Genomic DNA, 51,021 nt, shown 5'->3' with positions numbered 1-51,021 from the left:
CATGCCTGCCTGTCACGCAGGAGATCGCGGGTTCGATTCCCGTCGGGACCGCCATGATATTTTAGGGAATTCAGGCGAAACATAGCGTTTCGTTTTTTATTTTTTTGCCCTAAAGGGAAAAATCATGTAAACTACATATATTGATGTTCATCCTTAGGAATAATCCTAAGGATTTTTTAATCTTAGGGCTAAAAATATATAAAATGGGAAGAAATTGAGGGTATAGTTAGATTTTTTAGTGGAAATGAACAAATTACTTTAAGAAGTCCTGAATAATTGATATTTTATGGCTAAAATTAGCGATTTTCCTTAATTTAATTTTTGGAAATGCCCAACTTTATATATATTTGTCCAACTTTTAGGATATATGCCCGACTTTTGAACACTTATTTCCAACTTTTTAATTATATGCCCAACTTTTGAGTACTTATTTCCAACTTTTCAGATATATGCCCAACTTTGAGCAAATATGCCCAACCTAACAAATATTTGCCCAACTGCTTTAAGCGCAAATAGCTGGCTTTTCATAACGATTGCCAAAACCTTTTACAAACAAAATAACACTTCTATAGGATTACATTAATTAAATACTTTGATTAAGGTGAAAATATATGGAATATCAATACCTATCCAGCAGTACAGAACAAACCAAACTATTTGCCAGAAATTTAGCCAAGCTACTTCAGCCAGGTAGTGTCCTTACCCTTGAAGGAGACTTAGGTGCTGGAAAAACCACTTTTACAAAAGGGCTGGCAGAAGGACTAGAAATTAAAAAGGTCGTTAACAGTCCAACCTTTACAATCATAAAAGAATATCATGATGGAGCGATGCCTCTTTACCATATGGATGTTTACCGATTAGAGGATGAACATGAGGACCTCGGCTTTGATGAATATTTTAATGGCAACGGCGCAACAGTTGTAGAATGGGCACATTTAATAAATGACCAGCTCCCATTTGAACGACTATCGATCTACCTTACTCATAGTGGTGATGATGCTAGAACGATAAAACTTATTCCTTCAGGAGCACAGTACGAGGAAATATGTAAGGAGATTTTCAAATGACCATTCTTGCAATAGATACATCAAACTATCCACTAGGTGTTGCCTTATTAACTGATGAGGAAGTCATCGGCGAGTATATTACCAATATAAAAGGTAATCATTCTATAAGAGCAATGCCTGCCATTCAATCACTCATGAAAGATTGTGGGGTAAATCCGAACCAGCTAACAAAAATTGTAGTCGCCAAGGGTCCAGGTTCCTATACTGGGGTAAGAATAGGGGTTACCATTGCCAAAACCCTTGCTTGGAGCCTTAATATTCCTGTAGTTGGTATATCAAGTTTAGAGGTATTAGCTGCTTCGGTAGGAAGATACTTTCCAGGATACATCTCTCCATTATTCGATGCCAGAAGAGGACAGATTTATACTGGATTATATCGTTATCAAAAAAACGAAATCGAAACCATCCAACCGGATCAAAACGTGTTAACGACAGATTGGGTCAATAAGTTAGCCGAATTAGAACAACCGATTTTATTTGTCGGAAATGATTTGCCAATACATAAAGAAGTAATTAAACAAGGATTAGGAGAGAAGGCTATTTTTGCCCAAATGACCGAGTTAAACCCACGTCCATCTGAATTAGGTCTTTTAGGAAAAAATAGACCTTCCGAAGATTTACATCATTTTGTTCCTAACTACGTTCGAATGGCTGAAGCTGAGGCAAAATGGCTAGAAGCCAATCCGATTGAATCTAAAGGATAAGGAAGATTAGTTCCAATGAATGACTCATTAGTATTTCGCCATATGAAAGAAGAAGATATTGACCAAATTCTCGTGATAGAAAAACTAAGTTTCACAATCCCTTGGAGTAGAGAGTCCTTCTATAATGAAATTCATAATAACCAATTTGCTACTTATGTTGTTCTAGAGGATGGCGATAAAATTATTGGATATTGTGGTGTTTGGATTGTAGTCGATGAGGCCCATATTACGAACATTGCGGTTCTACCGGAATATCGTGGACGAAAATTGGGGGATGCGCTTCTCGATAAAGTAATGGACGTGGCTAGAGAAAAAGGAGCCCAATCGATGACATTAGAGGTACGTGTTTCGAATGTGGTGGCTCAAAATTTATACCGTAAATATGGATTTAAAAATGGCGGCATTCGTAAAGGGTATTATACGGATAACCATGAGGATGCTTTAGTAATGTGGGTGAAGCTGTGATGGAAAAAGATTTATTAATTATGGGCATTGAGACAAGCTGTGACGAAACGGCTGTGGCCATTATCAAAAATGGTAACGAAATCGTAGCCAATGTGGTTGCCTCACAGATCGACAGTCATAAGCGTTTTGGCGGTGTTGTTCCGGAAATTGCCTCAAGGCATCATGTTGAACAGATGACGATTGTTTTAGAAGAAGCAATGAACCAGGCAAATCTCACCTTCAGTGACCTTGATGCCATTGCCGTAACGGAAGGACCGGGGCTGGTCGGTGCTTTATTAATCGGAGTGAATGCAGCAAAAGCACTGGCGTTTGCTCATCAAATTCCATTAGTATCTGTTCATCATATAGCCGGGCATATTTATGCGAACCGTTTAGTAAAAGAAATGACTTTTCCACTCCTTTCTCTTGTTGTTTCAGGTGGTCATACAGAATTAGTTTTGATGAGAGAACACGGACATTTTGAAGTGATTGGTGAGACTCGGGACGATGCAGCTGGTGAAGCTTATGACAAAGTGGCAAGGGTGTTAAACCTACCTTATCCAGGTGGTCCCCATATTGATCGTCTAGCTCAAGAGGGCGAGCCAACGCTTGATTTGCCAAGAGCGTGGCTTGAAGAAGGCTCTTATGATTTTAGTTTTAGCGGATTAAAGTCTGCTGTCATTAATACGGTGCATAATTTAACCCAACGTGGTGAAACGATAGCTCCTGAAAACCTGGCTGCAAGTTTTCAACAAAGTGTAGTGGATGTACTAGTGAAGAAAACAGTTCAAGCTACAAAAGAATATCATGTTAAGCAAGTACTCCTAGCTGGTGGTGTTGCAGCTAATAAAGGGTTACGCAATTCACTCGAGGTAGCATTTGCGGAAATGCCAGAAATCGATTTAGTCATACCGCCCTTGTCGCTGTGTACGGATAACGCAGCGATGATTGCGGCTGCTGGTACTATTCTCTTTAAGAAGGGCCATCGGGCGGGCATGGATTTAAATGCCCATCCAGGTCTTGATTTAGAAATCCACAATCATTCGAAATAAAAAATACATCCCCCCTTATGATAGGGGGGATTTTTATGTGGATAACTCGTTTTTCTATCCACAATACTGTGTATAATGTGGACGAATTTCATCTTTTCTGTGGATAGTGTGTATAAGTCTGTTGATAGCTTTTGAAATAGGCATTTTAATGTGTATAGAATTGTGGATTACTTTTATTAATAGTATTTAACCGAAAATATTTTGAAAAACTCATAGTAAGGTAGCAGTGAAATTAACAAATATTAGCAGATATATAGTATAATTTACTTGAAATTTTATCGAAATAAGGGTGATGAGATGATCCTCTTAGTTGTTCTAGTCCCAAAGTATTAAGCAAATGATAATATTTTGGGAGGAATCAAAATTGGAAATGACTTATTCATTATTTACCTTAAGTGAAAGACCGGAATTATTAAGTCAAGTGGAGCAGCTTCATGCAAAGGGATGGGCAAAATTCATGCTGTTTGATGAGGTAGCTGCAAAGTATTTTGGAGAATTGCCTACTCTTTTTCCGCAGTTTCAATTTGTCTTGCAAGATGAAACGGGAGAGGCGATTGCTTGTGGAAATTCGGTTCCTTTTCATTGGGATGGGAATGTGGATCACTTACCAGCTGGCTGGGATGGAGTATTGCAACGTAGTGTTGAGGAACATCATAAAGGGATTGAACCGAATACAGTTTCGGCCATTGCGATTGTTGTAAACCCATCGTTTCGTGGTGGTAGAATAAGTGAATTAATGGTTCGAAAAATGAAGGAGTTAGTCCGTCAGAATGGGTTCGAGCAAATGGTTGCGCCAGTTAGACCGTCGTTAAAGACGAAATATCCTTTGATTCCAATGGAACGTTACGCATACTGGAACAATCAAGAAGGATTTCCGTTTGATCCTTGGTTAAGGGTTCACGCTAGATCCAATGCCATTATATTAAAAGTGGCCAACGAATCAATGAAGATCTCAGGTAGCATTAGCGACTGGGAGAGCTGGTCAGGGATGAAATTTCCCGAAAGCGGTCTATACACATTGCCCGAAGCACTTGTACCAATAGAAATCAATATCGAAGAAGACTATGGTGTCTATATTGAGCCAAATGTATGGATGAAACATTTATTATAGAAAGCGAGAGGGAGTCCTTGAGTAGGCCTCTCTCTTTTTTTTGTGCACTTTATGAACAAAATGAGCCAAACGTTTTTAATATTGTTTAATTCTATAAACTATGAATGTTTAAAAAATTTTGTAAAATAAAGAAAACGCTTTCAAAGGGGGAAGTAAAATGTTTTCTTTCAAGAAATTTTCAGCGGTTATGATTGCTGGAGTTTTAGCATTAAGTTTAGGTGCTTGTAGTAGTAAGGATACGTCAAGTGATGGGACTAAGGAAACCGGGAAAGGTTATCCACAAAAAGCAATCACAGTCGTCGCTCCTTCAGGTGCAGGTGGGGGCTGGGATTTAACCGCTCGCTCTTTTGCCAAGGTATTAGGAGAAACAAAATTAGTTGGGCAACCAATGACAGTAGAGAATAAGCCAGGTGGTGGCGGAGCTGTATTTATGGCAGAGTATGCGACCCAACATGTTAAAAATAATGATATGCTTTTTGTCAATTCACCACCTATTATTATTAACAATCTGAAAAAAGAAGGAAACAGTCCGTATGGCTACCAAAACACAACACCTCTTGCCCAACTGACAAAGGATTTTGGTGCAATCGTTGTAAAAGCAGATTCAAAATATACGGATTTAACATCACTTTTAGAAGATGTTAAAAAGGATCCAAGTAAACTTACTTTTGCCGGTGGTTCGGCTCCTGGTTCAATGGACCATTTAATTTCGATTTTACCTGCCTTTAAATATGGTGTAGACCCAACAAAGGTTAAGTATGTTTCCTATGATGGTGGGGGAGAAGCGATTACTGCTTTACTTGGTGGAAATGCTGACGTCATCGGGACAGATGCATCAAGTGTGAAGGAGTTTTTAAAAGCAGGGAAGGTTCGTGTCTTAGCAGTCACTTCACCTGATCGTTTAGGTGGGGATTTCCAAGATGTTCCGACGGCTACTGAACAAGGTGTAGATGCAGAGTTTACGATCTGGCGCGGAGTATTTGGACCGGAGAAAATGTCTGAAGAAGCGAAAAACTATTGGGTAGAAAAAATTGACCAACTTGTCCAAACACCGGAATGGCAAACAGAAGTAGAAACACAAGGCTGGGAAATGGAATATAAAAACAGCGATGATTTCAAATCATTCTTACAAGAACAAGAAACATTGGTTAACCAATTGTTAGAAGCTTTAGGTATGCAGAAATAGAAATGTAAAAAGAACGAGGGGAAGGAGCTAGTCTCTCCTTCCTTATTCTATTAAAGGGGGACCATAGAATGGATATAAAATTTGACCGCATTGCCGCGATCTTATTCCTGACTGTTGGTGTTCTATTCATCATCGGAAGTACCCATCTTTCAAGCACTTCCTATGGAAGTAGTGTTGGACCTAATATTTTTCCACTATTTTTAGGAATTATGTTAGCGTTATTAAGTGTTCGCCTATTCTATGAAACTTTCAAATATAAAAGAGCAGATGGTAATCATAACGGTAAATTACAAATTAAGCCATTCATTATTATATTTATTGCGACATTTATCTACATTGTAACGTTGGAAACACTTGGCTATGTCATTACAACGTTTCTTTTTTTATTTGTTTGCTTTCAAACGATGGAACGTACGAAAATGGTTACTTCGCTAATTGTCTCGGCATGTTTTTCTGGAGCTGTGTATTATGTTTATGTTCATATCTTACAAGGAACGCTACCGGGTTGGCCAGTTTGGTTTTAAGGAAAGGGGGTTGCAGCTATGAGCACCATCGATTATTTATTACAAGGATTTGGAACTGCACTTATATGGTATAACTTATTATTTGCGTTTGTGGGGGTATTAATTGGTACGGCTGTAGGTGTTTTACCTGGAATTGGTCCTATGAGCGGGGTGGCCCTATTAATTCCGGTTACCGCTTCATTAACCGGAGGCCTACCACCTGAACAAGCAGCAACGAGCGCAATCATTCTCTTGGCTGGGGTGTATTATGGGGCAATGTATGGAGGATCAACAACATCGATACTCTTAAATACTCCCGGCGAATCTTCCTCTGTTGTCACGACGTTAGATGGTTATCAAATGGCGAAAAGGGGGCGAGCGGGTAGCGCCTTATCAATTGCGGCTATTGGGTCTTTTGTGGGTGGGGTTGTGACCTTAGTGGCATTAATTGTCTTGGCGGAACCCTTATCAAATATTGCGTTAAAATTTGGGCCTGCGGAGTATTTTTCCTTAATGCTATTGGGGCTTGCCGCGGTTAGTGGTTTAGCAGGTAAATCAGTGACAAAGGCATTAATTATGACCGTGAGTGGTTTATTACTAGCAACAATCGGTATCGATAATGTCTCGGGAATTGCTAGATTTACGTTTGACACGCCTTGGCTTTACCAAGGAATTGAGTTTTTAACGATTGCTGTTGGGTTGTTTGCTTTAGGCGAGGTTTTTAAAACCATTTTAGAAAAAGACGAAGATGAAGGCGAAATTGCTAGAATTAATAATCTTCTGCCATCTAAAGAAGAATTTAAGGAATCAGCCGCACCAATCGCACGCGGCTCTATTTTAGGATTTTTTATTGGTATTTTACCTGGAGCCGGTGCGACGTTAGCTTCGTTCTTTTCTTATATTTTAGAAAAGAAAATCTCTAAAGACCCATCAAAGTTTGGTAAGGGTGCCATCGCTGGTGTTGCGGCACCAGAAACGGCTAATAACGCAGCATCTGGTGGAGCAATGATCCCCTTATTAACGTTAGGTATTCCGGGGTCTGGAACAACAGCCATCCTGATGGGGGCGTTGATGATGTACAATGTTCAGCCTGGACCGTTATTGTTCGAGGATCACCCAGGAGTTGCTTGGGGCTTGATCGCCAGTATGTTTATCGGGAATGTTATGCTATTAATTTTGAATTTACCATTGGTAAGAGTTTTTGCAAAAATAATTGAAACGCCAAAACAATTTTTAATTCCGATTATCATCGCCATTTCCATTTTCGGTGTTTATGCTGTTCAAGTTTCGACAAATGATTTATTGCTGTTATTAGCCAGTGGGTTCCTAGGATATTTTTTAAGTAAACATGATTATCCAATTGCTCCACTGGTATTGGGACTAGTATTAGGGCCAATGATTGAGAATAATTTACGAAGAGCTTTAACCATTTCAAATGGGGAATACGACATATTTTTCACGCGTCCCATCTCGTTAGTATTCTTACTGATGACTCTTCTTTGGTTGCTCATTCCAGTATTGATGAAAATGAGAGGGAAAAAAGTGATCATAAATGTTGAAGGGTAATAATTAATCATTTTGATTTTTAAGAAAAACTCCTTTTTATAAGGGGTTTTTTTCTATATGATGAATGAGAGGTGTTGCGGTATGCGTTTACATACGAAACTAATGGTGGGAATATTCATCTTAATTCTCGCAATGGGTGGTATTTTTGATATTACCTTTCGACAGATAATCGAAACAAATCTTGAACATGAAATCGGAAGTAAAGCCCTATCGGTAGCGCAATCCATCTCCCATATTCCAGAGATTCAAGAAGCATTTTTTACGGATCACCCAGCTGCGACGATTCAGCCGATTGCGGAAAGGATTCGGAAACAGGTAGGAGCTGAATTTATCGTAATCGGAAACCTAGAGGAAATACGCTATTCACACCCAAATCCAATCAGAATTGGACAAAAAATGGTCGGAGGAGATAATGGCCTTGTTTTTAAAGGTGAATCGATTATATCAGAATCGACGGGAACATTAGGCCCTTCATTAAGAGGGAAGGCACCTATTTTCGCAGGAGATAAGGTGATTGGTGTTGTTTCTGTTGGTTATTTAAAAACCGAAATTGAAAAGGAAGTTGCTAAGGTCCAACAGAAAATTTTGGGGGTTACCTTGTTTATTTTATGTGGAGGAATGTTAGCTGCTTTTCTCATTTCATTTAATATTAAACGAGCTATTTTTGGTCTTGAACCGAAGGAAATTGCATGGATGTACCAAGAAAAACATGCAATTTTAGAGTCGATTCATGAAGGAATTATTGCGATTGATACAAAAGGAAAAATAACCGTCGTCAATGAAACGGCGCATCGGATATTAAATATACCCAATCATGTCCTCCTTCGCGGGAAAAGAATTGATGAGGTTATTGAAAACACTCATTTGCTCGAAGTTGTTCAAACGGGACAAGCTGAATATGACAGGGAAATATCCATTTCGGGTGAAGTCTTTTTAACGAACCGGATTCCCATTCAGAATCATCATGGTCAAATTATCGGTGCCGTTGCTAGTTTAAGGAATAAATCGGAGTTATATAAGCTTCTTAAGGAATTGTCCCATATTAAATCTTATGCGGAAGGGCTGCGTGCGCAGACGCATGAGTATTCGAATAGACTATATACTTTACTTGGTTTAATTCAACTAGGTTCATATAAAGAGGCAATCGACTTTATTTCAAAAGAAGTAGACATAGCCCAAACGTTTATTCATTTTTTAATGGAGGAAATACCGGACCCAATGATTGCCGGGTTCATTCTTGGTAAGGCAAGCTTAGCAAGCGAGTTAAAGATCCATTTTACCGTAGACCGAGAAAGCAGTTTTAAGGACGTTCCAACTGATATAAGTAGAGACCAGTTAATCACGATTATTGGTAATCTCATTAATAATGCTTTTGATGCAGTTAAAGAAAATGAAAGAAAAGAAGTGACTTTGTTTTTAACTGATTTAGGTAAAGATTTAATTATTGAGGTTGAAGATAATGGCACGGGTATATCAGAAGAAAAGCAAAATCAAATTTTCCAAAGGGGTTATACAACGAAGAACGGTAGCGGGAACGCAGGTATTGGACTAAGTTTAGTTCAAGATTTAATTATAGGCTTAGGTGGTTATATTACGGTTAAGTCATCAGAAGGAAATGGCACGATTTTCACTGTGGCTATTCCAAAGAGCAGGGGGAAATAAAGGTGAAGGATATTGAGGTACTAATTGTTGAGGATGACTTACGAATTGCTGAAATCCAGAAACGCTTTATTGAACAAATTAACGGGTTCCAAACGGTAGGGATTGCGACAAATTATCTAGAAGCTAAAAGTTATTTCGAAATCATGCAACCCGACCTGTTATTATTGGATGTGTTTTTTCCGGATATGAATGGTATTGATTTGTTAAAAGAGACTAAACAGCAGTCTAAACAGATAGACGTGATTATGATAACGGCCACAAAAGAGATTGATAAGGTACAAGAGGCGGTTAGCATAGGAGTCTTTGATTATATGATAAAACCGGTAGTCTTTGAGAGATTTAAGCAGTCGCTTACTCGCTATCAGGATTATCACCAACACTTACTGAAACTGCAAAAAGAAACAAATCAAATCACTCAACAACAGGTGGATATGCTGTTGCGTAAAGAGATGGATGGAGAATTAAAGGAGAAAAACTACTTACCGAAGGGAATTGACCCGCTTACCCTTGAAAAGGTAATGGACGTGGTAAGCAGGGAAGGAAACGGGCTAACCGCAGAGGTGGTAGGGAATGAAATCGGTGTGAGTCGAACAACTGCCAGACGGTATCTTGAGTATCTTATAGCTGAAGGGAAGATTGAAGCCGATTTATCATACGGAACAGTGGGTCGTCCGGAAAGGGTCTATATGATCAAAATTTGATAAGACGTATTTTTGTCCAAACAGGTCAGGTCATCAAGATGTGATTGGTGCCCGTTTTAGGTTGGAAATCGGAAAAAAAGTCATCAAACTCCAGTTTGATGACTTTTTTTCCTCACACTTGAATTTTACTCCGCTAGTTCCGCCCATTCTTCCATTAGCCTATCTAATTCTGCCTTTGCTTGTTCGTTCCTATGATTGATTTCTATCACTCTTTCATGATCCTGGAACACTTCGGGCTCACATAGCAGCGATTCAAATTGTTCGATATCCTCTTCAAGCTGGGTAATCCTAGCTTCTATTTCCTCGAGCTTCCGTTTCCGTTGTCGTTCCGCCCTTTTGACTTCCTTATCCTGCTGGTAAGATGTTTTTTCCACGACAGCGGTGCTCATTGGCTGGTCTTTTTGCTCAAGAGCCTTAAGTTCAATAGCCTCTGTTTTCTTTTCTAGATAATAATCATAGTCGCCTAAAAACTCTGTACAGCCATCGGAACTCAATTCCAATACCTTCGTTGCTATTCGGTTAATAAAATAGCGGTCGTGAGAAACAAAGAGAATCGTCCCTGGATAGTCAACTAAGGCATTCTCGAGCACTTCCTTACTATCTAAATCAAGGTGGTTAGTTGGCTCGTCGAGAATAAGGAAGTTGGACTTTTGCATCATCAATTTTGCCAAGGCAAGGCGGGCCTTTTCGCCACCGGATAATGTGGAAACAATCTTTAGAACATCCTCTCCTGAAAAAAGGAAATTTCCAAGGACAGTGCGTATATCCTTTTCAGGCATTGACGGATAGTCGTCCCATAGCTCATTAAGAACCCGTTTATTGGAAGTGAGCTCTGCTTGTTCCTGGTCGTAATAGCCGATTGTCACATTCGATCCTAAGCGGGTGCCGCCTGAAATCGGGGCGAGCTTTCCGATAATGGTCTTTAGTAACGTTGATTTTCCGATTCCATTAGGTCCGACGAGGGCGACACTTTCTCCACGAGTTAACCGGAATTTTAGGTTCCTTGAAATGGCCTCTTCGTGATAACCGACCGATAAATCTTCAAGGTGAAGCACCTCATTCCCACTTTGTCTTTCGATTTGGAAGCCAAACGATGCGGACTTTTCATCGCCAAGAGGTCGGTCCAAACGCTCGATTTTTTCTAGCTTTTTGCGGCGAGACTGGGCCCGTTTCGTAGTGGATGCACGGGCTAGATTTCGTTGGATAAAATCCTCCAGCTTGGCGATTTCCTCCTGCTGTTTTTCGAATATCTTTAAATCGCGTTCATAGTTTTCCGCTTTTTGATCCAAATAGGAAGAGTAATTTCCAAGAAACTTTTGAATTTGATTTCTCGACATTTCATAGACTTGAGTGACAACTTTATCTAAAAAATAACGGTCATGTGATACGATTAAAATGGCCCCATCATAGGTTTGTAAATACTGCTCGAGCCAAGAAAGGGTTTCGATATCTAAATGGTTGGTAGGCTCGTCCAATATTAAAATATCAGGCTTGGTTAATAGAAGCTTACCAAGGGCTAGCCGTGTTTTTTGACCACCGCTTAAAGTGGCAATTTTCGTTGTATAGTCGAAGGTGTGAAAATTAAGTCCGTGTAAAACGGAGCGAATGTCAGCTTCGTACTGATAACCACCTAAGTCCTTAAACGTTACCTGAAGATGATCATACTCCTTTAACACACGTTCATATTGATTAGAATCTTCCAAAATAGCAGGGCTAGACATTTTTTCTTCTAACTCTCTCAGTTCTTTTTCCATCCGTTGTAGGGATTCAAAGACAGTGAGCATCTCCTCCCAAATCGATAGCTTTGATTCAAGACCAGTGTTTTGAGCGAGGTAACCGATCGTTACTTCTTTCGGTTTAATAATATCGCCAGAATCATAGCTCATTTGTCCTGAGATAATTTTCAGTAAGGTTGATTTACCTGCGCCATTCCGGCCGACAAGGGCGATGCGGTCGCGCGTTTGAATCTCTAGCTTTATATTCGATAAAATCATATCTGCGCCAAAATATTTGGCTAGTTGATTGACCTGTAATAAAATCATTTGGTTCACCTCTGTTTTTCTATCTCAAGTGTATCTTAAACGCCTTTTATCGGCAATAATAGTAAATATGTGAAGATTCATACAAACAACTCAATACAGATACCAAAAAATAGTGTATGATATTTAGTGGGGAGGAGTCCGTATGTCAGATTTTACTCATTTTAATGAAGAGGGCAGAGCGAAGATGGTCGATGTCAGCGATAAGCCTGAAACAACAAGAACAGCAATCGCACGCTCAAGCATTCGCTTAAACCAAGAAATCTATGAAAAAATAACGAATCAGATGATGAAAAAAGGTGATGTACTGGCGGTTGCCCAAGTAGCGGCTGTAATGGCCGGAAAAAAAACCTGGGAAATCATTCCGATGTGCCACCCAATTCCTTTAACGGGAATTGATATCAGCTTTTCATGGGAACCACAGGATGATGTTTACATTTTACATATACAGGCTACCGTAAAAACAAAAGGGAATACCGGAGTGGAGATGGAAGCGTTAACAGCTGCATCTGTTTGTTCACTAACCGTTTATGATATGTGTAAGGCAGTTGATAAAGGTATGGTGATTGGTCCAACATACCTTGTAGAAAAAACCGGTGGAAAAAATGGTGATTTTAAAAGAATTGGCCATATAGAATAAAATAACAGCAGTAGAAAAATCATCAAGGTAGGGGATGGGATGGTTTATGAGTAATGAGATATTAAAAATACCGCAAGCAACGGCAAAACGACTGCCACTGTACTATCGATTTTTGAAAAATTTATATTCCTCGGGTAAACAGCGCGTTTCTTCAGCTGAGCTTAGTGAGGCAGTAAAAGTCGATTCAGCAACGATTCGCCGGGATTTTTCTTATTTTGGAGCTTTGGGGAAAAAGGGCTACGGTTATAATGTCAATTATTTATTAACATTTTTCCGGAAGACATTGGATCAGGATGAGCTTACAAAGGTTGCCTTAATCGGTGTTGGGAATTTAGGTACAGCTTTTTTACATTATAATTTCTTGAAAAACAATAACACCAAAATTGAAATGGCTTTTGATGTCGATGAGGGTAAAGTAGGCAAACCTATCGGTGAAATCCTCGTTCACAATATGAATGATTTAGAGGCAAAAATTGTCGAAGCCGGCATACAGGTAGCTATTTTAACCGTACCAGCACCTGTTGCTCAAAGTATTACAGATAGACTTGTACAAGCAAATGTCAAAGGGATATTAAATTTTACCCCTGCTCGTTTAAATGTACCAAGTTCGATTCGTGTGCACCATATTGACTTAGCTGTAGAGTTGCAATCGTTAATTTACTTTTTAAAACATTACTCAACCGATGAGACAGAGTTAGATGAAGAGTAGAAAAAATGAGTCCAGTGATTGGACTCATTTTTTCGTTGATGCTTTTATTTTAAAATGAATGGCAATCATTTTTAAACCGGCCCCTAAGTCAAAGGTAGCTAAAATGATTAACAGATAGGAGAAAAATCCCCAGCCTTCCTCTTTGACATTATTGATGGCAAAGTAGGTAAATAAAACTCCTAATAATAAATATAGAAAACCGGAAAAGATAGGTGTTTGTCTCATTTGAACCTCCAATTAGAACAACAGGCTGATAAAGCTTTGCGCTTTTTCAGCATCTTGAATCATTTTTTCAATTTCATCTTTATAAACCGACTGAAGCAGTACAACAGCCGTATTCATCATTACATGGGCAAATATGGGCACCCAAATCTTTTGTGTTCTCACATATAAAAACGCAAACGTGAATCCCATTGCTGAATATAGCAATATATGTTCAAGTTCCATATGGGCTAACGCAAAGATAACCGAACTGATTAAGGCCGATAAGAAAAAGTTTAACCTTTTATGAAGTGTCCCGAAAATAATTTTGCGAAAAATAATTTCTTCCAGAATTGGCCCAAGCACTGAACTGACAAAAATCATCGCAGGGAAGGCTTCAATAATTCGAATGATTTGTTTGGTGTTTTCTGAGCCCATTTCGATTCCAAGTATATTTTCGATACTGGCAGCGAATGTTTGAGCAAAAAAGGCCAAGAATATCCCGATAATCGCCCAAGGAAGTGCGTTGTTAGAAAAAAGTGGCGATCTTGCATGAAATAATTCACGCATTTCTTTTCGCAATAGGAATAAAACGATAACTGTAGCAAGGGAGAAACTAGCGACCAACCAATAATAAACCATTTCTCTTTCTGAAAAGGCAAGATTTGGTCCGAACATCATTTCGGCAATAGCATAAAAGGCACCCACTAAAGCACCCGATAATTGCATGGCTATATAAACTATCATAATCAACCAATATTCTCGTTTCAAACGCTCATACTCCTTTAACTACTTCTTACTTCATATTTTACTCTTAAAACAAGGTTAGTATCAAATAAAGCTACTTGATTTGCGGAATAAAAGAATAAGCGAATGATTATACTAATAGAGTTGTGGGTAAATCGCCAAATCTTGTCAAATTTAGTCGATATAAAATGGATAAAAATTTTATGCATGATACTTGCAAAATAAATCAAGATTCATTAATATAAAAATTGTGTTAGCACTCAATGTGCTCGAGTGCTAATAATAAAAACTACATAAAAATTGAGGAGGTTATTTTTCATGTTAAAGCCACTAGGAGATCGCATTGTCATCGAGCTTGTTGAAACTGAAGAAAAAACTGCAAGCGGTATCGTATTACCTGATTCTGCGAAAGAAAAGCCATCAGAAGCAAAGGTTATCGCAGTAGGTACAGGCCGCGTACTTGATAATGGTGAGCGCGTAGCGTTAGAGGTTTCTGTCGGTGACCGCATTATCTTCTCAAAATACGCTGGTACAGAAGTGAAGTACCAAGGTACTGAATATCTAATCATTCGTGAAAACGACATTCTTGCTATCGTAGGTTAATCTTTTATAAATCAAAAATTTCAGGGAGGTTTTACTAATGGCTAAAGAAATTAAATTTAGTGAAGATGCACGTCGCGCAATGCTTCGCGGAGTCGATGCGCTTGCAGATACAGTAAAAGTAACTCTTGGACCAAAAGGACGCAACGTAGTTCTTGAAAAGAAATATGGTTCTCCACTTATCACGAACGACGGTGTAACCATTGCGAAAGAAATCGAATTAGAAGATGCATTCGAAAACATGGGTGCAAAATTAGTTGCTGAAGTAGCTAGCAAAACAAATGATGTAGCGGGTGACGGAACAACCACTGCAACTGTTCTAGCTCAGGCAATGATTCGCGAAGGCTTAAAGAACGTAACTGCAGGTGCAAACCCAATGGGTATCCGCAAAGGAATGGAAAAAGCAGTTGCAACAGCTGTTGAAGAATTAAGATCAATCTCTAAGCCAATCGAAAACAAAGAATCAATCGCTCAAGTAGCAGCTATTTCTGCTGACAATGCTGAAGTAGGTCAATTAATCGCTGAAGCAATGGAGCGCGTTGGAAACGATGGCGTTATCACAATCGAAGAATCTAAAGGCTTCACAACTGAGTTAGATGTGGTAGAAGGTATGCAATTTGACCGTGGATACGTTTCTGCTTACATGGTAACAAACACAGAGAAAATGGAAGCTGTATTAGACAATCCATACATCTTAATTACGGATAAAAAGATTGCTAGCATTCAAGAAATTTTACCAGTGTTAGAACAAGTAGTTCAACAAGGTAAGCCATTATTATTGGTTGCTGAAGATATCGAAGGTGAAGCATTATCTACATTAGTAGTGAACAAGCTTCGTGGAACATTCAATGCAGTAGCGGTTAAAGCTCCTGGATTTGGTGACCGTCGTAAAGCAATGCTTGAAGATATCGCTGCATTAACTGGCGGTGAAGTCATCACTGAAGAATTAGGCCGTGACCTTAAGTCTGCAACAATCGCATCTTTAGGACGCGCTTCTAAGGTTGTTGTAACAAAAGAAAACACAACAATCGTTGAAGGTGCTGGCGAGCCTGCAAGCATTTCCGCTCGCGTAAACCAAATCAAAGCTCAATTAGAAGAAACTACTTCTGAATTTGACAAAGAAAAATTACAAGAGCGCTTAGCTAAGTTAGCTGGCGGTGTCGCAGTAATCAAAGTTGGTGCGGCAACTGAAACAGAATTGAAAGAGCGTAAACTACGCATTGAAGATGCTCTAAACTCTACTCGCGCTGCAGTAGAAGAAGGTATCGTATCCGGTGGTGGTGTTGCCCTTCTAAACGTTTATACAAAAGTGGCTGCATTAGAAGCTGAAGGTGACGTTAAGACTGGTATCAACATTGTTCTTCGCGCAATGGAAGAACCAATTCGCACAATCGCACACAACGCTGGTCTTGAAGGATCCGTTATCGTTGACCGCTTAAAGCGTGAAGAAATCGGTGTCGGCTTCAACGCTGCAACTGGCGAATGGGTAAACATGATCGAAGCTGGTATCGTTGATCCAACTAAAGTAACTCGTTCTGCACTTCAAAACGCTGCATCTGTAGCGGCTATGTTCTTAACAACTGAAGCAGTTGTAGCTGATAAGCCAGAAGAAAACAAAGGTATGGCTATGCCAGACATGGGCGGCATGGGTGGAATGGGCGGCATGATGTAAATACTTCTTCATTCAGAGGAGTATTCATCCGGATAGCTTATTTCAATAGTAAAAACCACTTCCTAAAAGGGAGTGGTTTTTTTGTTGTTAGATTTTCTTATCTTAGATGACTGTGGGTTGTATTTAGTATAAGTGTTGGATATTGTATTATGGATAATAGAACGACATCCTCAATAAATATTAATCATATAAAAATTAAGGAGAATGACATGACATGGAGCAAATTGAAGCAAAATCTGGAGAGTTTTCTCTGTCCTGCATTATATGGAAGAGTTGAATACCGTGCAACCAGCTACCGTTATTTACCTGATAAAGCGGGACTTTGTTATATTGCGGTAGATAAAAAGAATGTACTCAATATGAGCGATGTAACCATAATCAGATGGTATCAGACGGAGCAGGAAATAAAAAATGATACAGATATCCAAATTCCTATCAGCAATGAGGAAATGGAAGCGGTAAGAAAAGAAACCAAGGGGATAGTTCCAGAGGATCGTCTACAAGTGATTGCAAGGGGTAGAAAATTATCAGAATATGCAAAGAAGCTTATTTCAGCGCAGTCATCTTTAAGTAAATCAAATTTTATCGTTGTAGCTAATAAGTTTTTATCCACTTCTATAGAGGAAAGCATAGAGAGCGATGATATCCTATTAAATATTCTAGCTTTGGTGGACAGACGGGTTGGAAAAAAGAGAATATTAAACATGACCGAGAAGATGAAGTTAAAGCATCCAATTGTACAGTATTTTTATGAATTACGGCTTAGTACGTTATGATAAAAATAACTCATCACATTGCGAAATTATCACCATATAAATTTAAGTTTTATCCAAGGGCTGATTATCAAACATAATATTGTACGACTTAAATGTTCCACGATATAATGATGAGAGTTTGTGCTAAGCAGTGAGGTAGAGTATGAAAAAAACAACCAGAGACATCATTTTTATCATTATTGGTGCCTTTCTTTTTGCGTTAGGTGTTAATTTATTTGTTATTCCGAACGAGTTTGGGGAAGGCGGGGTAACAGGTATCACAATTATTACCTACTATTTATTTGAATGGTCACCAGGTTTAGTCAACTTAATTCTGAATGCATTTTTGTTAATAGTTGGTTATAAATTTTTAAATAAGGTAACAACGATTTATACGATTATTGCAGTGGTTTTTAATTCGCTATTTCTTCATCTGACAGAAGGTTGGAATATTGCTTCTGATGAAATGATGGTGAATGCTATTTTTGGAGGAATCATTATAGGGGCTGGGATTGGCTTAATTATTCGGGTTGGTGGAACAACAGCAGGTACTACCATCTTAGCAAGGATTACACATAAGTTTTTAGGATGGAATATTAGCTATGGTCTATTGTTTTTTGATCTAATCGTCGCTTTTTCATCTTATTTTATCATTGGTGCAGAAAAGCTGATGCTGACAATTATTATGCTATATGTTGCAACGAAGGTGATGGAATTTGTAATCGAAGGCTTGAATCCGAAGAAGGCCATTACGATTATTTCTGATAAACCGGATGACATTGCCAAACAGGTAACTACATCAATGGACAGAGGGGTAACCGTATACTCAGGTCATGGTTATTACACAAAAACCCCAAAGGAAATTCTTTATATTGTTATTAGTAAGCAAGAAGTAATAAAGTTGAAAAGAATTGTTCAATCAACTGACCCGAATGCTTTCATCGCTATACACGATGTTCGGGATGTGTTCGGAGAAGGATTTATTGATATTTCTAAAGCATAATAAGAGGCTGTTTTAAAAGAGCATGATAAATATCTACCTGTTTTCAAATTGTTCCTAGTGTAAGTTTTGAGCTGATTACCTTAGAAACAAGATTCTCGAAAAATATGGAAGTGAGGAAGGCTTCTCATTAGTTGATTAAACTTTTGGGAAGCCTTTTCTTTTGCTAATATTAAAAATTAAGGAATCGATGCTCTCTGCAAACAAGCTAAAGGCATAGCGCCCTTTATTTTGCTTATAGTTTTTCTTCCCACCATCCAAAGGCGACTCGAGCATTTACTTGATTTTTTCCCTGTGGCAAAAAAAATAATAAAAAGGAGCTTCCTGGAGGTATGATAAACATACCCTGGAAGTCATGTTTTGTAAGGGTTACTATCGGTTCGACTCTTCTGACAAAGGCGTATTTCCCACCTTTGGGTTTTCCCGATACAAAGCTGTCATTTTTAATTTTAACCTTGGGCATTGGTAACGGAGTTATAGCTTGGTTGCCAGCTGCAACATATGGTGAAGTTTTTCCTTTTCCGGGAAGTACACTGTTTATCCAAGCTTCAGTTGTTACTGGCTCATTGGAATAGTTGCTAATGGTATAGGCATTCAAAAACATATTCACCCCTGAGTCCGGCGGGTTGACTAATCCGCCCCATCCACTGTATCCTCCTCCAAAGGATATGATATCGGTTTGACCCAGAAAGTACTCACCAAGATAGGAGTGATATACATTTTCGGGCAATACGGTTGCCATCTGGATGTGTTTTTCATTCCCCTTTAATCTAAAGCTCATAATCTGCCTCCTCATCACTATGCATGTATCGGTCCTTCATTATTTTCCTCCCACCAGGTCAAAACAATTGTCCCTGTGATTTGCTGATTTGTTGGTGGTCTTAGAAGGATTGAGAAGGAACCTCCGGGACCAATAATAATGGAACCATTGTGTGAATCGCTTACTAGGGTAGAATTTTGAGTGACAATTCTATCGAAAATATTCACACCTCTTATCATCGGTTCAGTGGAATAACCAGCATTGTACATGATTGCTTTTGGTAAGGGAGAAGGTGAAATAGACTGATTTGTTGAAGTTACGTTGGAGGAGACTACAGCGCTTTTAGGTGGTTCGGCATTTAACCAGATTTCACTGATGAAATTTTGCGATGAAAAGTTTGTTATGGTAAAAATATCGATATAAAGATTTACTCCAGAATCAATGGGGTTTACGATTCCACCCCACGCATAATATTGGCTACCGAAATGAAGTAAACCGGTTTTCCCTATAAAGTATCTTCCGAGCCTTGAATTTAAGGCAGGACTGGCTATATTTACTATTTCCATTAACTGTTTTTCTGTTTCTTCTGGCATACTATTACCCCTAACTGTGCATTAATCATGACTATACTATGAAATAGTCTAGGGAAATGTTCAAAATGGTTAAGGTTTTCTTAAAGACAGCATCCACTCTTCTATATACTTCTTTTCCTCGTCTTTTAAACAAATGGAATCATTTGTTGGTTTTAAAGTAGGTAAGTAAACACCACTTATATATATGTCTTCTATACCACTTAAGCATGTAGAGTGTGCGAACAACTATAATAGACTATCCTTTTGAAATTGCTAACATTTTGCTAAGCGATCTAGTGAAAAACGGTTAACTCCCGTTAAAGATGTAACAATTCCAATTCGCTAACACCTTGATTTATCGCCATTTTATCCAATTATGTTAAAGGTATGAATTGGAAACACCCAGAAGGTCTTGATTCAAATTTACTTACACGTAAAAATCATCCTGTAGTTCATGTGTTTTGGAATGACGCAATGGCCTATTGTGCATGGAGTAAGGTTTCGAAAATACTAGAATGGTTCATGGTGACAAAATGATGTCGTACTTTTTGTATAAAGATGTTGACAATATACCTATAGGGGTATATTATAGGTGTGTGCTTAATGTTCATTACCAAAGGGTTAAAGCCCTTTTTTGTTTTGCAACTCCAAATACCTGTAGGGGTAGAGGTGATTATAAAAAATAACTTTGTAGGAGGAATTAATTTTGTCAGAAAAGACGAGAACAACCATTGTCCTGTTTAGTGGAGATTATGATAAAGCAATGGCAGCCTATATCATTGCGAATGGAGCTGCTGCCTACGATCATGAGGTTACCATTTTCCATACTTTTTGGGGATTAAATGCTTTAAGAAAAGACGAAAATATAGCTGTGAAAAAAGGCTTTATGGAAAAAATGTTTGGAAAAATGATGCCGAGAGGCGCAGATAAGATGGGCCTGTCAAAGATGAATTTTGCTGGGTTTGGGCCAAAAATGATTAAGGATGTTATGAAAAAACATAATGCGATGACTCTTCCTCAACTTATTGAAATGGCACAAGAGCAAGATGTCAATCTAGTAGCATGTACAATGACAATGGATTTATTAGGGTTACAACAGGAAGAGCTATTAGATGGCATTGAATATGCAGGAGTTGCTGCGTATTTAGCGGATGCTGAAGAGGGGAATGTAAACCTATTTATCTAGTGAATAGTATATACCTTGGAGGTGAGTTTAAAGAATGGAATATGTAAATTATATTATTATTGGACTAATAATTGTATTCTTTGTACAACGTATGATTCCAACAAAAGGCGTTAGACATATATCAACCTCTGAATTAAAAAATGAATTAAATGATAAAAAAAAGCAATATATCGACGTAAGAACTCCTGGGGAATTTCAAGGTAACCATATACGTGGGTTTAAAAATATGCCACTACATCAATTAGCACAAAAATCTAATGAGTTATCCAAGGATAAAGAAGTAATTGTCATTTGTCAAAGTGGTATGAGGAGCCAGAAGGCAACTAAAGTTCTTAAAAAATTGGGCTTTACTAAAATTACAAATGTAAAAGGTGGAGTTAGCGCCTGGAGATAAAAGGAGGAAAATGAAATGAAAGAATTAACGGCAAAAGAAGTTGAAAATTTAATGAAAGAAAAACAGCCAGTAAATATTGTCGATGTACGTGAGGTAGATGAAGTCCGTTCAGGGAAGATTCCGGGAGCTTACCATATCCCACTAGGATTACTTGAGTTTCGCATGCATGAATTAGACAAATCTAAAGAGTATATCATGGTATGTCGATCAGGTGGAAGAAGTGGAAGGGCTTGTCAATTCCTTGAAGGCTACGGTTATAAGGTTATTAATATGGCTGGTGGTATGCTTTCATGGGAAGGTGAAATGGAGTAATTTTTTTAAAAAATAAATATACCCCTGGTGGTAAATAAGGAGGAATTAGTAGTGGAAACATTAAAAACAGATTTAGTACTAGATGCAAAAGGTTTAGCCTGCCCAATGCCGATTGTTAAAACGAAGAAGGCTATGACAAATTTGGAGGCCGGTCAAGTTTTAGAGGTTCAGGCAACTGATAAAGGGTCTAAAGCTGATATTAAAGCATGGGCACAAAGTTCCGGACATCAATATTTAGGAACAATTGAGGAAGGTGAAGTCCTAAAACACTATTTAAGAAAGTCATCTGGTGATGAAAATCTAGAAAGAAGACACCCGAATATTATTTCTAATGAAGAGCTGCAAAGGAAGCTCGAAAACCAAAGTGCCCCTGTTACTATTTTAGATGTAAGGGAAACCGCTGAATTTGTGTTTAATCACATTCCTAATGCAGTCTCTATTCCTCTAGGTGAATTAGAAAAACGTATAAATGAATTAAACAGAGATAATGAAATCTTTGTAGTATGTCGAACAGGAACTAGAAGTGATTTTGCTGCACAAAAGCTAACAGAAAAAGGTTTTACTAAAGTGATTAATGTTGTACCAGGAATGAGCCAATGGTCTGGGAAAACTGAAACAATCAATGACTAGGAGGAGTAATAAATGAATAAAAGAGTAGCAATTATCGCAAGTAATGGTGGATTATTTGATGCATATAAAGTGTATAATATCGCAACAGCTGCAGCAGCAACAGATCAAGAAGTAGCGATCTTCTTTACATTTGAAGGATTAAATTTAATTCATAAAGAAGCCTATCAACAACTTCCCATGCCTGAAGGTAAAGAGCATTTTGCTGAAGGGTTTGCAAAAGCAAATGTTCCATCCATCCCAGAATTAGTGGGAATGGCACAGGATTTAGGCGTTAAATTTATTGGCTGTCAAATGACTATGGATGTTATGGGATTAGAGAAAGATGCTTTCATCGATGGAATTGAAGTTGGTGGAGCTGTAACTTTCTTAGAATTTGCAAAAGACGCTGATGTATCATTAACGTTTTAAAAATTTTTTAAACAAAAATATACCGGTGGGGGTAAAAATAAAATGACTGTAACAGCAATGACTTCAAAGGAAGTCACACAAAAGGTTATCAATAAAGAACCACTATTTATCTTAGATGTTCGTAACGAAAGTGATTTTCAAGATTGGAAAATTGAAGGGGAAAACTTTGAGTATTTAAATATTCCTTACTTTGAATTACTTGATGGTGTGGAAGAAATATTGGATAAACTTCCCATTGATAAAGACATTTTAGTGGTTTGTGCAAAAGAAGGATCGTCTATTATGGTCGCAGATATGGTATCTGATGAAGGGCTAAATGTATCATATCTTTCAGGTGGTATGAAAGCATGGAGTGAACATTTAGAACCAATCAAGATTGGTGATTTAAAGGATGGGGGCGAAATTTATCAGTTTGTCCGTATTGGTAAAGGGTGCCTATCTTATATGGTTGTTTCTCACGGTGAGGCAGTGATTATAGATTCTACACGTATGACAGACATCTATTTAGATTTCGCTAATCGCATTCGCGCAAAGATTACACATGTATTTGATACCCATCTTCATGCCGATCACATTTCCGGTGGACGTGTTATTGCAGAAAAAGCAAATGCAACCTATTGGTTACCACCAAAAGATGCGACAGAAGTAACATTTGCGTATCAGCCTTTAGAAGGTGGAAATATCGTTAAGATTAGAAAAACGGAAATAAGTATTCACGCTTTATATTCTCCTGGACATACAATTGGTTCTACTTCCTTTGTCGTCGATGAAAAGTATTTACTATCAGGAGATATCCTATTTATCGATTCCATTGGTAGACCGGATTTAGCTGGTTTAGCTCAAGATTGGGTTGGAGATTTAAGAGAAAGTCTTTATAAGCGTTATAGAGAACTGTCAGAGAATTTAATTGTCCTTCCTGCTCACTTTATGATTATGGAAGAATTAAATGAGGATGGTAGCGTATCAGAAAGATTAGGTACCCTATTTGCTAGAAATCATGGTTTAAACATTGAAGATGAGAATGAATTTAGAAAGTTAGTTACGGAAGATTTACCACCGCAACCAAATGCCTATCAAGAAATTCGTGAAACTAATATGGGTAAAATTAACCCTGACACAGAAAAACAACGTGAAATGGAAATTGGTCCTAACCGTTGTGCGGTTAGATAATTAAAATTTAGGAGGAGATACAAAATGGAAGCAAATAGAGTTTTAGATGCGAAGGGATTAGCATGTCCAATGCCAATCGTTAAGACAAAGAAAGCAATGAATGAGCTTGAAAGCGGTCAAGTGTTAGAAATTCATGCAACTGATAAAGGGGCAAAAAATGATCTTGCTGCATGGGCAAAATCAGGAGGCCATGAATTAGTCAATCATGAAGAAGAAGATAACGTGTTAAAGTTTTGGATTAAAAAAGGTTGAAAATAAAAAGGGAACCGGAATTAGGGTTCCCTTTTCTTAGGGGGATAAAGGGATGGAATGGAGTGTAGGTTATATCATAACGATTTTCTTAATCGGATTTATTGGTTCTTATCTATCAGGAATGTTAGGAATAGGCGGCTCAATTATTAAATATCCTATGCTCCTTTATATTCCACCAATATTTGGTCTAGCGGCTTTTAGTGCACATGAGGTTTCTGGAATTAGCGCTGTACAAGTGTTCTTTGCCACTATTGGTGGTGTGTGGGCTTACCGTAAAGGTGGATATTTGAACAAAACACTAATCAGTTATATGGGAGCTAGTATTTTAATTGGTAGCTTCATTGGTGGTTTTGGTTCTAAGATGATGTCTGAAGGTGGTATTAATCTTATTTATGGAATTTTAGCATTAATTGCTGCAGTGATGATGTTTATTCCTAAGAAAAATACCGATGATATTCCTCTCGACCAAGTTAAATTTAATAAATGGCTGGCAGCCGTTTTAGCATTAATTGTAGGGATTGGAGCGGGTATTGTTGGAGCGGCCGGGGCGTTTTTATTAGTGCCAATCATGTTAGTGGTATTAAAAATTCCAACACGGATGACGATTGCTTCATCTTTAGCCATCACATTTATTTCATCTATCGGTGCAACTGTAGGGAAAATTACAACCGGTCAAGTTGATTATTTTCCTGCGTTAATCATGGTTGTGGCAAGTTTAATAGCCTCCCCATTAGGGGCAATAGCCGGAAAAAAAGTAAATACGAAAATCTTGCAAGTGATTTTGGCGATTTTAATAGGAGCAACTGCCGTAAAAATTTGGATGGATATTTTATAAATGATCCTTCTGAGAAAGTCAGGTGAATAAATTGAAAAAGGAAAAAATGAATCATTGTAAGACCGGATCTTGAGGAATTAATAAAGAACAACCCAACCTGAAAAAGGGAATCCCTATATGACCTGGTACATGGGTTTGGCTCCTGGTAGGAGTCATCTTACTACTACAGAAAATATTTTAAGGGGCTAGTGATAGCCCCCTTTTGTCTCACCCCATTAAAAAAGCCGCGGATAAAGTCATTCACGCAGTTTTTTCTATTTTTCACCATCAATTTCAATAAGGATTTTGGCATGTGACAGGTGACAAAGTATGGAACCCTGCAAAGTTCTTTATAGAACAGTCATTAAAAGGTTATTGACATATGAGTAACTAAAATATTATCATTATCTCATATTCGAGATAATTCAATTAAAGATATTACGGATAGAAAGAACTGCATGAGCGGGAGACTGCTGGGTTATTTTTGTTTCATTAAAGTGTGTTGAAATTTCACCTAATGAAAAAGATAAAGGAAAGAGTAAATAAATAATTTTTTAGGTTAACATCTAGAACTAATATCGTAAAGGAATGATTCGATGCTTTCAATTGATCCTAATAATAATTCGGAGAGAGAAAATTATAAATTTTTAATCGGAAGCATAATACCGCGACCTATTGCGTTCGTGACCAGCTTATCTCAAGATAAAGTATTAAACGGAGCACCCTTTAGTTATTTTAATATCGTCTCCTCGAACCCGCCGATGATTTCTTTATCCATCCAACGGTCTGGGGGAAGGCAGAAGGATACTGCAAGAAATATCATCGAGTCAAAAGAATTTGTCGTTCATATCGTCGATGAAACAAATGTTGAAAAAGTAAATCAAACGGCTGCTAATCTTCCACCTGAACAAAGTGAAATAGAGTTAGCAAAATTGACACCTATTAATAGTATTAAAATTTCGGTTCCGGGTGTAAAAGAAGCAAAAATTCGGATGGAATGTACTTTAGAACATTCCTTAAAATTGGGTGGTTTAGATTCTCCAGGATGTGATTTTATCATCGGAAAGGTAGTTCAATTTCACGTTGACAGTAATATTTATGAAAATGGAAGAATCGATCCAAAGAGTTTGGCTGCTGTAAGTCGATTAGCAGGACATCATTACGCTAAAATTGGGGAGATTTTTGAAATAGAACGACCTATTTAATTTATTAACCGATTCCGGAATCGGTTCTTAAAGGAGAGAAAACGAATTGAATAGCAAAATCATGAAAATACAAAAATTAGGATTCCCATGGGAGACAGAAGACCCGTTCCTTATGACAGTACATCATAAAGATGCGTATCCTTCAGGAAATGAACAGCAAGGTCCTAACGCTTCATTAGAAGGTAGAAATCTTGGCGAGGATTTTACGTTGCGTGACGGTTATAGAATGTATCATGGCACAACAGTTCCTGGATTTCCAGTACATCCCCACAGAGGTTTTGAAACGGTAACAGCCGTTCTTGAAGGATTGGTTGATCATTTTGATTCATATGGGTCCGTAGGACGGTTTGGGAATGGGGATGTTCAATGGATGACAGCAGGAAAGGGTAGCCAACATGCTGAAATGTTTCCTCTCGTCCATCAAGACAAAGGCAATCCTCTGGAATTCTTTCAGATATGGCTAAATCTACCTGCAAAAGATAAATTCACTGAGCCTGAATATAAAATGTTATGGGCTGAGGATATACCTGAAGTCCAATCGGTGGCTACTAATGGACAGAAAACGACCATAAGACTTATTGCTGGAAGTTTAATGGACCAGTCTGGATTAGAACCAAACTCTGCATCTTGGGCAAAGGATAAAAATAATCATGTTGGGATCTACCTTATTCATATGGAGCCGGAAGCAGTCTTCACTCTACCGTCAGTTTCCGCGACAATGAAAAGAAATCTATATTATTATCAGGGAGATAAACTAAATATAGACGAAACAGCGATTGAATCATACCATCGTGTGAAGCTTGCTGGTGATCAAGAAATTACGATTACTAATGGATCATCTGAGAGTTACATGCTGCTCCTAGAAGGGGAGCCAATACAAGAACCTGTAGTAACCTATGGGCCGTTTGTGATGAATACGGAGCAGGAAATTCGCGAAGCGTTTAGGGATTATCAAAATACACAATTTGGTGGCTGGCCGTGGGACCGTCCAGATCCTGTAAATAAGCGTGAGTCAGGAAGATTCGCTCGCCATGCGGATGGAAGAGTTGAAAAAAGATAACCAATTGAATGGCGCCTATCTAGATATGGATAGCGCCTTTCTTCATGTCATGGCCACTCACTTCTAAACATTTATAATTTATATTAAACTTTTGTTGACGAATAGAACTTCGGATGTTACTATGAAAAAGTAAAAATTAAATATTATTCTCGTATAATATTGGGGATATGGCCCGAAAGTTTCTACCAAGCTACCATAAATAGCTTGACTACGAGGTTGTGTATATAAATATGGAGATAAACGTAACTTTTCTTTATTTCCTTTATCTACCTTCCTAAAGTCAAGCACCGGTGCAACTCGGTGCTTTTTAATTTTTCCACAGATAAAAATTCATCAAGATTAACACAAGGAGGATCATATCAATGAACAAAAGTACAAAGAAAATAGTAATGATATTATTCTTAGCATTAATGACTGCTGTTATGGCAGCATGTGGAAGTGACTCAGCAAATGGTAATAAAGCAAAGTCTGGAACAGATGAAGATGGATTAAAAATTGCTATTGTAACAAGCCCTTCAGGCGTTGATGATGGAAACTTTAATGAAGATAACTATAAAGGTATTTTGAGCTTTATTGAAAAGCATCCGACAGCAACAGTAAAGGCTGTTAAAGAAGAAACTGGTGATCCTGCTGCGGCAGTACAAGCTGTTGCTGATATTGTGGCAGATTATGACGTGATTGTAACACCTGGGTTTCAATTTGCTGGAGTTTCTAGTATTGCTGTAGAAAATCCTGATAAAATTTTCATTTTAAATGATTCTGAGCCCACACCAGTAGGTGACCAAAAAGAATTCGATAACGTCTATGCGATGAATTTTGCAGAACAAGAAAGTGGCTTTTTTGCAGGAATGGCTGCAGCATTTGAAACAAAATCAAATAAAGTAGCGGTTGTAAATGGTATCGCTTATCCTTCAAATGTCAATTATCAATTCGGTTTTGAATCGGGTATAAATTATGTTAATGCGGTTTATGGAAAAAAAGTTGAACTTGTTGAATTATCAGGTTATGCCGGGACGGATGTAACAGGTGCTGATGTTGGTGGTAACTATGCAGGATCTTTTGCAGATGAAGCAACTGGTAAAGTGATTGGAAATGCGTTAATTAAAAAAGATGTAGATATCATCTTTGTTGCAGCAGGTGGTACTGGTAATGGGGTATTCACAGCTGTTAAGGAAGCGAAAGGCGACGTTAAAGTAATTGGTGTGGATGTAGACCAATTTGATGAAGGTGCCAATGGTTCTGAAAATATCGTCTTAACATCTGGGGTAAAATTCATGGGTATGAATATTGAAAAGGTATTAAACTCTGTTGATGATGGAAGCTTTAAAGGAGGAAATGTCGTCCTTTATGCAGATACAAATTCAACTGGTTTTATAAAAGAAGAAGGTCGTCATCAATTATCGGAGGACACACTAAATGAAATGAACAAAGCTTACGAGTTAGTTCAAAAAGGTACAATCGTACCTGCCTCTAATTTTAATGGCCATACACCAGAAAAGTTTCCAGGGCTATAATCTAATAGAAACAGAATAATGAAATGAACAAATAGAAGTTTATCATTTTCCCCATTTAAGAAACACTTGGGAATGATGAACTTCTTTTAAATTATTTTTCCTATTATCACGATAAAGGAGACAAAAAATGTCTGATTATATTGTCGAAATGAAACATATAACCAAACGATTTCCTGGAATAGTAGCAAATCATGATGTATCCATTGGCATTAAAAAAGGAGAAATTTTCGCCTTGCTTGGAGAAAATGGTGCGGGTAAATCAACTCTGATGAGTATTCTTGGTGGAATGTATGAACCGGATGAAGGAGAAATTTATATCCGGGGAGATAAGGTGAAAATTAGTTCACCTAATCATGCTGCAAAGCTAAACATTGGAATGGTCCATCAGCATTTTAAGCTAGTCTCTGACTATACGATTACCGAGAATATTATCTTAGGCATAGAACCAATCAAAAAATTCGCGGGTCTCTTTCCATATGTTGATATTCGTAATGCTAATCGGAAAATAGAAGAACTATCTAAAAACTTTGGTTTAGAAGTAGACCCTACAAAAAAAATAGCCGATCTTACCGTTTCCATGCAACAACGAGTGGAAATATTAAAAGTGCTTTATCGTGAAGCGGAAATCCTGATTTTTGATGAACCAACGGCTGTTTTAACACCACAAGAAATTGATTTTTTACTGGGGATTATCCAAGGCTTACGAAACGGTGGAAAAACCATCATCTTAATTACACATAAGCTAGAAGAAATTAAGAAAGTAGCCGATCGATGCGCTGTATTAAACAAAGGTAAATTAGTCGATGTGTTGAATGTAAAGGAAACATCGGTTAGTCATATGGCTCAATTAATGGTGGGTAGAGAGGTAAGCTTCGAATCCGAAAAAGTATCTGCTCAGTTTAAAGAGGAAGTATTGAAGGTAGAACATTTAACGGTTACAAACGAAGATGGATTTGAAGTAGTTAAGGACGTATCCTTTACCATACACAGCGGTGAAATATTTGCTATTGCTGGTGTTGCAGATAATGGTCAGGTTGAAATCGCAGATGCTATTGCCGGGTTAACGAAGGTTAATGGCGGGAGAATATTCCTAAATGGTAAGGACATTACGAATGAAAGTATCAGAAATAGAACTGAAACGGGCATATCTTATATACCTGAAGATAGACAAAGCTTTGGACTAGTATTGGATTTTGATTTAGCAACTAACTTAGCTCTAAAACAGTACTATACGGAACCCTTTTCTAGAAAGGGAGTTTTGAACAAAGAAGAAACGGAGCAATTTGGTAGTAGATTGATAGATAAATATGATATTAGAAGTGGACAAGGGATTAAGACGCAAGTTCGTTCGATGAGTGGTGGTAATCAGCAAAAAGCGATTATTGCTCGCGAAATCGAATTACAATCGCCGCTGATGATTTTTGTGCAACCAACACGAGGAGTAGATATTGGGGCGATTGAAAATATTCATAAAATGATCATTCATGAACGAGACCAAGGGAAAGCGATCTTACTTGTTTCATTAGAGTTAGATGAAATAATGAATGTAGCGGATACAATTGGCGTTATCTATAATGGCCAACTTCAAAAAGTTGCTAGCAGTGAATCGTTAACGACGAATGAAGTCGGCGAATATATGATGGGGGCAAAGCATGAGTAAAGAAAATAAGAAAAAAAGCTTAAGTTATCGTCTTATTCAACCAATTAGTAATGAAAAATGGCAACCTATCTCGATCCCATTAGTCTCCATTATTTTAAGTTTTATCGCAGCGGCTGTTGTTATCCTTTTCATTGGCAAAAATCCAATCCAGGCATTTTATAACTTATTCCAAGGATCAGGACTCCTGCCTAAGCCTTCATATGCTGGCTATAAAAGCATGTTGACTGATTTTTTGAGTTTGCTAAATGCCATGACCCCACTTGTGTTTGCCAGCTTGGCCGTTGCTGTTGCTTTTAAAGCAGGGCTATTTAATATTGGGGTTTCCGGACAAATGCTCGTCTCTGGTTTTATCGCGACGATTATCGTCGGATACAGTGGTTTAGATGCTATCATCGCAAAACCTCTGGTGTTGTTAATCGGAATGGTCGCTGGAGGATTAATGGGAGGATTAGTCGGATGGCTAAAATATAAATATAACATTAATGAAGTTGTATCTACGATTATGTTAAATTATATTGCTCAATATGTTATCAGCTTTTTTATTCAAATGTACTATGTTGATCCGGTCTCAAGACAATCCAAATATATTTCAGAAGAGGCAAGATTAACCTTAGTCAATGTCGAAATAGCCCACTTGAAAATGGATATTCCATTGGGCTTTATTCTAGCCATCGTGGTCGCCTTTACTTTAAAGTTTGTCATGGACAAAACAGTGGTTGGTTTTGAAATTAAAGCAGTTGGATCTAACCGCAATGCAGCAAAGTATGCGGGGATAAATGTCGGGAAAAATACAGTCCTAGCCATGGTAATGTCAGGAGGTTTGGCTGGTCTTGCAGGTGTGACTTTTTATTTAGGTTATTTTTCTTCTATACAACCAAAAGTATTATCAAGTATCGGTTTTGATTCGATTGCCGTATCCCTATTAGGAAATTCACATCCAATTGGTGTTGTTTTTTCATCATTTCTAATATCCATCATTGATCAGGGAAGCACGTATATGAGTTCACAAACTGGATTAAGACAGGAAATAGCCTTTGTTATTATCGCCCTTATCTTATTGTTTAGTGCGTGTGGTGAATACTTGAAACATAAAGTTAGCCGTATTAAGGATAAAGAAGTAGATCGAAAGGAGAGTGAATCATAATGAATACCATAATTATCGATGGATTATCCTTTGCTCTGCCTCTTTTTATTATGGCAATAGGTGGTATATACAGTGAAAAGAGTGGTATTACCAATTTAGCCCTTGAAGGCTTTCAAGGTTTTGGAGCATTCACCGGGGCACTTTCAGCTGTATTAATCGCAAATGCAATCAGCACAGACGTTCAAAATCTATTTTATGTCGCATTACTGTTTTCGATGATTGGTGGAATGGCTTTTTCCGTTATTCACGCTGTATTAAGTATTAAGTTTAAGGCCAATCAAGTAATCAGCGGTGTCGTGATTAATATTTTGGCGTTAGCCCTAACGACTTTCTTAACGACCCAAATCAATGCACTTGTGTTTGGATCGGCTTCGGACAAGTTTCGATTAGGTGTTTCCGAGCGGTTTACGGTTGAAGGTTTGGCTAATATACCTGTGATTGGTGCAGTGTTTACGAATGTGTATCCTTTCCAAGTGATTATCATCGTAATTGCTGTTTTTGCGTGGTATCTTTTATATAAAACAAAATTTGGCATGCGCTTAAGAGCGAGCGGAGAAAATCCTCATTCGGTTGATGCGGCTGGTATAAATGTATCAAAAATCAGGTTTTCTGCCGTTCTTATCTCAGGACTATTATCCGGGCTTGGTGGCATATGTTTCGCTTACTCCATTTCAGCTAACTTTTCTTCCAATATTTATATGGGATACGGATTCTTAGCGATTGCTGCTTTAATCTTTGGGAATTGGCGAATTCTCCCAACATTAGCGGCATGTCTATTATTCGGTTTTGCAAAATCTGGTGGGGTGTTTATTGCTCAGTCCATGGCATTACCGAGTAGTTTCACGGATTTATTTATGACTTTACCTTATATATTAACGTTATTATTACTAATCTTTTTCTCTAAATCCAATCGTGCTCCGAGAGCATTAGGTGAGATTTATGACAAAGGAAAGAGATAGATAAATGATTTAGAAATTTGTAAATAGAGGCTGACTCAGAAGAATCGTTCTTGAACGTTTCGCCTGAGTCAGCCTTTTTTCTAGTAGCAGTGCCTAACAGTTTCGGCCAGTTAACATTAATGCTTTAACTAATAATAAATAAATACAATACCAAAAATTAATACTAGATTAATAATTATTAGGTTTAATATTATTGTACGATAGAAATCAATTAGGAGGTTACTTCATGTTTAATAAGAAACTCGTGAAAAAAGGAGCTACTTTAGCACTTGCTCTAGCCATTACTGTTCCAGCATTAGCACCTGCAGCAGTGGATGCTCAGAAAAATCTTACAATAGAAGCGATTAAATTTAATGGAATGAAGGCACCATCTACTATTGATGAAATGGTAAAAACATATACAACTGCAACCGTTGATGTGAAATATAGCAATGGAAAAGTAAAAACATTTCCGTTATCTTACAACTACCTATTTAAATCAGAAGATAATGTAGCGACAGTTAAAGGGAAAAAAATCCCTGCCGGTACACCAATTGATGTAAAAGGAAATCCAATTAAGGATCCAAGCAGTCTAGACGGAAAATACTTTGTTTCCGATGCTCCAGATTCAAATAGCTTAATGCTGCCTATAAACGGCAAACTTTATATGGTTACACATTATGAATATCAAACCATTGATGCTGCTGGTAAATCAGCATACGGATTAGTTCCAGCCTCTATGTCTTTAACTGAATTGGAACAGGACAAAAAAACAGGTGAACTAAAACCTGTAAAAGTAGAAAAAATTGATTTTTCATCTGTCGATGGACTTTGGATTCCATGTAACGGATCATTATCTCCATGGAACACTCATTTAGGTTCTGAAGAATACGAACCAGATGCTCGTCTTTTCTTAAATCCAACTTCAAAAGTAAGAAGTCAAGTTGAAACATTCGCTCAATTCTATTTTGGAGATAAAGCAAAAGCCAATCCGTATTTCTATGGCTATACTCCAGAAATTACAGTAGATAAGAATGGTAAAACATCTGTTCAAAAGCATTACAGTACAGGACGTTTTTCTCATGAGTTAGCGAAAGTAATGCCTGATAACAGAACGGTCATTTACGGGGATGATGGTGGTAATACAGGATTGTTTATGTATGTAGCTGACAAGGAAAAAGATTTATCAGCTGGTACATTATATGGAGCTAAATTTAAACAAACTGGTACTGAAAACGGTGGTTCAGGTGATTTACAATGGATTAATTTAGGGCATGCCACTGATAAAGAAGTGAAAAATATTATTGATAGCGGTATTCAATTCAATGATATCTTTGAAACTTCTGACGAACCTAAAGAAGGTTTTACAGCTATTAAAACTTATTCAAATGAAGGAAAAATTGAGTACTTAAAACTTAAACCGGGTAAAGAAAAGGCAGCAGCCTTCCTTGAAACACGCCGTTACGCAGCTATGCTTGGTGCGACTACTGAATTTAACAAAATGGAAGGTGTAGCACTAAACCAAAAGGATAAAAAAGTATATATTGCTATTTCCGATCAAAGTAAGGCAATGGAAAAAGATTCAACAGGAAAAGATCCAGCAGACCATATCCAATTACCTAAAATTAAAGCGGGTGTAACGTATCAATTAGATTTGCAAGGTGGTCAAAAAGATAGCGAAGGTAAGGCGATTAATAGTTCTTATGTAGCGCCATCAATGTCTGGATTAGTTGTAGGAGAAGATTTAAAGGATGCTGATGCATTTGGTAACACTGCAAATGTAGATAAAGTAGCCAATCCAGATAACTTAAGTTACTCTGAGGCAATGAGAACACTCTTTATTGGTGAAGATAGTGGAGCTCACACCAATAACTACGTTTGGGCCTATAACGTTGATACGAAAGAATTAGATCGTATTTTATCAGTTCCAGCAGGAGCTGAAGCAACCGGATTGTTTGCTGCGGATGACCGCAATGGATTCTCTTATATTTTCAGTAATTTCCAGCATCCTGGTGATGAAGTAGATGGGAAGTCCATTACAGCAGTAAATAAAGAAGAGCTACTAAAAGAAATTGACAAGCAAATTGGTATTAATAAAACAGGTGGTATTGGTTATATCTCAGGTCTACCATCTTTAACAAAAATGCCAGATTTCACTGCCCCTGGTGTTCCAGTAATAAACAAGGTAACTGATAGTGCAACATCAATCAGTGGAAAAGCAGAAGCTAATTCAGTAGTGAAATTGTATATTAATGAAAAATACAAGCAGCAAACCAAGACGGATAAAAATGGGAACTATAAGTTTAAAATATCTAAGCTAAGTGTAGGTACAAAAATTAAGGTAACCGCTACTGATGAAGCTGGTAATGAAAGTGTTGCAAGCACTACTACAGTAATCGACAAAACGGCTCCTAATGCTCCCAAAGTAGATAAGGTTACGGCAAAATCTAAAACAGTTACGGGTACAACTGAAAAAGATGTTATTGTACAAGTTTATCAGGGGAAAACTTTATTAGGAGAGACAAAAGCAAACTCAAAAGGTAGATTTACAGTAAAAATTAAAGTTCAAAAAGCAGGCACTAGCCTAACTGTTGTGGCAAAAGATAAGGCTGGAAACAAAAGTAAAAGTACGGTCATAAAAATTGTTTCAAAATAATAACCAAGTTCATTTAGTGTACCGATAAACATGAAAAGGGCTGTCTCAAAAGTCAATTTTTGACTAAGAGATGCCCTTTTTATGTCTATTGCGACATGAAAGGTGAGTAAATTATTTTCTCTTCTTCAGTGCCTTCATAGAATTGTTCCTGAATTTCTTGATTAGCTTCATTCGGATTTGAAATAACGCCAGAAGGAAAGCGTTCGCTATCGTTGTTAAATCGAGCATTCAATTTCATATTTGCCTCATTAGTAGACATCTTTTTCCGGTTATTTTTAGACAAGATAATCATCCTCAATATATTTTAAATTAGTAAAGAAAAAAGCCACCAACATGGATATAAACCTTACAGGACTTATAGCAGATATGATTAACCAAAAACCAAAACTTAATTCGGCACATGTTGATAAATAACGAATATCCGTTTGTTGTTTAGGGAGAAAAAATATTTTATTAATGGCGTTAATTTCATTTTTTTGAACAAAATAAGCTTATGCGAGTTGGCTACTTTTATAGATAAGATTTAAAAAAAACTACCGTTTTTGGAGGAATTTACAAATGAAGATCTATCGAAAATTAGCTTTATCAGCAATGATGAGCGGAATGTTAGTTATCGCAGCGGCTTGTGGCACCGGAAATCAAAATGCAGAAGACACCAATACAGGTGCCGGAGGAAATAATGAGCAGCTATCTGGAGAAGTAAAAATAGATGGTTCCTCTACGGTTTATCCGATTATGGAGGCGGTAGCAGAGGAATACCAGACCGTTCAACCAAATGTAAGGGTGTCGGTTGGATTATCTGGAACGGGCGGTGGATTTAAAGCGTTTATCGCTGGGGAAACAGATATGAGTAATGCGTCTCGTCCTATTAAAGAGGAAGAAAAATCGAAATTACAAGAGAAAGGCATTGACTATACGGAGTTAAAATTGGCTTTCGATGGGCTGTCAGTAGTCGTTAATAAGGATAACGATTGGGTTGATCATTTAACGATTGATGAACTAAAGAAAATGTGGATTGAGGATGGTAAGACAAAAAAATGGTCGGATATTCGAACAGGTTGGCCGGATGAGGAAATTAAATTCTATTCCCCTGGAACGGATTCAGGAACATTCGATTACTTCGATGAAGTAATCTTAGATAAGCAACCAATTGTGGAAAAAGCAACTTTATCTGAAGATGATAATATACTTGTTCAAGGTGTATCGGGTGAAAAGAACGGTATTGCCTACTTCGGTTTTGCCTACTACTTAGAAAACAAGGATAAAGTAAGAATTGTTCCGATCGATGGCGGCAATGGTCCTGTAGAACCGACAAAAGAAACCATCAAATCAGGTGAATACTCACCTTTATCAAGACCTTTATTCACCTATGTAAAAAATGAATCATTAAAAAGGGCAGAAGTATATCATTATGCAACTTTTCTAATCGAAAATGCGGCCGTTCTATCAGAAGATGTAGGTTATGTTAGCCTACCGGAAGACGAATATACGAAGGACCTTGATAAGATTGAGTCGCTAAAGTGATATTTATGTTAAATGATGGGGAGCATATCAAAGAATGCTTCTCATTTTTTTTCAAAAGGAGGTTTTCTAATGGGGTCAGAAAAAAAGGGGTCATTATCTATTCAAAAACTCATTGCAGAAAAGAATCAAAATAAAAGTGCTCACATGGTTATTGAAAAGATGGTTCCAATAATATTATTCATTACCGCTGTGATCTCGGTATTAACGACACTTGGAATTGTATTTACACTAATATTTGAAACATTTACGTTCTTTTCAAAAGTTTCTTTTATAGAATTTATTACTGCAAAAAAGTGGTATCCGTTTTCTGAAACAGAAGGATCTTATGGAATCCTTCCGTTAGTATCTGGAACGTTAAGGGTAACGATTATTGGTATCATTGTTGCGGTTCCAATTGGGTTGGCTTCCGCTATATTTTTAAGTGAATATGCATCAGACCGTTCGAGAAGAATGATTAAACCTATTTTAGAAGTATTAGCAGGTATTCCAACAATTGTTTATGGATTCTTTGCTTTGACTTTCGTAACGCCCATTCTTCGCGGATTTATCCCTAATCTTGAGATTTTTAATGCTCTAAGCCCGGGGATTGTGATTGGTATTATGATTACTCCAATGATTGCCTCACTCTCAGAAGATGCCATGACTTCTGTTCCCAACTCGCTGAGGGAAGGGGCGTTAGCCCTTGGATCAACAAAATTCGAAGTTTCCATGAAAGTAGTATTACCTGCAGCTATTTCTGGTATCATATCCTCCATTGTTCTAGCTATTTCTAGAGCTATTGGAGAAACCATGATTGTAGCTGTTGCCGGTGGTTCAACGCCAACATTAGGCTGGAATGTTACTAGTTCTATTCAAACTATGACTGCCTATATTGTACAAGTGAGCACTGGTGATGCAGGGTATGGAACAACAATCTACTATAGTATTTATGCAGTGGGAATGACGTTATTTGTTTTTACTTTATTGATGAACCTTCTTGCCCAATTTATTTCTAAGCGCTTTAGGGAGGAGTACTAATGAAACGAATTGATCATTCAAAAGTTGTTGGAAGGATGGGATCAAGGTTATATTTGAACCGAGTTTATCGTTTCATATTTCTTATCGCTACACTTTTTGGCTTATTGGTTCTTGGGGTTCTTCTTTATCGGATACTTACGCAAGGAATGGACTATTTAAGTTTAGATTTTCTTCAAAATCTACCTTCGAGAAGGCCAGAGAGAGCAGGAGTTAAAACAGCGCTAATCGGGACGATTTGGTTGGTGGCCGTAACTGCACCTTTGTCATTATTACTAGGTGTGGGGACAGCGCTTTATTTAGAAGAATATGCAAAGAAAAATAGGTTTACTGATTTTATTCAAGTTAATATTTCAAACTTAGCGGGTGTACCTTCTATTGTATTTGGTTTACTAGGTTTAACTTTATTTGTCCGAGCTCTAGGCTTAGGCACTAGTGTTCTTGCTGCTGGACTAACAATGAGTTTACTCATCCTCCCTGTTATTATTGTTGCTTCTCAGGAAGCCATTCGTTCTGTTCCTAAAAATTTACGCGAAGCTTCATTCGGTATGGGGGCAACTAAATGGCAAACCATCATTCGTGTTGTTTTACCTGCTGCCATTCCAGGGATATTGACGGGAGGAATTTTAGCTCTCTCAAGGGCAATTGGAGAAACAGCACCACTTGTGGTTTTGGGGTTGCCGTTGTTTATTGCCTTTTTACCAAAAACGGTGTTTGATACATTCACGGTTTTACCGATGCAAATTTATAACTGGACAAGTCGCCCCCAGGAGGAATTTCATTCATTAGCTGCTGCCGGAATCATCGTATTGTTAATCATGCTTATTATCATGAATTCAATCGCTGTACTAATTAGAAATAAGTATCAAAAGCGTTATTAGAAAGGATTGGAGGATTATGAATGGAAAGTGTAATCAATAATGATAAGCATAATTCTGATGAAAATAATAAAGATATTGTTTATAAAACAAAACAACTTAATTTATGGTATGGTGAAAATCATGCTTTAAAAGAAATTGATCTTGATATAATGGCAAATGAAGTTACTGCTATAATTGGGCCGTCTGGCTGTGGTAAATCCACCTATATCAAAACGTTGAATCGGATGATTGAACTTGTTCCTGGAGTGAAAACAGCAGGTGAGATATTCTACAGAGGAAGAAATATCTTGGATAAGTCTTACAAGGTTGAAGAACTCCGGACAAAGGTGGGAATGGTTTTTCAAAAACCAAATCCATTTCCAAAATCAATCTATGAAAATGTCGTGTATGGTCCTAAAATTCATGGTATTCGTGATAGGAAAATATTAGATGAAATTGTAGAAACAAGCTTAAAAGGTGCTGCCATTTGGGATGAAGTAAAAGATCGTTTAAACCAAAATGCTTATGGCTTGTCAGGAGGACAACAGCAAAGATTATGCATTGCACGTTGTTTGGCTATTGAGCCAGATGTTATTTTAATGGATGAACCAACATCTGCACTTGATCCAATCTCAACATTAAAAGTGGAAGAATTAGTACAAGAATTAAAACGAAATTTTAGCATTATCATTGTGACTCATAACATGCAACAGGCAGCACGTATTTCCGATAAAACGGCTTTCTTTTTAAGTGGGGAAGTCATTGAATTTGACATAACGAATAAAATCTTTTCTACTCCTTCAGATAAAAGAACAGAAGATTATATTACAGGAAGATTTGGATAAAATTCAGCCTAGAGTAGTGAAAGGAGACTTCCGAAAAAATGCCCATCAGAGAAAGATATGACGCAGAATTAAAGCTTCTTCAAAACAAATTAACGGAGCTAGGACATTTCTCTATCAATGCCCTAGAGAAAGCAGTATTAGCATTAGAGTCCCAAAATGTTGATTTAGCGTTAGAAATTATGGAAGAGGATACAAAAGCAAATATGTTAGAGGAAGAAATTAATGATGCAGCTATCCTCCTTATTGCTAAGCAACAACCTGTAGCGATTGATTTAAGAAGACTGGTCGTGGCAATCAAAATAGCAAGTGATATAGAGCGAATTGCAGATTTTGCTGTTAATATAGCGAAGTCTACCATTCGTATTGGCAATGAACCATTAATAAAACCTATAGAGCATATCAAAAGAATGTATGAACTTAACCGTGACATGCTCCGTTTATCCATCGAGTCATACAATGAAGAGGACTTAGATAAAGCTAAAAGAGTATCAGTGATGGATGATGAAGTAGATTCCTTATACGGCCAAACCATTAAGGACCTTCTAAAAATCAATGCTGAAAAACCTGAATTTGTTTCCCAAATAACTCAGCTATCTTTTATATGCCGATACCTAGAAAGAGCGGCTGATCATATGACGAATATTGCAGAGCATGTTTTTTACATGGTGAAAGGAAAAAGATATGATTTAAATACATAGGGCATGGTTCTGTCCACAAGTGTAGTAACAGGAAGCTTTTCATGAGTTCACCCCGAACTTGTGAGAAGCTTTTTTCATCCCATTATTCATGTTGTTAAAATGGGTACATGGACAAAAGGAATTTGAACCTTATTGGTCATATATTATCGCATACGACTATAAAGGAGCTAATGACCTTGAATTGGAACAATATAGGATTCGTGATTTGTAAACCTGATGCGGTGTACTTAAATTTAGAGCAGGATATATTAGCCTATTTACAGGAAAACGGCTTTGAAATTCTCGCAAGTAAGTATGTGGATATTACACCTGATTTATGCCAGCGTTTATATTGGAATGATGATGATTATGAACCAGCTTGGTGGTGGAAATTAGAAACGGAGTTTTTTAACCTTGGCGAAAGTCTTTGTGTGATAGTCCAAGGAAAGCCAAGGCATCCATACCGTTCGGTTTCAGAAGAAATCAATCAAAAGTGGAAGGGGAATAACAAACCTGAATTAGCCCAACAGGGAAGTATTCGACATAAATTTGGATCGATGAATCGGATTTTTAACCTCTTTCATTCTTCTGATTCTTCAAATGATGCTAAACGGGAGGCACTATTGTTTTTCTCAAATGAAGAAATAAACCACTTAGAAAATCGACATTATTTATGTAAGTTTAAACAAAATGATCAGCATTCTCTGGATTTGGTAGATCTATATTTTCGATTAAAAATGAGATGCTTGCAACGTGCAACAATGGATACTAGAGTGAGACATCACTATACTACCTTTATTGAAGAAAAAATACAGCAGTCAAAAGGCATCAGTCAGGCAAAAAGGCAAATTTGGTTGTACGAAACCCTCCAGGAGGAATACCGCCAATTTTTTAAGGTTCTGCGAGAAAATAAACTTTTGAAATATATGACTGATTATAGACTTTTCCATAGAGTAAACTTTGATGCCTTATTGCCAAGAGTAGGATTGGACTTTTCAAAATGGGAGAGCTGTTTACTTAAAACAACTTTATTAATTCCACCTAAAAACTTCAGGTAATGGAATGGTTAGATGGTGCTTTATAAAAGCTCCCGAAGTTCCTCTGTCATTTGTTCACATAAATCTGGCCGGCCAAGAAACCTTGCCGGGGTACTTTGGAATAGTTTAATGAGCCATTTTCCCTCTTGGTTAATGATAATTAATGTGTGATGGGTATTTCCATTCGGAATAATGTCCTCATGTCCAGGGGGAACCATGCCGGCAATTGCCCTTATGATCGCAATAGTAGGACTAAGAAAATGAATATCTTTAATTTTATAAACAAAATTGGAGGTAAGAGTCTCTTCAAAAATCGTATGAAACCGAGCCAATAAAGATTCGCGGCCTATGATTTGGATGCCGTCAAACCCAATACTTTCTCCATCCACTGTATATAAATGGGCAATGGTATGAGCATCTCGGTTATTCCAAGCCTCCATTGTCTGGTAATATAAGGATTGTACCTGTTGGACTGCTAAAGACTCCATAAAAAACCTCCAAAAAATGCCTTTTTTCATAATCGTAAATGAATTATAACGGATTTTCAATTTCTTTTTTTAGAATATGTTAAATCAAAAGGGATGATTCCTCGATTGGAACCATCCCTGTGTTGAATACGGTAATCTAATTCATGAAAAACTATTACTGCTTAACTGCTCTAGCTCCTAGGTAAAGCGGTTTCCAGTAGGAATTGTTCAAATCCGAAATGGTTACGCCAACGGATGTGCTTGCATGGAGGAATTGATTATTTCCAAGGTAAATACCAGCATGTGATGGGCCTGGTTCATAAGTGGTGAAAAAGACAATGTCACCTTTTTGCGGTGTAGCTACAGATGTGGTAGCCTCCCATATTGTCGCAACGGTTCTCGGAAGTGTGACACCCTGTGTGTTGTAGACATACTTCAAGAAACCAGAACAGTCAAAACCGGTAGGTGTGTTGCCGCCCCATACATACGGAACGCCGATATACTTTTTACCTTCAGAGATTAGTGAATCCGAATTAAATGCTGGTTTGATTTCTGGAGCGGGAGTTGATACCTGATCGGTAGGTGTTAATTTTAACACTTGACCGATATAAATGTTGTCACTCGTTAGTTGGTTAAAATTTTTTAATTGTGTGACCGTTAATCCATTGTTCGTGGCAATTTTCCATAATGAATCACCTGATTGAACGGTATAAGTTTTTGCAGTAGATGGAGCAGGTGTTGGGACTGGAGTTGGCTCCGGTGTTGCCGGTGCTGGTAGCACCCCAATTATCAGCACTTGTCCAATATAAATCATGTCAGATGATAGATTATTTAAGGATTTAATCTCATTAACTGTTGAATTATTCTGTTTTGCAACTAAATAAAGCGTATCTCCGGCTTTAACTTTATAGGTTACTGGCTGCGGAGTTTCCACTGGGTGTGAATGTGGTGCCAATAAAGATAATTCTTGCCCTACGTAAATGGTTGAAGAGGTTAAATTGTTATATTGCATTAACTCTTGAACGGAGAGATTGTTATTATTGGAGATTTTCCAAAGGGTATCACCAGTCTGTACCTTATAGGTTAACTCGTGAGCATCGGCCTGGTTTACAAATCCCGTTGCCATCATACCTAATGCTACAGCTGCTGAAATAATTGTTTTTTTCATGAACACACTCCTCTAGTTGAATTTTTATTTCGTCTGATGTGGTGTGCTTTGTTGCTCGATTTCTATGATAAAGGTATCAGAAGGTCATTTAAACCCTAACATATTGGATAATAGGCCAATAGTTTCCTATTTTGATAGAGTGGTAAAATCTACATCTAAATATTCCGAAACTTTTTTGCTATGATATACGTCAAATAATGTATGGCTAAATTCTGAGTTTTTTACAGGGTTTTGCCAAAAAATGCCGAATATATTACTAAAAGTGAGTTTTTTTATTTACATCGCAAGGGGGAAGCGAAATTGCATAATAAAATGAATCCACAAATCGAGCGAATTATTCAAAATATAGAAAAGGTTATGATTGGTAAGCGTACAGTGGCAGAACTAAGCTTAGTGGCATTACTTGCAAATGGTCATGTACTGCTAGAGGACGTTCCTGGGGTAGGAAAAACGATGATGGTACGGGCACTGGCTAAATCAGTCGGGGCAAAATTTAAACGTATACAGTTTACGCCTGACCTTCTACCTTCTGATGTAACAGGTGTTTCCATTTATAATCCGAAGGAGATGGAGTTCCAGTTTCGACCAGGACCGTTGATGGGAAATATTATTCTAGCCGACGAAATCAATCGGACCTCTCCAAAAACCCAATCGGCGTTGCTAGAAGGAATGGAAGAAAATAGCGTTACAATTGACGGGGTAACCCATAAACTAGAAAGGCCGTTCTTCGTTATGGCCACACAAAACCCGATTGAATATGAAGGAACGTATCCATTGCCGGAAGCGCAGCTTGATCGTTTCTTATTAAAAATGCAAATGGGCTATCCTGAAATGGATGAAGAGATGGAAGTATTAAACCGCGCTCAAAAAACTCCACCAATCGAAGACTTAGAGCCAGTGGTGACTTTAGAGCAATTGAAATATCTGCAAGAGGATATTAAAAATGTGTATGTCGATGAAACGATTAAACGCTATATTGTCGAATTGGCACAAAGAACCCGTTCTCATAATAATGTTTATTTAGGGGCGAGTCCTCGTGGCTCCATAGCTCTTATGAAAGCAGCGCAAGCGTATGCATTTATGTATGACCGAGATTATGTCATTCCAGATGATGTGCAATTTTTAGCCCCTTATGTATTTGCACACCGGCTGATTTTAAAATCAGAAGCAAAATTTGAAGGGATTACGTCCGAGGAAATTGTCAAACGTGTCGTTGCTCGTGTGCCTGTCCCCGTTCAAAGGTTAGTGAAGTAGATGAAAAAGATCATCGCACTTATCCAATTTCCTTGGAAGCTGCTCGTTTTATTGTTATTAGCAGTGATTACCTATTCTTATGCGATGTTCCAGGGGGGATTTGTTAGTTGGTTTTTGTTTTTTAGTTTTTCGCCGTTTGTCATTTTGAGCTTGGGTGTTTCATTTTATCCCCTGAAGGATATAGAGGTAGAACGAATTTTAACAAAAACCGACTATCACGCTGGTGAGCCGCTGAAGGTAAAAATCATGCTAAAACGAAAATGGAGGTTTCCATTATTTTATTTAATTGTTGAAGATGCGCTAACTGATAAACTGAAATACTCACCTCAAGTGAAAAAGTCCAAGGTCATTCTCACTCCTGGTTTCAAAAGGGAGTTTGCTTTTGAGTACATCGTTGAAAATCTGCCTCGTGGTGAGCATTTTTTCAATGAAGTTCACTTAAAAACGGGTGATCTATTAGGGTTAATTGAAAAAGAAATAACCCGACCAGTTGTAAATCAAATTATCGTCTATCCGGCGTTCACAGAAATGATCTATCGTCCGTTTGAAAATCATTATGATCAAGGAATGACCGCATCAAGGGAGCGGGTGCAACGCGATACCACGATTGCCATAGGTGTCCGAGAATACGAACCGGGTGACCGGTTTTCTTGGATTAACTGGAAAGCTACCGCGAAGCGTAATGCCATTATGACGAAAGAATTTGAACAAAGGCAGTCCCATGATGTGTTGGTAGTGATGGATGGTGTGCGACACAGCCACTTTGAATTAGTTGTCTCGTTTACGGCTTCAATTGTGAGAGCGATATTACGGAAAGGTGCCCAAGTTGGATTACTAACTTACGGGAAGGAAAGAACGTCTTTCGCCATAAGGGGTGGCGAAGCGCAGCAGCATCAGATTTTCTATCATCTTGCAAAATTGGAGGACAGTAGCACGATTACATTAGATCGCGCTTTAGAATTTGAGGGTTTTTTAACACAGCAAAATGCATCCCTCTTACTTGTTACAGCAGAGCTAAACAAGCCATTGCTTGAAAAAGTCGGTTTTTTAGCACAGCGTAAAGGAACGATTGTTATTTTTCTAATGAAAAAAGCAAAAGAATCGTTGTCCGCGAATGAATTATCGTTACGATCTACGGCCTCGTCCCGCGGAATAAGAATTGTTATGGTTCACGAAGGGCAGTTTGCCAATGCGTTTGCGGAGGTGAATCGAGGATGAGTTCAGGAAGTATTAAACGTAATTGGGAGACCTTTTTCCTCTATGCTTTCGGGTTTGTTTTATTGTGGGAATGGATACGTCCGTTGGAAGAACTTACAGATACAGGACACATCTATGTTTTCATCTTTTATATTGTTTTATCCTTTGTTTTGGCGTTTTTTGAAGTAAGAATATGGTTGAGTTTTTTGATTAAAGTTTTTTATATTCTTTGTAGTGTCCATATTTTTTACTTTGAAGGCGGCTTTTTATCGCTTTCCTGGATTACACATATTGCCAATGATTTTATTAACAATCTCGGCTTTGTTTTTGAAGGTAATTGGACAGAAATGACCAATGTGTTCCGGACGATTATGTTTTTCCTGTTGTTATGGTTAATGACGTATCTAATCCATTATTGGCTGCTTAATCGTAAACGAATTTTTCTATTTTTTGCGGTCACCCTTATTTACATTACCGTACTAGATACATTTACCCCTTACTCTGCAAAGGGAGCGATTATTAGGGCGGTTGTGACTGGATTTGCCGCAATGGGAATTCTAACCTTAAATCGAATCTTAACAAAAGAAAATCTCGGACGTGATTTTTCCTTTTTAAAAAAATGGTTATCAATCCTGACAAGCTTAATTGTACTTAGTGTAAGCATTGGATATATCGCTCCTAAGGCAGAGCCGATATGGCCAGACCCTGTTCCATTTATAAAATCATTAAATGAAAAAAGTGGTAATGGTGGAACAGGGAAGATTGGTTATGGTGTGGATGACTCGCGGCTCGGGGGACCTTTTACTGGCGATAACAGCATAGTTTTCCAAGCTGAAACAGAGTCAAAGCATTATTGGAAAGTTGAAACGAAGGACTTTTATACAGGTAAAGGCTGGGTCGTTTCTAATAATGGTAATCGTCGGGTCTCATTGGCATCAGATTTGGAGGTTCCGCTTTATGATTATGAAGGGGAAGTGGAGAGCAAGGAGCGGAAAGCAATTATCATTCCATTTATGGCATATCCTCATATTGTCTATCCGTTCGGAGTTCGAAAAATTCAAACTCAGAGTCCAGAGTTGCTTGAGTTAGACTTGATAAATGAAAAAATTTATTTTGAAAATGGGGTCCGGAACAATCAACCCTATTCCTTTGTCTATGAAGTTCCGAGGTATAGTGTAACCAAGCTGCAACAGGTAAAATCCGGTGAATCAGCGAGACTTGATAATCAATTCCTACAGAGATATACCCAGTTGCCTACTACCTTACCGCCAGAGGTCCATAGACTCGCACGAGAAATTACCGATGGCCAAGAAACTTGGTTTGATAAAGCTCGAGCAGTTGAAAAGTATTTTAAGAAACCGCCATTTATCTATGATCAAAAAAATGTCGCGGTCCCACGCGCTGATGACGATTATGTTGCTCAGTTTTTATTTGAGACTCAGCGAGGTTATTGTGATAATTTTTCAACATCCATGGTTGTCTTATTGCGTGCGGTCGGAATACCTGCCCGTTGGGTTAAAGGTTATTCTGGCGGAGAGTATAAGTGGCTTGGTGAGGAAAGTCGCAAGGTGTATGAAATTACCAATAATAATGCTCATTCATGGGTGGAGGTTTATTTTCCGGGATCAGGTTGGTTGGCATTTGAGCCAACTCCTGGATTCGCAAATAACGTAACCTTAAATTTTGATACGTATAAGGAAGAAACCCAAAAGGACCAAACGCCGGTACCTGCAAAGAAACCAGAAGTGAAAAAGCCAGATCCTAAGGATACCGATACTAACAAATCCTCTTCCGGTTTTTCGTTTAAATTACTATGGCTTAAAGCAAAGCTATTCTTAAAGAATCATGGACATTGGGTGTTATTAGGTGGTTTAGTATTAGTGGTAATTACCGCCATTGCCTATCGGAAACGAGCAAACTGGATGCCGTATTATCTATTATTCCGCTATAAGTTTAAAAAGACGGATGATCATTTTGCGATGGCCTATCTTGCCCTTTTAAAACAATTGGATTTATATGGTCTAAAACGTAAACCAGATCAAACCTTACGAGAATACGCCAAATATGTGGACAGCTTTTTCTCGTCAAGAGAGATGACTCGTTTAACAGACCGATATGAGCACTTAATCTACAAGGGTACACTACAGAGCGGAACTTGGCAAAACAGTAAGGAATTATGGGAAAATTTAATTAAAAAAACAATCGCTTGACCAATAAGATTCCTATCGTTAAAATATGAAATATTAAATTGTATAGCACCTTCGTATATCCTCGATAATATGGATCGAAAGTTTCTACCGGATCACCGTAAATGATCTGACTATGAAGGCAGGAATCTATTTGTATACCAATATACTAGAATTCTGCCTTTCTATTTTTTTTATTATAGAGAGAGCGGATTCTAGTTTTTTTATTTGCGCATAATAAGAACAAATAATTTAAGGAAAGTGGTGACGAGTTATGAAGGAAGGTCAAACGCAAGAAATTGTAGTGGTGCTTGATTTTGGTAGTCAGTATAACCAGCTAATTACCCGTCGTATTCGTGAATTTGGTGTGTATAGTGAATTACACCCCCATACGATTACAGCTGAGGAAATCAAAAAAATGAATCCAGCAGGGATTATTTTTTCTGGTGGTCCAAATAGTGTCTATGAGGAAAATTCATTCCGCTGTGATGAAGCGATTTTTGAATTAGGCATTCCGATTCTAGGTATTTGTTATGGAATGCAACTAATGACCCTTCATTTTGGTGGTAAAGTAGAAAAGGCGAAACATCGTGAGTACGGAAAGGCAAACATTGATGTAAAAACTCCATCGCCATTATTCCGCGACCTTCCAACGCAACAGGTTGTTTGGATGAGCCATGGTGACTTAGTTGTTGAAACACCAGCAGGATTTTCCATTGATGCTACAAGCGTTTCATGTCCGATTGCTTCGATGTCAGATGTCAATCGTGGGTTGTACGCTGTCCAATTCCATCCGGAAGTATTGCATTCTGTTTACGGCAATGACCTTTTGAAGAACTTTGTATTCGGTGTATGTGAATGTAAAGGAAATTGGTCGATGGAAAACTTTATTGAGCATGAGATGGCCAAGATTCGTGAAACCGTTGGCGATAAAAAGGTTCTTTGTGCGTTAAGTGGCGGTGTAGATTCATCGGTTGTCGCTGTTCTAATCCATAAAGCAATTGGTGACCAATTAACATGTATATTTGTCGATCACGGTCTATTGCGTAAAGATGAAGCGGAAGGTGTAATGAAGACTTTTTCAGAAGGCTTCCATATGAATGTGATCAAAGTGGATGCGAAAGATCGTTTCTTAGGTAAGTTGAAAGGTATTTCTGATCCGGAACAAAAACGTAAAATTATCGGAAATGAATTTATTTATGTTTTTGATGATGAAGCAGCGAAATTACAAGGTATTGAGTTTTTAGCTCAAGGAACTCTATATACAGATATTATTGAGAGTGGTACGGCAACTGCGCAAACGATCAAGTCACATCATAATGTCGGTGGCCTCCCTGAAGATATGCAGTTTAAACTAATTGAACCGTTAAATACTTTATTTAAGGATGAGGTTCGGGCGTTAGGGAAAGAATTAGGAATTCCTGACGATATCGTTTGGAGACAGCCTTTCCCAGGTCCAGGGTTAGGGATTCGTGTGCTTGGAGAAATTTCCGACGAAAAGCTTGAAATCGTTCGTGAGTCAGATGCGATTTTGCGTGAAGAAATTAAAAATGCCGGCTTAGATCGTGATATTTGGCAATACTTTACGGTCCTTCCTGATATCCGCAGCGTTGGAGTAATGGGGGATGCTCGTACTTATGATTACACAATCGGAATTCGTGCCGTTACTTCCATTGATGGAATGACTTCTGACTGGGCGCGTATTCCATGGGAAGTGCTTGAAGTCATTTCAACACGAATCGTTAACGAAGTGGCACATGTGAATCGTGTTGTTTATGATATTACAAGCAAGCCACCAGCAACAATTGAGTGGGAGTAACAAGAAAAGCGGAAGCGGCTTATATCGAAGTGAACACGAACGTTAAACGAACATTTTAAAAAAATGTTCGTTTTTTTGTTGACGGGGTAAAAATACCTAGTTATAATAAAAATATAATAAATATTGTCGATTTACGTCGTATAATCTTGGGAATATGGCCCAGAAGTTTCTACCGAGCTACCGTAAATAGCTTGACTACGAGGTAAGTGTTGGATAAGCTATGGGCTATTTGTGTGCTCAAGATTATTTTACGCAAACTTCAAAGTCAACGCTTCGGTGAACGGTACCGAAGTGTTTTTTTTATTTCTTAGCACAAAAACGTTTAAGGGGGAGAAAAGAGTGAGAAAGTATTTTCAGTTTGAAGAGCTAGGTACCAATTATCGCCGTGAATTTATGGGTGGGTTAACAACCTTCCTTGCGATGGCCTATATTTTAGTGGTCAATCCCATTACACTAACACTTGCTAATATTCCTGATTTGCCAGATTCAATGAGGATGGATTATGGCGCTGTCTTCGTGGCAACAGCCTTAGCGGCGGCGGTTGGCTCCATTATCATGGGTTTAATAGGGAAGTATCCACTAGCACTTGCACCGGGTATGGGCTTAAATGCTTTTTTTGCATATACCGTTGTCCTAGGTAGTGGAATTCCATGGCAGCATGCTCTTGGCGCTGTGTTGATTTCAGGTGTGTTTTTCTTATTGCTTACGATTTCCGGTTGGCGTGAAAAAATCATTAATGCCATTCCAATTGATTTGAAATATGCGGTTGGTGCGGGGATTGGATTATTTATTACGTTTGTAGGTTTGCAAAGTGCTAAAATCATCGTTAATAACGATGCGACCTTGGTTGGTTTGGGTGATTTATCAAATCCAGAAACACTGCTTGCGATTTTTGGTATTGTTGTAACAGTTATCTTAATGACAAAAGGAATTAAGGGCGGCGTGTTTTATGGAATGATCATTACTGCCATCGTAGGAATGATTTTTAATTTAATTGATACACCAGATAGAATTGTTGATCATGTGCCAAGTGTTGCTCCTACCTTCGGAGCGGTATTCTCATCATTTGGTGACAGCTCATTTTATACGACAACCATGATGGGAATTATTTTAACATTCTTGTTTGTAGACTTCTTTGATAATGCAGGAACGCTAGTTGCGGTTGCCAACCAAGCTGGGTTAATGAAGGAAAATAAGTTACCGAATGCAGGAAGAGCCTTATTTGCTGATTCGATTGCATCCATTGCAGGATCTATTTTCGGAACATCAACCACTACATCTTATATTGAATCATCGGCTGGGGTTGCAACAGGAGCTAGAACCGGATTTGCTGCCCTTGTAACAGCAGGATTTTTCCTTCTATCATTGTTTTTCTTTCCGTTATTAGAGGTAGTAACAGCACCAGTAACGGCGCCAGCACTAATTATCGTCGGGGTTTTAATGGTTTCTTCTTTGGGGAAAATTGATTGGAGTCGCTTTGAAATTGCTGTGCCAGCTTTCTTAACCGTTATTGCGATGCCACTATCATATAGTATTGCAACTGGAATTGCCGTAGGATTTATTTTTTATCCAATAACGATGGCTATTAAAGGTAAGATGAAAGAAGTTCATCCAATTATGTATTTCTTGTTTTTCGTTTTTGTTTGTTATTTTGTGTTTTTAATTTAATTTACATTTAATCCTTGCCAGCAAATTGGCAAGGTTTTTTTGTGTTTTAAAATTGGATTTAATTTCCTCCTAATGTTTAATTGACTTTGGAATGATACGGTGATAATATAGTTTAAGTCGACAACGACACAAGTTATCAATATAAAAATATTGAAAAGTTGTTGACATTCATTCGCTAGAATGATATATTAATAAAGTTGCTTAACGGCAATGTTGAAATTGCTCTTTGAAAACTAAACAACCAAACATTAACAAAACTTCTTTTTAAGAA

51 protein-coding genes and 3 riboswitches are annotated in these 51,021 nt (G+C 37.9%); of the genes, 43 read left to right on the top strand and 8 right to left on the bottom strand.

The features are described from left to right. The first annotated feature begins 611 nt into the window (after positions 1 to 611). The 10 genes from tsaE to ACX9YW_RS20630 all read left to right on the top strand — a co-directional run bounded on the left by tsaE (position 612) and on the right by ACX9YW_RS20630 (position 9,996). Positions 612 to 1,067: a tRNA (adenosine(37)-N6)-threonylcarbamoyltransferase complex ATPase subunit type 1 TsaE gene (tsaE, locus tag ACX9YW_RS20675; RefSeq protein ID WP_460350094.1), complete on the top strand. Its 456-nt coding sequence runs from the start codon at positions 612 to 614 to the stop codon at positions 1,065 to 1,067. Further along, positions 1,064 to 1,771 carry a tRNA (adenosine(37)-N6)-threonylcarbamoyltransferase complex dimerization subunit type 1 TsaB gene (tsaB, locus tag ACX9YW_RS20670; protein ID WP_460350092.1) on the top strand — a complete coding sequence of 236 codons (708 nt, stop codon included), beginning with the start codon at positions 1,064 to 1,066 and terminating at the stop codon, positions 1,769 to 1,771. The genes tsaE and tsaB overlap by 4 nt, the downstream gene beginning before the upstream one ends. A 15-nt stretch (positions 1,772 to 1,786) precedes the next feature. After that, entirely contained in the window at positions 1,787 to 2,236 is a 450-nt protein-coding gene (gene rimI, locus ACX9YW_RS20665) for a ribosomal protein S18-alanine N-acetyltransferase (RefSeq protein ID WP_460350090.1), read from the top strand. After that, positions 2,236 to 3,267, top strand: a complete 1,032-nt coding sequence (tsaD, locus tag ACX9YW_RS20660) for a tRNA (adenosine(37)-N6)-threonylcarbamoyltransferase complex transferase subunit TsaD (RefSeq protein WP_460350088.1) — start codon at positions 2,236 to 2,238, stop codon at positions 3,265 to 3,267. The genes rimI and tsaD overlap by 1 nt, the downstream gene beginning before the upstream one ends. 370 nt (positions 3,268 to 3,637) lie before the next feature. After that, a complete protein-coding gene (locus ACX9YW_RS20655; protein WP_460350102.1) occupies positions 3,638 to 4,378 on the top strand; it encodes a GNAT family N-acetyltransferase in 741 nt (246 codons plus the stop codon). A gap of 157 nt (positions 4,379 to 4,535) precedes the next feature. After that, positions 4,536 to 5,564 carry a Bug family tripartite tricarboxylate transporter substrate binding protein gene (locus ACX9YW_RS20650; protein WP_460350086.1) on the top strand — a complete coding sequence of 343 codons (1,029 nt, stop codon included), beginning with the start codon at positions 4,536 to 4,538 and terminating at the stop codon, positions 5,562 to 5,564. Positions 5,565 to 5,632: 68 nt separating this feature from the next. After that, the gene (locus tag ACX9YW_RS20645; RefSeq protein WP_460350084.1) at positions 5,633 to 6,088 is read left to right on the top strand and encodes a tripartite tricarboxylate transporter TctB family protein; all 456 of its coding nucleotides are present in this window, start codon (positions 5,633 to 5,635) and stop codon (positions 6,086 to 6,088) included. Positions 6,089 to 6,106: 18 nt separating this feature from the next. After that, a complete protein-coding gene (locus ACX9YW_RS20640; protein WP_460350081.1) occupies positions 6,107 to 7,633 on the top strand; it encodes a tripartite tricarboxylate transporter permease in 1,527 nt (508 codons plus the stop codon). A gap of 57 nt (positions 7,634 to 7,690) precedes the next feature. Continuing rightward, positions 7,691 to 9,295 carry an ATP-binding protein gene (locus tag ACX9YW_RS20635; RefSeq protein WP_460350079.1) on the top strand — a complete coding sequence of 535 codons (1,605 nt, stop codon included), beginning with the start codon at positions 7,691 to 7,693 and terminating at the stop codon, positions 9,293 to 9,295. 2 nt (positions 9,296 to 9,297) lie between these two features. Then, positions 9,298 to 9,996 (top strand): response regulator, encoded by a 699-nt coding sequence (locus ACX9YW_RS20630; protein ID WP_460350077.1) that lies wholly within the window; start codon positions 9,298 to 9,300, stop codon positions 9,994 to 9,996. A 125-nt stretch (positions 9,997 to 10,121) separates the two neighbouring features. Here the strand turns inward: ACX9YW_RS20630 and ACX9YW_RS20625 are convergent, their stop codons facing one another. Then, on the bottom strand, positions 10,122 to 12,038 hold the full coding sequence (locus tag ACX9YW_RS20625) for an ABC-F family ATP-binding cassette domain-containing protein (RefSeq protein WP_460350075.1): 1,917 nt from the start codon (positions 12,036 to 12,038) through the stop codon (positions 10,122 to 10,124). A 142-nt stretch (positions 12,039 to 12,180) separates the two neighbouring features. Between ACX9YW_RS20625 and moaC the strand changes: the two genes are divergently transcribed. Both moaC and ACX9YW_RS20615 read left to right on the top strand, forming a co-directional pair. Then, positions 12,181 to 12,675, top strand: coding sequence for a cyclic pyranopterin monophosphate synthase MoaC (gene moaC / locus ACX9YW_RS20620; protein ID WP_460350073.1), 495 nt, complete (start codon positions 12,181 to 12,183; stop codon positions 12,673 to 12,675). Positions 12,676 to 12,721: 46 nt separating this feature from the next. Continuing rightward, the gene (locus ACX9YW_RS20615; RefSeq protein WP_460350070.1) at positions 12,722 to 13,384 is read left to right on the top strand and encodes a redox-sensing transcriptional repressor Rex; all 663 of its coding nucleotides are present in this window, start codon (positions 12,722 to 12,724) and stop codon (positions 13,382 to 13,384) included. Positions 13,385 to 13,408: 24 nt separating this feature from the next. On the opposite strand, the gene ACX9YW_RS20610 is transcribed toward ACX9YW_RS20615, so the two are convergent. Together ACX9YW_RS20610 and ACX9YW_RS20605 are read right to left on the bottom strand one after the other, a co-directional pair. After that, entirely contained in the window at positions 13,409 to 13,609 is a 201-nt protein-coding gene (locus tag ACX9YW_RS20610) for a YdiK family protein (RefSeq protein WP_460350068.1), read from the bottom strand. A gap of 12 nt (positions 13,610 to 13,621) precedes the next feature. Further along, complete coding sequence (locus ACX9YW_RS20605) at positions 13,622 to 14,356, bottom strand: CPBP family intramembrane glutamic endopeptidase (RefSeq protein WP_460350066.1); 735 nt, start codon at positions 14,354 to 14,356, stop codon at positions 13,622 to 13,624. A 294-nt stretch (positions 14,357 to 14,650) separates the two neighbouring features. Between ACX9YW_RS20605 and groES the strand changes: the two genes are divergently transcribed. From groES to ACX9YW_RS20585, 4 genes are all read left to right on the top strand, one after another. Next, positions 14,651 to 14,935, top strand: coding sequence for a co-chaperone GroES (gene groES / locus ACX9YW_RS20600; RefSeq protein ID WP_460350064.1), 285 nt, complete (start codon positions 14,651 to 14,653; stop codon positions 14,933 to 14,935). Positions 14,936 to 14,972: 37 nt separating this feature from the next. Beyond that, a complete protein-coding gene (gene groL / locus ACX9YW_RS20595; RefSeq protein WP_460350062.1) occupies positions 14,973 to 16,604 on the top strand; it encodes a chaperonin GroEL in 1,632 nt (543 codons plus the stop codon). A gap of 209 nt (positions 16,605 to 16,813) precedes the next feature. Continuing rightward, positions 16,814 to 17,380: an SF0329 family protein gene (locus tag ACX9YW_RS20590; RefSeq protein ID WP_460350100.1), complete on the top strand. Its 567-nt coding sequence runs from the start codon at positions 16,814 to 16,816 to the stop codon at positions 17,378 to 17,380. Between the two features lie 142 nt (positions 17,381 to 17,522). Then, positions 17,523 to 18,362, top strand: a complete 840-nt coding sequence (locus ACX9YW_RS20585) for a YitT family protein (protein ID WP_460350060.1) — start codon at positions 17,523 to 17,525, stop codon at positions 18,360 to 18,362. A gap of 232 nt (positions 18,363 to 18,594) precedes the next feature. On the opposite strand, the gene ACX9YW_RS20580 is transcribed toward ACX9YW_RS20585, so the two are convergent. Together ACX9YW_RS20580 and ACX9YW_RS20575 are read right to left on the bottom strand one after the other, a co-directional pair. Next, positions 18,595 to 19,140 carry a DUF6143 family protein gene (locus tag ACX9YW_RS20580; RefSeq protein WP_460350058.1) on the bottom strand — a complete coding sequence of 182 codons (546 nt, stop codon included), beginning with the start codon at positions 19,138 to 19,140 and terminating at the stop codon, positions 18,595 to 18,597. Positions 19,141 to 19,157: 17 nt separating this feature from the next. After that, on the bottom strand, positions 19,158 to 19,712 hold the full coding sequence (locus ACX9YW_RS20575; protein WP_460350056.1) for a DUF6143 family protein: 555 nt from the start codon (positions 19,710 to 19,712) through the stop codon (positions 19,158 to 19,160). A gap of 366 nt (positions 19,713 to 20,078) precedes the next feature. On the opposite strand from ACX9YW_RS20575, the gene ACX9YW_RS20570 reads away from it, so the two are divergent. The 16 genes from ACX9YW_RS20570 (at position 20,079) to ACX9YW_RS20495 (ending at position 35,034) form a co-directional block, all read left to right on the top strand. Further along, positions 20,079 to 20,228 (top strand): SUMF1/EgtB/PvdO family nonheme iron enzyme, encoded by a 150-nt coding sequence (locus ACX9YW_RS20570; RefSeq protein WP_495995410.1) that lies wholly within the window; start codon positions 20,079 to 20,081, stop codon positions 20,226 to 20,228. A 169-nt stretch (positions 20,229 to 20,397) separates the two neighbouring features. Beyond that, on the top strand, positions 20,398 to 20,877 hold the full coding sequence (locus ACX9YW_RS20565; RefSeq protein ID WP_460350054.1) for a DsrE/DsrF/DrsH-like family protein: 480 nt from the start codon (positions 20,398 to 20,400) through the stop codon (positions 20,875 to 20,877). A gap of 34 nt (positions 20,878 to 20,911) precedes the next feature. Continuing rightward, the gene (locus ACX9YW_RS20560; RefSeq protein ID WP_460350050.1) at positions 20,912 to 21,271 is read left to right on the top strand and encodes a rhodanese-like domain-containing protein; all 360 of its coding nucleotides are present in this window, start codon (positions 20,912 to 20,914) and stop codon (positions 21,269 to 21,271) included. 15 nt (positions 21,272 to 21,286) lie between these two features. Further along, complete coding sequence (locus tag ACX9YW_RS20555) at positions 21,287 to 21,583, top strand: rhodanese-like domain-containing protein (RefSeq protein WP_460350048.1); 297 nt, start codon at positions 21,287 to 21,289, stop codon at positions 21,581 to 21,583. Positions 21,584 to 21,634: 51 nt separating this feature from the next. After that, positions 21,635 to 22,213: a sulfurtransferase TusA family protein gene (locus tag ACX9YW_RS20550; RefSeq protein ID WP_460350046.1), complete on the top strand. Its 579-nt coding sequence runs from the start codon at positions 21,635 to 21,637 to the stop codon at positions 22,211 to 22,213. A 12-nt stretch (positions 22,214 to 22,225) separates the two neighbouring features. Then, a complete protein-coding gene (locus ACX9YW_RS20545) occupies positions 22,226 to 22,621 on the top strand; it encodes a DsrE/DsrF/DrsH-like family protein (protein WP_460350044.1) in 396 nt (131 codons plus the stop codon). Positions 22,622 to 22,663: 42 nt separating this feature from the next. After that, entirely contained in the window at positions 22,664 to 23,791 is a 1,128-nt protein-coding gene (locus ACX9YW_RS20540; protein WP_460350042.1) for an MBL fold metallo-hydrolase, read from the top strand. Between the two features lie 24 nt (positions 23,792 to 23,815). Continuing rightward, positions 23,816 to 24,043, top strand: a complete 228-nt coding sequence (locus ACX9YW_RS20535; RefSeq protein ID WP_460350040.1) for a sulfurtransferase TusA family protein — start codon at positions 23,816 to 23,818, stop codon at positions 24,041 to 24,043. A 52-nt stretch (positions 24,044 to 24,095) separates the two neighbouring features. After that, complete coding sequence (locus tag ACX9YW_RS20530; RefSeq protein ID WP_460350038.1) at positions 24,096 to 24,878, top strand: sulfite exporter TauE/SafE family protein; 783 nt, start codon at positions 24,096 to 24,098, stop codon at positions 24,876 to 24,878. A gap of 575 nt (positions 24,879 to 25,453) precedes the next feature. After that, a complete protein-coding gene (locus ACX9YW_RS20525) occupies positions 25,454 to 26,062 on the top strand; it encodes a flavin reductase family protein (RefSeq protein ID WP_460350036.1) in 609 nt (202 codons plus the stop codon). Between the two features lie 46 nt (positions 26,063 to 26,108). Next, positions 26,109 to 27,122 (top strand): pirin family protein, encoded by a 1,014-nt coding sequence (locus ACX9YW_RS20520; protein WP_460350034.1) that lies wholly within the window; start codon positions 26,109 to 26,111, stop codon positions 27,120 to 27,122. 129 nt (positions 27,123 to 27,251) lie between these two features. Continuing rightward, a riboswitch (purine riboswitch) is annotated at positions 27,252 to 27,353 on the top strand. 131 nt (positions 27,354 to 27,484) lie between these two features. Continuing rightward, positions 27,485 to 28,636 carry a BMP family lipoprotein gene (locus tag ACX9YW_RS20515; RefSeq protein ID WP_460350032.1) on the top strand — a complete coding sequence of 384 codons (1,152 nt, stop codon included), beginning with the start codon at positions 27,485 to 27,487 and terminating at the stop codon, positions 28,634 to 28,636. Positions 28,637 to 28,763: 127 nt separating this feature from the next. Further along, complete coding sequence (locus ACX9YW_RS20510; protein WP_460350030.1) at positions 28,764 to 30,296, top strand: ABC transporter ATP-binding protein; 1,533 nt, start codon at positions 28,764 to 28,766, stop codon at positions 30,294 to 30,296. Further along, positions 30,289 to 31,440, top strand: a complete 1,152-nt coding sequence (locus tag ACX9YW_RS20505) for an ABC transporter permease (protein ID WP_460350028.1) — start codon at positions 30,289 to 30,291, stop codon at positions 31,438 to 31,440. The genes ACX9YW_RS20510 and ACX9YW_RS20505 overlap by 8 nt, the downstream gene beginning before the upstream one ends. Beyond that, positions 31,440 to 32,399, top strand: coding sequence for an ABC transporter permease (locus ACX9YW_RS20500; RefSeq protein WP_460350026.1), 960 nt, complete (start codon positions 31,440 to 31,442; stop codon positions 32,397 to 32,399). The genes ACX9YW_RS20505 and ACX9YW_RS20500 overlap by 1 nt, the downstream gene beginning before the upstream one ends. Before the next feature lie 226 nt (positions 32,400 to 32,625). Further along, entirely contained in the window at positions 32,626 to 35,034 is a 2,409-nt protein-coding gene (locus ACX9YW_RS20495; RefSeq protein ID WP_460350024.1) for a PhoX family protein, read from the top strand. A gap of 85 nt (positions 35,035 to 35,119) precedes the next feature. On the opposite strand, the gene ACX9YW_RS20490 is transcribed toward ACX9YW_RS20495, so the two are convergent. Further along, complete coding sequence (locus ACX9YW_RS20490; protein ID WP_460350022.1) at positions 35,120 to 35,317, bottom strand: hypothetical protein; 198 nt, start codon at positions 35,315 to 35,317, stop codon at positions 35,120 to 35,122. Between the two features lie 275 nt (positions 35,318 to 35,592). Here ACX9YW_RS20490 and ACX9YW_RS20485 point away from each other — a divergent pair, with 275 nt between their 5' ends. The 6 genes from ACX9YW_RS20485 (at position 35,593) to ACX9YW_RS20460 (ending at position 41,012) form a co-directional block, all read left to right on the top strand. Continuing rightward, a complete protein-coding gene (locus ACX9YW_RS20485) occupies positions 35,593 to 36,558 on the top strand; it encodes a PstS family phosphate ABC transporter substrate-binding protein (protein ID WP_460350020.1) in 966 nt (321 codons plus the stop codon). Positions 36,559 to 36,627: 69 nt separating this feature from the next. Then, positions 36,628 to 37,575 carry a phosphate ABC transporter permease subunit PstC gene (gene pstC / locus ACX9YW_RS20480; RefSeq protein WP_460350018.1) on the top strand — a complete coding sequence of 316 codons (948 nt, stop codon included), beginning with the start codon at positions 36,628 to 36,630 and terminating at the stop codon, positions 37,573 to 37,575. After that, positions 37,575 to 38,453 (top strand): phosphate ABC transporter permease PstA, encoded by an 879-nt coding sequence (pstA, locus tag ACX9YW_RS20475; protein WP_460350016.1) that lies wholly within the window; start codon positions 37,575 to 37,577, stop codon positions 38,451 to 38,453. Before pstC ends, pstA begins: the two co-directional genes overlap by 1 nt. 20 nt (positions 38,454 to 38,473) lie before the next feature. Next, positions 38,474 to 39,277 (top strand): phosphate ABC transporter ATP-binding protein PstB, encoded by an 804-nt coding sequence (gene pstB, locus ACX9YW_RS20470; RefSeq protein ID WP_460350014.1) that lies wholly within the window; start codon positions 38,474 to 38,476, stop codon positions 39,275 to 39,277. A 38-nt stretch (positions 39,278 to 39,315) separates the two neighbouring features. Beyond that, positions 39,316 to 39,975, top strand: coding sequence for a phosphate signaling complex protein PhoU (gene phoU / locus ACX9YW_RS20465; RefSeq protein ID WP_460350013.1), 660 nt, complete (start codon positions 39,316 to 39,318; stop codon positions 39,973 to 39,975). Between the two features lie 176 nt (positions 39,976 to 40,151). Next, on the top strand, positions 40,152 to 41,012 hold the full coding sequence (locus tag ACX9YW_RS20460) for a nucleoside-diphosphate kinase (RefSeq protein WP_460350011.1): 861 nt from the start codon (positions 40,152 to 40,154) through the stop codon (positions 41,010 to 41,012). A 20-nt stretch (positions 41,013 to 41,032) separates the two neighbouring features. On the opposite strand, the gene ACX9YW_RS20455 is transcribed toward ACX9YW_RS20460, so the two are convergent. Together ACX9YW_RS20455 and ACX9YW_RS20450 are read right to left on the bottom strand one after the other, a co-directional pair. Then, positions 41,033 to 41,479: an SgcJ/EcaC family oxidoreductase gene (locus tag ACX9YW_RS20455; RefSeq protein ID WP_460350009.1), complete on the bottom strand. Its 447-nt coding sequence runs from the start codon at positions 41,477 to 41,479 to the stop codon at positions 41,033 to 41,035. Between the two features lie 154 nt (positions 41,480 to 41,633). Beyond that, positions 41,634 to 42,626: a C40 family peptidase gene (locus ACX9YW_RS20450; RefSeq protein ID WP_460350007.1), complete on the bottom strand. Its 993-nt coding sequence runs from the start codon at positions 42,624 to 42,626 to the stop codon at positions 41,634 to 41,636. Between the two features lie 312 nt (positions 42,627 to 42,938). On the opposite strand from ACX9YW_RS20450, the gene ACX9YW_RS20445 reads away from it, so the two are divergent. The 5 genes from ACX9YW_RS20445 (at position 42,939) to ACX9YW_RS20425 (ending at position 50,750) form a co-directional block, all read left to right on the top strand. Then, positions 42,939 to 43,880, top strand: a complete 942-nt coding sequence (locus ACX9YW_RS20445; protein WP_460350096.1) for an AAA family ATPase — start codon at positions 42,939 to 42,941, stop codon at positions 43,878 to 43,880. Beyond that, the gene (locus ACX9YW_RS20440; protein WP_460350005.1) at positions 43,881 to 45,098 is read left to right on the top strand and encodes a DUF58 domain-containing protein; all 1,218 of its coding nucleotides are present in this window, start codon (positions 43,881 to 43,883) and stop codon (positions 45,096 to 45,098) included. Beyond that, positions 45,095 to 47,287: a transglutaminase TgpA family protein gene (locus tag ACX9YW_RS20435; RefSeq protein WP_460350003.1), complete on the top strand. Its 2,193-nt coding sequence runs from the start codon at positions 45,095 to 45,097 to the stop codon at positions 47,285 to 47,287. Before ACX9YW_RS20440 ends, ACX9YW_RS20435 begins: the two co-directional genes overlap by 4 nt. A 31-nt stretch (positions 47,288 to 47,318) precedes the next feature. Continuing rightward, positions 47,319 to 47,420: riboswitch (purine riboswitch) on the top strand. Between the two features lie 117 nt (positions 47,421 to 47,537). Beyond that, a complete protein-coding gene (guaA, locus tag ACX9YW_RS20430; protein ID WP_460350000.1) occupies positions 47,538 to 49,082 on the top strand; it encodes a glutamine-hydrolyzing GMP synthase in 1,545 nt (514 codons plus the stop codon). A gap of 116 nt (positions 49,083 to 49,198) precedes the next feature. Beyond that, positions 49,199 to 49,300, top strand: a riboswitch (purine riboswitch). A 121-nt stretch (positions 49,301 to 49,421) separates the two neighbouring features. Beyond that, positions 49,422 to 50,750, top strand: coding sequence for an NCS2 family permease (locus tag ACX9YW_RS20425; RefSeq protein WP_460349998.1), 1,329 nt, complete (start codon positions 49,422 to 49,424; stop codon positions 50,748 to 50,750). Positions 50,751 to 51,021 lie beyond the last annotated feature (271 nt).

The organism is Pseudoneobacillus rhizolycopersici (assembly GCF_054786815.1).
Note: the sequence above shows the minus strand (reverse complement) of the source record. Positions and strands in the feature narration are given on the sequence as shown.

Excerpts from the sequence above, each read along its gene's own strand:
- tsaE (WP_460350094.1), top strand. The coding sequence starts at position 612 with ATGGAATATCAATACCTATCCAGCAGTACAGAACAAACCAAACTATTT.
- tsaB (WP_460350092.1), top strand. The coding sequence starts at position 1,064 with ATGACCATTCTTGCAATAGATACATCAAACTATCCACTAGGTGTTGCC.
- rimI (WP_460350090.1), top strand. The coding sequence starts at position 1,787 with ATGAATGACTCATTAGTATTTCGCCATATGAAAGAAGAAGATATTGAC.
- tsaD (WP_460350088.1), top strand. The coding sequence starts at position 2,236 with ATGGAAAAAGATTTATTAATTATGGGCATTGAGACAAGCTGTGACGAA.
- ACX9YW_RS20655 (WP_460350102.1), top strand. The coding sequence starts at position 3,638 with ATGACTTATTCATTATTTACCTTAAGTGAAAGACCGGAATTATTAAGT.
- ACX9YW_RS20650 (WP_460350086.1), top strand. The coding sequence starts at position 4,536 with ATGTTTTCTTTCAAGAAATTTTCAGCGGTTATGATTGCTGGAGTTTTA.
- ACX9YW_RS20645 (WP_460350084.1), top strand. The coding sequence starts at position 5,633 with ATGGATATAAAATTTGACCGCATTGCCGCGATCTTATTCCTGACTGTT.
- ACX9YW_RS20640 (WP_460350081.1), top strand. The coding sequence starts at position 6,107 with ATGAGCACCATCGATTATTTATTACAAGGATTTGGAACTGCACTTATA.
- ACX9YW_RS20635 (WP_460350079.1), top strand. The coding sequence starts at position 7,691 with ATGATGAATGAGAGGTGTTGCGGTATGCGTTTACATACGAAACTAATG.
- ACX9YW_RS20625 (WP_460350075.1), bottom strand. The coding sequence starts at position 12,038 with ATGATTTTATTACAGGTCAATCAACTAGCCAAATATTTTGGCGCAGAT.
- moaC (WP_460350073.1), top strand. The coding sequence starts at position 12,181 with ATGTCAGATTTTACTCATTTTAATGAAGAGGGCAGAGCGAAGATGGTC.
- ACX9YW_RS20615 (WP_460350070.1), top strand. The coding sequence starts at position 12,722 with ATGAGTAATGAGATATTAAAAATACCGCAAGCAACGGCAAAACGACTG.
- ACX9YW_RS20610 (WP_460350068.1), bottom strand. The coding sequence starts at position 13,609 with ATGAGACAAACACCTATCTTTTCCGGTTTTCTATATTTATTATTAGGA.
- groES (WP_460350064.1), top strand. The coding sequence starts at position 14,651 with ATGTTAAAGCCACTAGGAGATCGCATTGTCATCGAGCTTGTTGAAACT.
- groL (WP_460350062.1), top strand. The coding sequence starts at position 14,973 with ATGGCTAAAGAAATTAAATTTAGTGAAGATGCACGTCGCGCAATGCTT.
- ACX9YW_RS20590 (WP_460350100.1), top strand. The coding sequence starts at position 16,814 with ATGACATGGAGCAAATTGAAGCAAAATCTGGAGAGTTTTCTCTGTCCT.
- ACX9YW_RS20585 (WP_460350060.1), top strand. The coding sequence starts at position 17,523 with ATGAAAAAAACAACCAGAGACATCATTTTTATCATTATTGGTGCCTTT.
- ACX9YW_RS20580 (WP_460350058.1), bottom strand. The coding sequence starts at position 19,140 with ATGAGCTTTAGATTAAAGGGGAATGAAAAACACATCCAGATGGCAACC.
- ACX9YW_RS20575 (WP_460350056.1), bottom strand. The coding sequence starts at position 19,712 with ATGCCAGAAGAAACAGAAAAACAGTTAATGGAAATAGTAAATATAGCC.
- ACX9YW_RS20570 (WP_495995410.1), top strand. The coding sequence starts at position 20,079 with ATGAATTGGAAACACCCAGAAGGTCTTGATTCAAATTTACTTACACGT.
- ACX9YW_RS20560 (WP_460350050.1), top strand. The coding sequence starts at position 20,912 with ATGGAATATGTAAATTATATTATTATTGGACTAATAATTGTATTCTTT.
- ACX9YW_RS20555 (WP_460350048.1), top strand. The coding sequence starts at position 21,287 with ATGAAAGAATTAACGGCAAAAGAAGTTGAAAATTTAATGAAAGAAAAA.
- ACX9YW_RS20545 (WP_460350044.1), top strand. The coding sequence starts at position 22,226 with ATGAATAAAAGAGTAGCAATTATCGCAAGTAATGGTGGATTATTTGAT.
- ACX9YW_RS20540 (WP_460350042.1), top strand. The coding sequence starts at position 22,664 with ATGACTGTAACAGCAATGACTTCAAAGGAAGTCACACAAAAGGTTATC.
- ACX9YW_RS20535 (WP_460350040.1), top strand. The coding sequence starts at position 23,816 with ATGGAAGCAAATAGAGTTTTAGATGCGAAGGGATTAGCATGTCCAATG.
- ACX9YW_RS20530 (WP_460350038.1), top strand. The coding sequence starts at position 24,096 with ATGGAATGGAGTGTAGGTTATATCATAACGATTTTCTTAATCGGATTT.
- ACX9YW_RS20525 (WP_460350036.1), top strand. The coding sequence starts at position 25,454 with ATGCTTTCAATTGATCCTAATAATAATTCGGAGAGAGAAAATTATAAA.
- ACX9YW_RS20515 (WP_460350032.1), top strand. The coding sequence starts at position 27,485 with ATGAACAAAAGTACAAAGAAAATAGTAATGATATTATTCTTAGCATTA.
- ACX9YW_RS20510 (WP_460350030.1), top strand. The coding sequence starts at position 28,764 with ATGTCTGATTATATTGTCGAAATGAAACATATAACCAAACGATTTCCT.
- ACX9YW_RS20505 (WP_460350028.1), top strand. The coding sequence starts at position 30,289 with ATGAGTAAAGAAAATAAGAAAAAAAGCTTAAGTTATCGTCTTATTCAA.
- ACX9YW_RS20500 (WP_460350026.1), top strand. The coding sequence starts at position 31,440 with ATGAATACCATAATTATCGATGGATTATCCTTTGCTCTGCCTCTTTTT.
- ACX9YW_RS20495 (WP_460350024.1), top strand. The coding sequence starts at position 32,626 with ATGTTTAATAAGAAACTCGTGAAAAAAGGAGCTACTTTAGCACTTGCT.
- ACX9YW_RS20485 (WP_460350020.1), top strand. The coding sequence starts at position 35,593 with ATGAAGATCTATCGAAAATTAGCTTTATCAGCAATGATGAGCGGAATG.
- pstC (WP_460350018.1), top strand. The coding sequence starts at position 36,628 with ATGGGGTCAGAAAAAAAGGGGTCATTATCTATTCAAAAACTCATTGCA.
- pstA (WP_460350016.1), top strand. The coding sequence starts at position 37,575 with ATGAAACGAATTGATCATTCAAAAGTTGTTGGAAGGATGGGATCAAGG.
- pstB (WP_460350014.1), top strand. The coding sequence starts at position 38,474 with ATGGAAAGTGTAATCAATAATGATAAGCATAATTCTGATGAAAATAAT.
- phoU (WP_460350013.1), top strand. The coding sequence starts at position 39,316 with ATGCCCATCAGAGAAAGATATGACGCAGAATTAAAGCTTCTTCAAAAC.
- ACX9YW_RS20455 (WP_460350009.1), bottom strand. The coding sequence starts at position 41,479 with ATGGAGTCTTTAGCAGTCCAACAGGTACAATCCTTATATTACCAGACA.
- ACX9YW_RS20450 (WP_460350007.1), bottom strand. The coding sequence starts at position 42,626 with ATGAAAAAAACAATTATTTCAGCAGCTGTAGCATTAGGTATGATGGCA.
- ACX9YW_RS20445 (WP_460350096.1), top strand. The coding sequence starts at position 42,939 with ATGAATCCACAAATCGAGCGAATTATTCAAAATATAGAAAAGGTTATG.
- ACX9YW_RS20440 (WP_460350005.1), top strand. The coding sequence starts at position 43,881 with ATGAAAAAGATCATCGCACTTATCCAATTTCCTTGGAAGCTGCTCGTT.
- ACX9YW_RS20435 (WP_460350003.1), top strand. The coding sequence starts at position 45,095 with ATGAGTTCAGGAAGTATTAAACGTAATTGGGAGACCTTTTTCCTCTAT.
- guaA (WP_460350000.1), top strand. The coding sequence starts at position 47,538 with ATGAAGGAAGGTCAAACGCAAGAAATTGTAGTGGTGCTTGATTTTGGT.